The organism is Pseudomonas sp. ADAK21 (genome assembly GCF_012935735.1).
In the GTDB taxonomy this organism is placed as follows: Bacteria; Pseudomonadota; Gammaproteobacteria; order Pseudomonadales; family Pseudomonadaceae; genus Aquipseudomonas; species Aquipseudomonas proteolytica.
Genome location: NZ_CP052857.1, coordinates 3,216,207 through 3,272,681, shown reverse-complemented (window position 1 = coordinate 3,272,681; position 56,475 = coordinate 3,216,207). Strand labels below are relative to the sequence as shown.

Annotated in this window: 54 protein-coding genes, 1 other RNA gene, 1 pseudogene and 1 riboswitch (2 of these 57 running past the window's edge); of the genes and pseudogenes, 15 read left to right on the top strand and 41 right to left on the bottom strand. The window is 61.0% G+C overall.

The features are described 5' to 3' along the window. The 17 genes from ftsZ to rsmI all read right to left on the bottom strand — a co-directional run. Positions 1-345, bottom strand: partial view of a cell division protein FtsZ gene (gene ftsZ / locus HKK57_RS14885; protein ID WP_029297839.1) — the beginning only. The gene continues 849 nt to the left of window position 1, outside the view; the window shows 345 of its 1,194 coding nt (coding positions 1-345); its start codon is at positions 343-345; its stop codon lies beyond the left edge, outside the window. 65 nt (positions 346-410) lie between these two features. Further along, positions 411-1,670, bottom strand: a complete 1,260-nt coding sequence (gene ftsA, locus HKK57_RS14880) for a cell division protein FtsA (RefSeq protein WP_029297837.1) — start codon at positions 1,668-1,670, stop codon at positions 411-413. Between the two features lie 15 nt (positions 1,671-1,685). Next, entirely contained in the window at positions 1,686-2,552 is an 867-nt protein-coding gene (locus HKK57_RS14875; protein WP_029297835.1) for a cell division protein FtsQ/DivIB, read from the bottom strand. 4 nt (positions 2,553-2,556) lie between these two features. Then, positions 2,557-3,516, bottom strand: coding sequence for a D-alanine--D-alanine ligase (locus HKK57_RS14870; RefSeq protein ID WP_029297834.1), 960 nt, complete (start codon positions 3,514-3,516; stop codon positions 2,557-2,559). Then, entirely contained in the window at positions 3,513-4,964 is a 1,452-nt protein-coding gene (gene murC, locus HKK57_RS14865) for a UDP-N-acetylmuramate--L-alanine ligase (RefSeq protein ID WP_169390347.1), read from the bottom strand. The genes HKK57_RS14870 and murC overlap by 4 nt, the downstream gene beginning before the upstream one ends. Further along, positions 4,957-6,027, bottom strand: a complete 1,071-nt coding sequence (gene murG, locus HKK57_RS14860; protein WP_169390346.1) for an undecaprenyldiphospho-muramoylpentapeptide beta-N-acetylglucosaminyltransferase — start codon at positions 6,025-6,027, stop codon at positions 4,957-4,959. Before murG ends, murC begins: the two co-directional genes overlap by 8 nt. After that, a complete protein-coding gene (gene ftsW / locus HKK57_RS14855; RefSeq protein ID WP_029297828.1) occupies positions 6,017-7,240 on the bottom strand; it encodes a putative lipid II flippase FtsW in 1,224 nt (407 codons plus the stop codon). The genes murG and ftsW overlap by 11 nt, the downstream gene beginning before the upstream one ends. After that, positions 7,237-8,583 (bottom strand): UDP-N-acetylmuramoyl-L-alanine--D-glutamate ligase, encoded by a 1,347-nt coding sequence (gene murD / locus HKK57_RS14850; protein WP_169390345.1) that lies wholly within the window; start codon positions 8,581-8,583, stop codon positions 7,237-7,239. The genes ftsW and murD overlap by 4 nt, the downstream gene beginning before the upstream one ends. A gap of 6 nt (positions 8,584-8,589) precedes the next feature. Then, on the bottom strand, positions 8,590-9,672 hold the full coding sequence (gene mraY, locus HKK57_RS14845; RefSeq protein WP_029297824.1) for a phospho-N-acetylmuramoyl-pentapeptide-transferase: 1,083 nt from the start codon (positions 9,670-9,672) through the stop codon (positions 8,590-8,592). Further along, positions 9,672-11,042, bottom strand: a complete 1,371-nt coding sequence (locus HKK57_RS14840; protein WP_169390344.1) for a UDP-N-acetylmuramoyl-tripeptide--D-alanyl-D-alanine ligase — start codon at positions 11,040-11,042, stop codon at positions 9,672-9,674. The genes mraY and HKK57_RS14840 overlap by 1 nt, the downstream gene beginning before the upstream one ends. Then, a complete protein-coding gene (locus tag HKK57_RS14835; protein ID WP_169390343.1) occupies positions 11,035-12,498 on the bottom strand; it encodes a UDP-N-acetylmuramoyl-L-alanyl-D-glutamate--2,6-diaminopimelate ligase in 1,464 nt (487 codons plus the stop codon). Before HKK57_RS14835 ends, HKK57_RS14840 begins: the two co-directional genes overlap by 8 nt. After that, entirely contained in the window at positions 12,498-14,240 is a 1,743-nt protein-coding gene (locus tag HKK57_RS14830) for a peptidoglycan D,D-transpeptidase FtsI family protein (protein WP_166647860.1), read from the bottom strand. Before HKK57_RS14830 ends, HKK57_RS14835 begins: the two co-directional genes overlap by 1 nt. Next, entirely contained in the window at positions 14,240-14,533 is a 294-nt protein-coding gene (ftsL, locus tag HKK57_RS14825; protein ID WP_029297818.1) for a cell division protein FtsL, read from the bottom strand. The genes HKK57_RS14830 and ftsL overlap by 1 nt, the downstream gene beginning before the upstream one ends. After that, positions 14,530-15,477, bottom strand: a complete 948-nt coding sequence (rsmH, locus tag HKK57_RS14820; protein WP_029297816.1) for a 16S rRNA (cytosine(1402)-N(4))-methyltransferase RsmH — start codon at positions 15,475-15,477, stop codon at positions 14,530-14,532. Before rsmH ends, ftsL begins: the two co-directional genes overlap by 4 nt. Further along, a complete protein-coding gene (mraZ, locus tag HKK57_RS14815) occupies positions 15,474-15,929 on the bottom strand; it encodes a division/cell wall cluster transcriptional repressor MraZ (protein ID WP_003171868.1) in 456 nt (151 codons plus the stop codon). The genes rsmH and mraZ overlap by 4 nt, the downstream gene beginning before the upstream one ends. Positions 15,930-16,283: 354 nt before the next feature. Then, positions 16,284-16,637: RNase P RNA component class A (gene rnpB / locus HKK57_RS14810), an RNA gene on the bottom strand. 95 nt (positions 16,638-16,732) lie between these two features. After that, positions 16,733-17,605 (bottom strand): 16S rRNA (cytidine(1402)-2'-O)-methyltransferase, encoded by an 873-nt coding sequence (gene rsmI / locus HKK57_RS14805; protein WP_169390342.1) that lies wholly within the window; start codon positions 17,603-17,605, stop codon positions 16,733-16,735. Positions 17,606-17,824: 219 nt separating this feature from the next. Here rsmI and HKK57_RS14800 point away from each other — a divergent pair, with 219 nt between their 5' ends. The 4 genes from HKK57_RS14800 to HKK57_RS14785 all read left to right on the top strand — a co-directional run bounded on the left by HKK57_RS14800 (position 17,825) and on the right by HKK57_RS14785 (position 21,283). Beyond that, positions 17,825-19,636 (top strand): penicillin-binding protein activator, encoded by a 1,812-nt coding sequence (locus HKK57_RS14800; RefSeq protein WP_104910895.1) that lies wholly within the window; start codon positions 17,825-17,827, stop codon positions 19,634-19,636. Continuing rightward, complete coding sequence (locus HKK57_RS14795) at positions 19,636-20,007, top strand: YraN family protein (RefSeq protein WP_029297812.1); 372 nt, start codon at positions 19,636-19,638, stop codon at positions 20,005-20,007. The genes HKK57_RS14800 and HKK57_RS14795 overlap by 1 nt, the downstream gene beginning before the upstream one ends. A gap of 104 nt (positions 20,008-20,111) precedes the next feature. After that, the gene (locus tag HKK57_RS14790) at positions 20,112-20,705 is read left to right on the top strand and encodes a phosphoheptose isomerase (RefSeq protein ID WP_003171862.1); all 594 of its coding nucleotides are present in this window, start codon (positions 20,112-20,114) and stop codon (positions 20,703-20,705) included. Further along, positions 20,702-21,283: a BON domain-containing protein gene (locus HKK57_RS14785; RefSeq protein WP_029297811.1), complete on the top strand. Its 582-nt coding sequence runs from the start codon at positions 20,702-20,704 to the stop codon at positions 21,281-21,283. The genes HKK57_RS14790 and HKK57_RS14785 overlap by 4 nt, the downstream gene beginning before the upstream one ends. 68 nt (positions 21,284-21,351) lie before the next feature. On the opposite strand, the gene HKK57_RS14780 is transcribed toward HKK57_RS14785, so the two are convergent. The 8 genes from HKK57_RS14780 to HKK57_RS14745 all read right to left on the bottom strand — a co-directional run bounded on the left by HKK57_RS14780 (position 21,352) and on the right by HKK57_RS14745 (position 34,272). Next, positions 21,352-22,113, bottom strand: coding sequence for an OmpA family protein (locus tag HKK57_RS14780; RefSeq protein ID WP_029297808.1), 762 nt, complete (start codon positions 22,111-22,113; stop codon positions 21,352-21,354). Between the two features lie 166 nt (positions 22,114-22,279). After that, positions 22,280-22,924: an MBL fold metallo-hydrolase gene (locus tag HKK57_RS14775; RefSeq protein WP_029297806.1), complete on the bottom strand. Its 645-nt coding sequence runs from the start codon at positions 22,922-22,924 to the stop codon at positions 22,280-22,282. Positions 22,925-22,936: 12 nt separating this feature from the next. Further along, positions 22,937-25,126 carry an OsmC domain/YcaO domain-containing protein gene (locus HKK57_RS14770; protein ID WP_029297804.1) on the bottom strand — a complete coding sequence of 730 codons (2,190 nt, stop codon included), beginning with the start codon at positions 25,124-25,126 and terminating at the stop codon, positions 22,937-22,939. A 72-nt stretch (positions 25,127-25,198) separates the two neighbouring features. Beyond that, positions 25,199-27,934, bottom strand: coding sequence for a LuxR C-terminal-related transcriptional regulator (locus HKK57_RS14765; RefSeq protein ID WP_169390341.1), 2,736 nt, complete (start codon positions 27,932-27,934; stop codon positions 25,199-25,201). Positions 27,935-28,191: 257 nt separating this feature from the next. Continuing rightward, a complete protein-coding gene (locus tag HKK57_RS14760; protein WP_029297800.1) occupies positions 28,192-29,556 on the bottom strand; it encodes a DUF1329 domain-containing protein in 1,365 nt (454 codons plus the stop codon). A 28-nt stretch (positions 29,557-29,584) separates the two neighbouring features. After that, a complete protein-coding gene (locus HKK57_RS14755) occupies positions 29,585-31,477 on the bottom strand; it encodes a DUF1302 domain-containing protein (protein ID WP_029297798.1) in 1,893 nt (630 codons plus the stop codon). A 335-nt stretch (positions 31,478-31,812) separates the two neighbouring features. Further along, positions 31,813-33,495: a fatty acid--CoA ligase gene (locus tag HKK57_RS14750; RefSeq protein WP_092238228.1), complete on the bottom strand. Its 1,683-nt coding sequence runs from the start codon at positions 33,493-33,495 to the stop codon at positions 31,813-31,815. A gap of 147 nt (positions 33,496-33,642) precedes the next feature. After that, positions 33,643-34,272: a LysE family translocator gene (locus HKK57_RS14745; protein WP_029297794.1), complete on the bottom strand. Its 630-nt coding sequence runs from the start codon at positions 34,270-34,272 to the stop codon at positions 33,643-33,645. A gap of 84 nt (positions 34,273-34,356) precedes the next feature. Here HKK57_RS14745 and HKK57_RS14740 point away from each other — a divergent pair, with 84 nt between their 5' ends. From HKK57_RS14740 to HKK57_RS14730, 3 genes are all read left to right on the top strand, one after another. After that, positions 34,357-35,322: a 2-hydroxyacid dehydrogenase gene (locus HKK57_RS14740; protein ID WP_029297792.1), complete on the top strand. Its 966-nt coding sequence runs from the start codon at positions 34,357-34,359 to the stop codon at positions 35,320-35,322. A 31-nt stretch (positions 35,323-35,353) separates the two neighbouring features. Continuing rightward, positions 35,354-36,352 carry a class I SAM-dependent methyltransferase gene (locus tag HKK57_RS14735; RefSeq protein ID WP_169390340.1) on the top strand — a complete coding sequence of 333 codons (999 nt, stop codon included), beginning with the start codon at positions 35,354-35,356 and terminating at the stop codon, positions 36,350-36,352. A 50-nt stretch (positions 36,353-36,402) separates the two neighbouring features. Beyond that, positions 36,403-36,524: riboswitch (yybP-ykoY riboswitch) on the top strand. 88 nt (positions 36,525-36,612) lie between these two features. Beyond that, positions 36,613-37,197: a TMEM165/GDT1 family protein gene (locus HKK57_RS14730; protein ID WP_029297789.1), complete on the top strand. Its 585-nt coding sequence runs from the start codon at positions 36,613-36,615 to the stop codon at positions 37,195-37,197. Between the two features lie 115 nt (positions 37,198-37,312). On the opposite strand, the gene HKK57_RS14725 is transcribed toward HKK57_RS14730, so the two are convergent. After that, entirely contained in the window at positions 37,313-38,131 is an 819-nt protein-coding gene (locus HKK57_RS14725; protein ID WP_029297787.1) for a M48 family metallopeptidase, read from the bottom strand. Between the two features lie 193 nt (positions 38,132-38,324). Here HKK57_RS14725 and HKK57_RS27325 point away from each other — a divergent pair. Then, positions 38,325-39,632: pseudogene (locus HKK57_RS27325) on the top strand (HAMP domain-containing protein); the annotation flags it as partial. Between the two features lie 15 nt (positions 39,633-39,647). Continuing rightward, positions 39,648-40,490 carry a methyl-accepting chemotaxis protein gene (locus tag HKK57_RS27320; RefSeq protein WP_442962267.1) on the top strand — a complete coding sequence of 281 codons (843 nt, stop codon included), beginning with the start codon at positions 39,648-39,650 and terminating at the stop codon, positions 40,488-40,490. Positions 40,491-40,618: 128 nt separating this feature from the next. On the opposite strand, the gene HKK57_RS14715 is transcribed toward HKK57_RS27320, so the two are convergent. The 3 genes from HKK57_RS14715 to HKK57_RS14705 are packed head-to-tail and all read right to left on the bottom strand — an operon-like array spanning position 40,619 to position 41,730. Further along, the gene (locus HKK57_RS14715; protein WP_070994094.1) at positions 40,619-41,239 is read right to left on the bottom strand and encodes an SOS response-associated peptidase; all 621 of its coding nucleotides are present in this window, start codon (positions 41,237-41,239) and stop codon (positions 40,619-40,621) included. Between the two features lie 36 nt (positions 41,240-41,275). Beyond that, positions 41,276-41,536, bottom strand: a complete 261-nt coding sequence (locus HKK57_RS14710; protein WP_029297781.1) for a putative signal transducing protein — start codon at positions 41,534-41,536, stop codon at positions 41,276-41,278. A gap of 11 nt (positions 41,537-41,547) precedes the next feature. Continuing rightward, positions 41,548-41,730, bottom strand: a complete 183-nt coding sequence (locus HKK57_RS14705) for a CPXCG motif-containing cysteine-rich protein (RefSeq protein ID WP_029297780.1) — start codon at positions 41,728-41,730, stop codon at positions 41,548-41,550. 143 nt (positions 41,731-41,873) lie between these two features. Between HKK57_RS14705 and HKK57_RS14700 the strand changes: the two genes are divergently transcribed. Further along, on the top strand, positions 41,874-43,037 hold the full coding sequence (locus tag HKK57_RS14700) for a 1-acyl-sn-glycerol-3-phosphate acyltransferase (RefSeq protein ID WP_029297779.1): 1,164 nt from the start codon (positions 41,874-41,876) through the stop codon (positions 43,035-43,037). 119 nt (positions 43,038-43,156) lie between these two features. Here HKK57_RS14700 and HKK57_RS14695 read toward each other — a convergent pair whose 3' ends face one another. Continuing rightward, the gene (locus HKK57_RS14695) at positions 43,157-43,414 is read right to left on the bottom strand and encodes a hypothetical protein (RefSeq protein WP_029291734.1); all 258 of its coding nucleotides are present in this window, start codon (positions 43,412-43,414) and stop codon (positions 43,157-43,159) included. A gap of 160 nt (positions 43,415-43,574) precedes the next feature. Here HKK57_RS14695 and HKK57_RS14690 point away from each other — a divergent pair, with 160 nt between their 5' ends. Beyond that, on the top strand, positions 43,575-43,784 hold the full coding sequence (locus HKK57_RS14690) for a hypothetical protein (RefSeq protein WP_008434269.1): 210 nt from the start codon (positions 43,575-43,577) through the stop codon (positions 43,782-43,784). Positions 43,785-43,841: 57 nt separating this feature from the next. Here HKK57_RS14690 and HKK57_RS14685 read toward each other — a convergent pair whose 3' ends face one another. After that, the gene (locus HKK57_RS14685; RefSeq protein WP_029291738.1) at positions 43,842-44,429 is read right to left on the bottom strand and encodes a YajG family lipoprotein; all 588 of its coding nucleotides are present in this window, start codon (positions 44,427-44,429) and stop codon (positions 43,842-43,844) included. A gap of 170 nt (positions 44,430-44,599) precedes the next feature. On the opposite strand from HKK57_RS14685, the gene HKK57_RS14680 reads away from it, so the two are divergent. Continuing rightward, positions 44,600-44,836: a hypothetical protein gene (locus HKK57_RS14680; protein ID WP_169390338.1), complete on the top strand. Its 237-nt coding sequence runs from the start codon at positions 44,600-44,602 to the stop codon at positions 44,834-44,836. A gap of 733 nt (positions 44,837-45,569) precedes the next feature. Next, a complete protein-coding gene (gene mqo / locus HKK57_RS14675; protein ID WP_169390337.1) occupies positions 45,570-47,096 on the top strand; it encodes a malate dehydrogenase (quinone) in 1,527 nt (508 codons plus the stop codon). Positions 47,097-47,228: 132 nt separating this feature from the next. Here the strand turns inward: mqo and HKK57_RS14670 are convergent, their stop codons facing one another. The 3 genes from HKK57_RS14670 to HKK57_RS14660 all read right to left on the bottom strand — a co-directional run bounded on the left by HKK57_RS14670 (position 47,229) and on the right by HKK57_RS14660 (position 48,647). After that, positions 47,229-47,516: a PA4642 family protein gene (locus HKK57_RS14670; protein ID WP_070994097.1), complete on the bottom strand. Its 288-nt coding sequence runs from the start codon at positions 47,514-47,516 to the stop codon at positions 47,229-47,231. A 102-nt stretch (positions 47,517-47,618) separates the two neighbouring features. Further along, positions 47,619-48,086 (bottom strand): WbuC family cupin fold metalloprotein, encoded by a 468-nt coding sequence (locus HKK57_RS14665; RefSeq protein WP_029291746.1) that lies wholly within the window; start codon positions 48,084-48,086, stop codon positions 47,619-47,621. Positions 48,087-48,089: 3 nt separating this feature from the next. Continuing rightward, entirely contained in the window at positions 48,090-48,647 is a 558-nt protein-coding gene (locus HKK57_RS14660) for a hypoxanthine-guanine phosphoribosyltransferase (RefSeq protein WP_029291749.1), read from the bottom strand. 163 nt (positions 48,648-48,810) lie between these two features. Here HKK57_RS14660 and upp point away from each other — a divergent pair, with 163 nt between their 5' ends. Then, on the top strand, positions 48,811-49,449 hold the full coding sequence (upp, locus tag HKK57_RS14655) for a uracil phosphoribosyltransferase (protein ID WP_029291751.1): 639 nt from the start codon (positions 48,811-48,813) through the stop codon (positions 49,447-49,449). A gap of 2 nt (positions 49,450-49,451) precedes the next feature. Next, complete coding sequence (locus HKK57_RS14650) at positions 49,452-50,726, top strand: uracil-xanthine permease family protein (RefSeq protein ID WP_029291753.1); 1,275 nt, start codon at positions 49,452-49,454, stop codon at positions 50,724-50,726. Positions 50,727-50,856: 130 nt separating this feature from the next. Here the strand turns inward: HKK57_RS14650 and hisC are convergent, their stop codons facing one another. The 7 genes from hisC to HKK57_RS14615 all read right to left on the bottom strand — a co-directional run. Then, positions 50,857-51,909, bottom strand: a complete 1,053-nt coding sequence (hisC, locus tag HKK57_RS14645) for a histidinol-phosphate transaminase (RefSeq protein WP_070994100.1) — start codon at positions 51,907-51,909, stop codon at positions 50,857-50,859. Positions 51,910-51,912: 3 nt separating this feature from the next. Beyond that, on the bottom strand, positions 51,913-53,229 hold the full coding sequence (hisD, locus tag HKK57_RS14640; protein WP_029291757.1) for a histidinol dehydrogenase: 1,317 nt from the start codon (positions 53,227-53,229) through the stop codon (positions 51,913-51,915). A gap of 127 nt (positions 53,230-53,356) precedes the next feature. Next, positions 53,357-53,992 carry an ATP phosphoribosyltransferase gene (hisG, locus tag HKK57_RS14635; RefSeq protein ID WP_003188599.1) on the bottom strand — a complete coding sequence of 212 codons (636 nt, stop codon included), beginning with the start codon at positions 53,990-53,992 and terminating at the stop codon, positions 53,357-53,359. 213 nt (positions 53,993-54,205) lie between these two features. Next, on the bottom strand, positions 54,206-55,471 hold the full coding sequence (murA, locus tag HKK57_RS14630) for a UDP-N-acetylglucosamine 1-carboxyvinyltransferase (protein ID WP_029291769.1): 1,266 nt from the start codon (positions 55,469-55,471) through the stop codon (positions 54,206-54,208). 23 nt (positions 55,472-55,494) lie between these two features. Further along, the gene (locus HKK57_RS14625; RefSeq protein WP_010567702.1) at positions 55,495-55,734 is read right to left on the bottom strand and encodes a BolA family protein; all 240 of its coding nucleotides are present in this window, start codon (positions 55,732-55,734) and stop codon (positions 55,495-55,497) included. A 114-nt stretch (positions 55,735-55,848) separates the two neighbouring features. Beyond that, the gene (locus HKK57_RS14620; protein ID WP_169390336.1) at positions 55,849-56,154 is read right to left on the bottom strand and encodes an STAS domain-containing protein; all 306 of its coding nucleotides are present in this window, start codon (positions 56,152-56,154) and stop codon (positions 55,849-55,851) included. After that, positions 56,151-56,475: the end of an MlaC/ttg2D family ABC transporter substrate-binding protein gene (locus HKK57_RS14615; RefSeq protein ID WP_169390335.1), read on the bottom strand. Its footprint extends 329 nt past the window's final position; 325 of the gene's 654 nt are visible here — the last part of the coding sequence; the start codon falls outside the window, past its right edge; it ends in the stop codon at positions 56,151-56,153. Before HKK57_RS14615 ends, HKK57_RS14620 begins: the two co-directional genes overlap by 4 nt.

Here is a 56,475-nt window from a genome sequence, read left to right as displayed (position 1 = left end):
CGGCGCTGCACCGGTACCGGTACCGCCGCCCATGCCAGTGGTGATGAACACCATGTTGGTGCCTTGCAGCACTTCGGCAATACGCTCGCGGTCTTCCAGGGCGGCTTGACGGCCGACTTCCGGATTGGCGCCAGCGCCCAGGCCCTTGGTCACCGCAGTGCCCAATTGCAGGATGGTCCGCGCGCCAATGCTCTTGAGCGCCTGGGCATCAGTGTTGGCGCAGATGAATTCAACGCCTTCAATGTTGCTCTTGACCATATGGTTGACAGCGTTGCCGCCGCCACCGCCGACACCGATTACTTTGATAACCGGGCTTGCGGGGATGTTGTCTACGAGTTCGAACATTTTCCCTCTCCTTTCATTTCTCTAGTTTTTTCGCCTACTACTTGAAACGGTGTTGCGGTAAATCTTTAGAAATTGCCCTTCACCCAGGCTTGCAGGCGCTCCAGCAACGGCGCTTTAGGCTCGTCACTGCTGTAGCTTTCGCGGCTGCCAATGCCCGACAGGGAAATGCCGTCGGTCTGCTTTTGCAGGCCGTACAACAGCAAGCCCACACCGGTGGAATAAATCGGGTTGCGCACCACATCGCCAAGGCCCTTGACGCCATGGGGCACGCCCAGGCGGACCGGCATGTGGAAGATTTCCTCGGCCAGTTCGACCGCGCCTTCCATCTTCGAGGTGCCACCGGTCAGCACGATGCCGGCCGGGATCAAATCTTCGTAGCCACTGCGGCGCAGTTCAGCCTGGATCAGGGTGAACAGTTCGTCGTAGCGCGGCTCGACCACTTCGGCCAGGGCCTGGCGCGACAGTTCGCGCGGTGGACGATCGCCCACGCTTGGCACCTTGATGGTTTCACCGGCACCGGCCAGCTTGGCCAGGGCGCAGGCGTAGCGGATCTTGATTTCTTCGGCGTACTGGGTCGGTGTACGCAACGCCATGGCGATGTCGTTGGTCACCTGGTCGCCGGCAATCGGGATCACGGCGGTGTGACGGATCGCACCCTCGGTGAAGATTGCGATGTCGGTGGTGCCGCCGCCGATGTCCACCAGGCACACGCCCAGTTCTTTTTCGTCGTCGGTCAGTACCGAGTAGGCCGAGGCCAGTTGCTCAAGAATGATGTCGTCGATTTCCAGGCCGCAGCGGCGCACGCATTTTTCGATGTTCTGTGCGGCATTCACCGCGCAGGTCACTACGTGGACCTTGGCTTCCAGACGTACGCCCGACATGCCCAGGGGCTCACGTACGCCTTCCTGGTTATCGATCACGTAGTCCTGCGGCAGGGTGTGCAACACGCGCTGGTCAGCCGGGATCGCCACGGCCTGGGCGGCATCAAGGACGCGCTCAAGGTCGGCCGAGCTGACTTCACGGTCGCGGATCGCCACGATGCCGTGGGAGTTCAGGCTGCGGATGTGATTGCCCGCCACGCCGACGAACGCCGAGTGAATCCGGCAGCCGGCCATCAGTTGCGCTTCTTCGATGGCGCGCTGGATCGATTGCACGGTGGATTCGATATTGACCACCACGCCCTTCTTCAGGCCCCGGGACGGATGCGTGCCGATTCCGACGATTTCCAGCGTGCCGTCGTCCGCGACCTCGCCTACCAGCGCCACCACCTTGGAGGTGCCGATATCGAGACCGACGATCATTTTGCCGCTTTGCACGTTTGCCATGGGTCCTGCCTCTTCTTAATTCTTCGCGACAGCGGGTTGCGCTGCCGTGGGCGCAGCCGGTTCGCGCCAGCTAACGGCCAGGCCGTTGGCATAACGCAGGTCGATGCTCGCAATGTTCGTAATCTGTTCTTTCAGGGTTTTGTCGTAGATGGCGATAAAGCGGCGCATCTTCTCCACCAAGTGGTCGCGTCCCAGCAACAACTCGATGCCCGGGCCGGAACTGCCTGCCCCGGTGGTCAGGAACCAGCTGCCCCGCTCGCGCAATTCCAGGCGCGCAATGGAGAAGCCCAGTGGCCGCAGCATCTGGCTCAAGGCCTGGTACTGCTGCATCACTTGCTGCTGTGCCCGTTGCGGTCCGAACAACTGCGGCAAATGCTCGTAGTTGGCCAACTCGCGCGGGTTGAATGCCTGGCCCTGGTTGTTCAACAGCGCCTCGTCGCCCCAACGGGCCACGGGCAGTTGTTCTTCCAGGCGGATCGTCACTTGATCCGGCCACACGCGCCGTACTTCGGCGTGGGCAATCCACGGCATCTGTTCCAGTTCGGCACGCATGCCTGCCAGGTCGATGGTGAAGAAGCTCGCGGCCACGAAAGGCGCGATTCGCTGCTGCACCGCTTGCTGGCTGATGTAGCTCAAGTCGCCCTGCACGCTGATCTTGGTGATCGGGCGGTCGGCATACGGCAACAGCCGCTGCGCACCTTCATAGGTACCAAAGCCCAGCGCTACCAGCAGTACCGGCCAGAACAAGGCCTTGAGAAAACCAAAGTTGGCTTTCGGCAGGCGCGCCGACATCGGCTCTTTAGCCACCATTCGACTGGCACCACGCGGCACCGGCTTGCGGCCGGGAGCGGGTTGCTGATGACGAAGCGATGCGCCTTGCATGGTCTTAACCTCGTGCCTCTGTATAGCTAGCCGCCAGAATTGCCAGCACCAACTGCTGGAAGTCCAGGCCGGCTGCCCGTGCAGCCATGGGTACCAGGCTATGGTCGGTCATGCCCGGTGCAGTGTTGACTTCCAGGAACCAGAAATTCCCTTGGTCATCCTGCATCACGTCTGCCCGCGCCCAACCAGCGATACCCAACGCCTCACAGGCTTTCGCCGTGAGGTCCATCAATTCCTGCTCTTTGGTTGCATCGAGGCCGCATGGGATCCGGTACTGGGTATCGGAAGCCACATACTTGGCGTCGTAGTCGTAAAAGGTGTGGGGCGTGCCCAATGCGATGGGCGGCAATACCTGGCCACGCAGGGTGGCGATGGTGTACTCGGGACCCTGGATCCACTGTTCCACCAACACTTGCGAATCGTAGGTACTTGCCGCTTTCCATGCGTCGATCAATTCGGCGGCCGAGTTCACTTTAGCCATGCCGATACTGGAGCCTTCATGGGCTGGTTTGACGATCAAAGGCAGGCCCAGTTCCTTGGCTGCAGAAATACAATCGTCTTCGCTGCACAGCACACTGTGACGCGGCGTCGGAATGCCCAGGCTGTGCCACACCTGCTTGGTGCGCAACTTGTCCATGGCCAGTGCCGAAGCGAGGATGCCGCTGCCGGTGTAAGGAATACCGGCGCACTCCAGCAGGCCCTGCATGCTGCCGTCTTCACCGCCACGGCCGTGCAGGATGATGAAGGCGCGGTCGATCTTCTCGGCCTGCAGGCGGGCGAGGAAGTCATCGCCCACGTCGATGCCGAAGGCGTTCACACCCGCGCTTTGCAGCGCTTGGAGCACGGCGTTGCCAGACTTGAGCGACACTTCGCGCTCAGCGCTCTTACCGCCGAACAGCACGGCCACGCGGCCGAAGTCGGCAGGCGCGATGGTGGAAAACAGGGAGCCGTAGTTCGTGTTCATTTCGACTTCCCCTGCACAGCAGCGGCCGCAAACAGCGGGCTCGCCAGCAATTTAGGGGCAAGGCCGCCGATATCACCGGCCCCCTGGCACAGCAGGATGTCGCCGGCACGCAGCAGCGGCTTGACGATCGGAGCGAGGTCGACGCCACGCTCGATATAGATCGGGTCCAGTTGCCCGCGCTGGCGGATGCTGTTGCACAGCTTGCGGCTGTCGGCGCCGGGGATCGGTTCTTCACCGGCCGGGTAGACTTCCATCAGCAGCAACACGTTGGCATCGGCCAATACATTGACGAAATCGTCGTACAGGTCGCGGGTGCGGCTGTAGCGGTGCGGCTGGTAGACCATCACCAGGCGGCGCTCCGGCCAACCACCGCGCACGGCCTTGATCACGGCGGCAACTTCGGTCGGGTGGTGACCGTAGTCGTCCACCAGCATCACGTCGCCGCCGTCTACCGGCAACTGGCCGTAGACCTGGAAGCGCCGGCCCACGCCAGCGAAGCCCGACAGGCCTTCGACGATGGCTTCATCGCTGACACCCTCATCGGTGGCGATGCAGATGGTCGCCAGGGAATTGAGCACATTGTGGTTGCCCGGCATGTTCACCGACACATCCAGTGGTTCGCGATCCGGGCGCAGCACGGTGAAGAAGGTCTGCATGCCTTGCTGACGTACATTGATCGCACGCACGTCGGCGTCTTCGCTGAAGCCGTAGGTCACGGTCGGACGCTTGACCAGCGGCAGGATTTCCCGCACCACCAGATCGTCCAGGCACACCACGGCCAGGCCGTAGAACGGCAGGTTGTGCAGGAATTCGACGAAGGTTTTCTTCAGTTTGTTGAAGTCACCGTCGTAGGTCGCCATGTGGTCGGCGTCGATGTTGGTGACCACGGCCACCAGCGGCTGCAGGTGCAGGAAGCTGGCGTCGCTTTCATCGGCTTCGGCGATCAGATAGCGGCTGGTACCCAGTTGTGCATTGGTACCTGCTGCATTCAGCCGGCCACCGATCACGAAGGTCGGGTCCAGGCCGCCGGCAGCGAACACCGAGGCGATCAGGCTGGTCGTGGTGGTCTTGCCGTGGGTACCGGCGACGGCGATGCCGTGGCGGTAGCGCATCAGCTCAGCCAGCATCTCGGCGCGGGGCACCACGGGAATACGGCGCTCAAGGGCGGTGGCCACTTCCGGGTTGGAGGTGTTCACGGCACTGGAAACCACCAGTACATCGGCTTGCGCGGCGTTCTCGGCACGGTGGCCGATAAAGATCTGCGCGCCGAACGACTCCAGGCGCTCAGTGACCGGCGAGGTCTTGAGGTCGGAACCGGAGACCTGGTAACCCAGGTTCAGCAACACCTCGGCGATCCCGCACATGCCCACGCCGCCGATACCGACGAAGTGGATGCGACGGATGCGGCGCATTTCCGGTTGCGGCATGGCTTTTTGATTCTCAACCATGGGCCACCTCCAGGCAGATATCGACCACGCTGCGGGTGGCGTCGGGTTTGGCCAGGCGGCTTGCGGTACTCGCCATGCTGTTCAGTCGTTCGGGTTGCATCAAAACCTCAGTCAGGCGTGCGGCCAGATCGGCGGCGCCAGTCGTTCTTTGCGGCAGCAGGAAGGCAGCGCCCTCCCCGGCCAAATATTCGGCGTTGCGGGTCTGGTGGTCGTCAATCGCATGGGGCAAAGGCACCAGCAAGGACGGCAGACCGGCAGCAGCCAGTTCACTGACGGTCAACGCACCTGCGCGACAGACCACCAGGTCGGCCCAGCCATAGGCATGGGCCATGTCTTTGATAAAGGGCTCTACCGTCGCCTCGACACCGGCCTCGCGATAGCGGGCGGCAGTCACTTCATCGTGGTTCTTACCCGCCTGGTGGAAGATCTCGGGACGCAGTTCCACAGGCAGTTGCGCCAGCGCTTCTGGCAGCAATTTGTTCAACGGCTCGGCGCCCAGGCTTCCGCCCAGGATCAGCAGATGCGCCTTGCGCCCGGCCAGGGTTTGGCGGGCAATGTCCATGAACAATTCGGTACGCACCGGATTGCCGGTGGTACGCCGCTTGTCCATGGCCGCAAACGTATTCGGGAACGCCTCGCAGACCCGCGCCGCCAATGGCGCCAACAGACGGTTGGCAGTACCGGCCACGGCATTCTGTTCGTGGACGATCACCGGCACACCCGCCAACCGCGCGGCCACACCGCCGGGACCGGTGACATAGCCACCAAAACCCAGCACGCATACCGGCTTCAACTCACGGATGACCTTGCGCGCCTGCCACACCGCCTTGAGCAATACGAACGGCGCCTTGAGCAGGGACAATTTGCTCTTGCCGCGCAGGCCGCTGACGTTGATCAGGTGCAGGGGCAAACCGGCAGCCGGAACCAATTCATTTTCAATGCCACGGGGCGTACCCAGCCAATGCACGGTGTAGCCACGGGCCTGGAACTCACGGGCACAGGCCAGCGCCGGGAACACGTGGCCGCCGGTGCCGCCGGCCATGATCAGCACGTTAGCGCCCATGGGTCGGCTCCTCGGCGAAATCGCTCTCGCTGAATTCCATCTCTTCGCTGCCCAGATGGGTTCGACTCTCCCATTCGATACGCAGCAACAAGCCCAGACAGGCACAGCAGATCACCAGCGAGCTGCCGCCGTAGCTGAGGAACGGCAAGGTCAGGCCCTTGGTCGGCAGCAGGCCGACGTTCACGCCGATGTTGATCAGGAACTGGCCGATCCACAGGAAGGCCAGGCCGTACGCGACATAGGCCGCAAAGAATTGCTTGGCTTTCTCCGCCCACAGACCGATGTACATGGCCCGCACGCAGACGAACACGAACAGCCCGACAGTGGCCAGGGAACCGACCACGCCCAACTCTTCGGCGAGCACCGAGAACACGAAGTCGGTATGCGCTTCCGGCAGGTAGAACTGCTTCTGCACGCTGTTGCCCAGGCCCACGCCCAGCCACTCGCCGCGACCGAAGGCGATCAGCGCCTGGGTCAACTGGTAGCCGGAACCGAACTGGTCGGACCACGGGTCGGTAAAGGTGATCAGTCGCGCCATCCGGTAGGGTTGCGCCTGCACCAGGATCGTCACAGCGGCCACCGCCAGCCCGACCATCAGGGCAAAGCGGAACAGGCCCACACCGCCCAGGAACAGCATCGCCGCAGCGGCGCCCATCATTACCACGGTGGCGCCGAAGTCCGGCTCCATCAGCAGCAGGCCAGCCATAGGCAGCAGCACGATGAACGGCTTGAAGAAACCCATCCAGCTTTCGCGCACTTCTTTCTGTCGGCGCACCAGGTAACCGGCCAGGTAAATCACCACGAAGACCTTGGCGATTTCCGAAGGCTGCACATTGAACGCGCCGAAGCCTATCCAGCGCATCGACCCGTTCACTTCGCGGCCGATACCGGGGACGATCACCATCACCAGCAAGCCGAAGGCACCGATCAGCATCAGCCAACCCAGGCGCTGCCAGGTGGCGATAGGGATCATCATGGTGACGATGCAGGCACCGAGACCAATCACCAGGTAAATCAGGTGGCGAATCATGTGGTAAAGGGTGTTGCCCGACTGTACCGCAGCCACTTCCGAGGAGGCCGAGGTGATCATCACCAGGCCCAGGCCCAGCAGTGCCAGGCAACCGGCGAGCATCGGGAAGTCGAGGTCGATCCCGCGCCCGGTAATGATCGGCGACGGGTACGGCTTGATGATGTTCTTCAGGTCCAGACTCATGCCAAGCCCTCCACGGCGCGGGCGAACAACTGGCCGCGCTCTTCGTAGTTCTTGAACATGTCGAAACTGGCGCACGCCGGCGACAGCAGCACGGCATCGCCGGGCTGGGCCAAGGCACGGCATTGGGCGATGGCGTCGTCCAGGGAGGTGGCACGCACTTGCGGCACCGCGTCGCCCAGGGCGGCGGCGATCAAGTCGCTGTCACGGCCCATCAACACCACCGCGCGGCAATGGGAAGCCACCGGGCCCTTGAGGTCCTTGAAGTCGGCGCCCTTGCCATCTCCACCAGCGATCAGCACCAGCTTGCCATCGATATCGGCGCCCAGGCCTTCAATGGCGGCCAATGCCGCACCGACGTTGGTGGCCTTGGAATCGTTGTAGTAGCTCACGCCATCCAGGTCGCGCACCCACTGGCAGCGGTGCTCAAGCCCGGCAAAGGTGCGCAGGCTCGACAGCATCGCGTCGAACGGCAGACCAACCGCGTGCCCCAACGCCAAGGCCGCCAGGGCATTGGACTGGTTATGGGCGCCACGGATCTTCAGTTCACGCACCGGCATCAGGTTCCGGAATTCGAAGGCCAGGTATTTCTCGCCATTCTCTTCACGGATACCAAAGGCCTTGAAATCGGGTTTGCTCAAGCCAAACGTCCAGCATGGCAGGCCTTCGCCCATCAACGGACGGCTCAGGGCATCCTGGCGATTGACCACCACTTGCCGCGCACCCCGGAAGATCCGGTGCTTGGCCAGGTGGTAAGCCGGCAGGCCGCTGTAGCGGTCCATATGGTCTTCGCTGACGTTCAACACGGTGGCCACTTCGGCGCCGAGTTGATCGGTGGTCTCCAGTTGGAAGCTCGACAGCTCCATCACGTACAGTTCGATATCGTCACTGAGCAGGTCCAGCGCCGGCGTACCGAGGTTGCCGCCCACGGCCACGCGCTTGCCGGCCGCAGCCGCCATTTCGCCGACCAGGGTGGTGACGGTGCTCTTGGCGTTGGAGCCGCTGATCGCCACGATCGGCGCCTTGGCGTTACGCGCAAACAGCTCGATATCGCCAGACAATTTCACCCCACGCGCCGCGGCCGCTTGCAGCGCCGGGGTCGCCAGGGCCAGGCCGGGGCTCACGTAGAGTTCGTCGGCACGGCACAGAAACTCGACATCCAACTCGCCACAACGCACTTCCACGTGCGGGTAGTCACGGCGCAGCGTGACCAGCTCCGGTGGATTTTCCCGCGTATCGGCCACGGCAAACGACGTGCCCCGGTTCGCCAGGAAGCGAACCAGGGACATGCCGCTCTTGCCGAGGCCGACAACGATGCGGAAGTGGTCTGAAGCGATCAGGGACACTCGTTTCTACCTCAGTTTCAGGGTGGCAAGGCCAACCAGCACAAGAATCACGGTGATGATCCAGAAACGGACGATCACCCGCGGCTCAGGCCAGCCCTTGAGTTCAAAGTGGTGATGAATCGGCGCCATGCGAAACACGCGGCGGCCGGTCAACTTGAAGGACGCAACCTGGATCACCACCGACAGGGTCTCCATCACGAACACACCGCCCATGATGAACAGGACGATTTCCTGGCGCACGATCACGGCGATGGTGCCCAGGGCCGCACCCAGCGCCAGGGCGCCGACGTCACCCATGAACACTTGGGCCGGATAGGTGTTGAACCACAGGAAGCCCAGGCCGGCACCGATCAGCGCGCCGCAGAACACAATCAATTCACCGGCGCCCGGTACATAAGGGATCAGCAGGTATTCAGCGAATTTCACGTTACCCGACAGGTAGCAGAAGATGCCCAGGGCGCCGCCCACCATCACTGTCGGCATGATCGCCAGGCCATCGAGGCCATCAGTCAGGTTGACCGCGTTGCTGGAGCCGACGATCACGAAGTAGGTCAGCACCACGAAACCAATGCCCAACGGGATGCTGGCATCCTTGAGCATCGGGAAAATCAGGGTGGTTTCCACCGCGCTCGGCGCTGTCATATAAAGGAAGATCGCCGCGCCCAGGCCGAACACCGACTGCCAGAAATATTTCCAGCGGCTTGGCAGGCCCTTGGAGTTCTTCTCGATCACCTTGCGATAGTCATCGACCCAGCCGATGGCGCCGAACAAGAGGGTTACCAGCAACACCACCCACACGTAGCGGTTGGCCAGGTCGGCCCAGAGCAAGGTGCTGATGCCGATGGACGACAGGATCAACGCGCCGCCCATGGTCGGTGTGCCGGACTTGGACAAGTGCGACTGCGGGCCGTCATTGCGCACGGACTGGCCGATCTGCAGGTTTTGCAGGGTGCGGATCATCCATGGCCCGAGAAACAGCGACAAACACAGCGCGGTCAGCACACCCAGGATCCCGCGCAGGGTCAGGTACTGAAAGACCGCGAAGCCTTTGTGGAACTGTTGCAGATACTCAGCCAGCAGCAGCAGCATTAATGTTTCTCCGTACTTGAGCCACACAAGGCCGCGACGACGTTTTCCATCACCGCGCTGCGCGATCCCTTGATCAAAATGGTTGTGTGTTTGTCTTGTTCGGCCATACCCAGCGCCTGGATCAATTCGGCCTGGGTCGCGAAATGCCGCGCGCCTGCACCGAACGCGGCGACGGCGTGGGCCATGTTCGGGCCCACGGCGTAGAGCGCGTCGACTTTACCGCCGGCGTAGGCGCCGACTTCACGATGGGACTGTTCGGCCCAGTCGCCCAGTTCGGCGATATCGCCCAGCACCAGGACCTTGCGACCGTCAAAGCCCTTGAGCAGGTCAATGGCAGCACAGACCGAGGACTGGTTGGCGTTGTACGTGTCATCAATCACGCGCATGCCGTTGGTCGCCAACTGCGCCACGGTGCGGCCCTTGACCGGCTGCACGGCGCCCAGGCCAGTGGCGATGCCGAACAGCGACACGCCCAGGGCGTAGGCGGCAGCCGCAGCGGCCAAGGCGTTGGCAACGTTATGGTTGCCCAGCAGGTTCAGTTGCACAGGCTCGTCACCTTGCGGGCTGTGCAAGGTGAAAGCCGGGCAGCCACGGGCATCGAGCGTGATGTTCGAAGCATGGAAGTCAGCCGCAGCGTTGTGCACGGCGAAGCTCAGGACCTTGCGCCCGGCGGCACGTACACGCCAGGTTTCGAAGGCTTTGTCATCGAGGTTCAGGACTGCAGTGCCGGAAGCATCCAGGCCCTCAAGGATTTCACCCTTGGCCTGGACGATCTTCTCAGGGCCACCAAACTCGCCAACATGGGCGGTACCCGCGTTGTTGATAATGGCGACGTGCGGCCGAGTCATGGCCACGGTGTAGGCAATTTCGCCAATGCGCGACGCGCCCAACTCGATGACCGCCGCCGTGTGTTCCGGGGCCAGTTCGAGCAGCGTCAGCGGTGCGCCAAAATCGTTGTTGAGGTTGCCACGGGTGGCAAGCACCGGCCCGCGCGTGCGCAGGATGCCGGCGAGCAATTCCTTGACCGTGGTTTTGCCACTGGAACCTGTGATCGCCGCAACCGGGTTGCTAAACGCTGCACGGTTAAGGGCTCCCAGTTGACCAAGGGCCAGGCGAGTGTCAGCCACCAGCAACTGCGGCAGTGTCGAGTCAGCGACTTCACGTTGTACCAGGGCGCCGACGGCACCTTTGGCAGCCACCTCATTCAAATAGTCATGCCCGTCGAAACGCGGGCCGGCCAAGGCAACAAACAGTTGCCCCGGCTTGATGTTGCGACTGTCGATGCTGACGCCGTCAAAGCTGCAATCGCTCGACAACACACGGGCCGCCAGGGCCTGGGTCAGCTCGCTGAATTCCATGGCCTTAAGCATGGGCAACCTCCCATGCAGTCAAGGCGTGATCGGCCTCGACCAGATCGGAAAAAGCGTGGCGCTCGCCGTTGATTTCCTGGTAGTCCTCATGGCCTTTACCGGCCAGGACCACCACGTCGTTTGCGCTGGCGCTGGCGATCAATTGGGCAATGGCAGCACCGCGACCGGCAACAAAGGTTACTTGGGAGGCGTCTTTGAAGCCTGCACGAATATCATCGAAAATCTGGCTCGGGGCTTCGCTGCGCGGGTTGTCGTCGGTGACCAGCACGCCATCGGCCAGGCGTTCGACGATCTCGGCCATCAGCGGGCGTTTGCCGCGATCACGGTCGCCGCCGCAGCCGAACAGGCACAGCAACTTGCCCTTGGCATGCGGGCGCAGGGCTTCGAGCACTTTTTCCAGGGCATCCGGGGTGTGGGCGTAATCAACCACCACCAGCGGTTGCGTCCCGCCACCCAGGCGCTGCATGCGCCCGGCCGGGCCTTCGAGCTTGGGCAACACGCGCAGGATTTCGTCCAGGGCGTAATCCAGGCCCAGCAAGGCGCCGATGGCTGCAAGGACGTTGCTCAGGTTGAAGCGGCCCAGCAAGGTGCTGCGCAAGTGGTGCTCGCCCTGGGGCGTGACCAGCGTTGCGAGCACGCCTTCATCATTGAACTGTGCTTCGCGGCAATACAGGTGGGCGCTGGAATCTTCCAGGCTGTAGCTGATCAGGCGTGCTTCGCTTTTTTCTGCGGCCAACTGGCGACCGAATGCATCGTCCAGGTTCACCACCCGGCACTTGAGGTCATTCCAGCCGAACAGCTTGGCCTTGGCGGCAGCGTAGGCCTCCATGCTGCCGTGGTAATCCAGGTGGTCGCGGGACAGGTTGGTCATCACCGCTACGTCGAACGCCAGCGCGGTCACCCGGCCCTGATCCAGGCCGTGGGACGAGACTTCCATGGCGACGGCCTTGGCCCCGGCCTTTTTCAGGTCGGCCAGGGTCGCCTGCACGGCAATCGGATTCGGCGTGGTATGCAGGCCGCTTTGCAGCGCGCCGTAGAAACCGGTGCCCAAGGTCCCGACGATGCCGCAGTGCTGACCCAGCAGGTCCAGCGCCTGGGCCACCAGTTGGGTGACGCTGGTCTTGCCGTTGGTGCCAGTGACACCAATCAGGTTGAGCTGGCGGCTCGGGTCGCCATAAAAACGCCCGGCGATATCCGACAACTGCGCCGCCAGGCCCTTGACCGGGATCAGCGGCACATCGGTGATTGGCAGGACGGTGGCGCCTTCAACTTCATAGGCCACCGCTGCCGCACCGCGCTGCAAGGCGTCGGCAATATGAGCACGGCCATCGAGTTTGCCACCCGGCACGGCCAGGAACAGGTCGCCGGCACGTACATTGCGGCTGTCCAGGCTCAGTTCGCGAATCAACAGATCGCGGCCAGCGTGGGCGAAAATCTTGTTCAGGCTAAGAGACATCAGCCGCGCCCTCCATTGGCTTTTACCGCAGCGGCCGGTGGTCCGGCGTTGGCTTGTTGGGTCGGCGGCAGGTTGTCCGGCGTGATGTTCATCAAGCGCAGGGTGCCGGACATGACTTTGCTGAATACCGGTGCCGAGACCAGGCCACCGAAGTAGCCGGCCTTGCTCGGTTCATCGATGACGACAACGATGGCGTAGCGCGGATCGCTCATCGGGCCGAAGCCAGCAAACAGCGAACGGTAGGAGTTTTCGGCATAACCCTTGGTGCCCACCGACGTCTTGCGCGCGGTACCGGATTTGCCGGCCACGTGATAGGCCGGGACCTGGGCACGGAACACACCACGCGGCGCCTCGATCACCTGTTGCAGCATGGTCTGCATGGTCTTGGCGACGCTTTCCGGGATGACCTGTTCGGATTTCGGCGCTTCGTCCACGTGGATCAGGCTCAACGGCGTCATGCGGCCATTGTTGGCCAGCACGGAGAAGGCATGGGCCAATTGGATCGCGGTCACCGACAGGCCGTAGCCGTAGGAGAGGGTCGCCGTCTCGGCCTTGCGCCATTCACGGTAGTTGGGCAGGTTGCCGACGCGCTCGCCCGGGAAGTCCAGGCCAGTGGGCTGGCCCAGGCCGATCTTCTGCGCCAGGTGGTAGATGGTCTCGCCGCCGATATCAAAGGCGACTTTACTCATGCCGACGTTACTGGAGTTGATCAGGATGCCGGTCAGGTCCAGCACCGGCCCTTCGCTGCGGGATACGTCGCGGATGGTGTACTTGCCCAGTTGCAGAGTGCCGGGATAAACCTCGACCTTGTCGGTCGGCTTCCAGCGCCCGGATTCCAGGGCCGCACTCATGGAGATGGCTTTCATGGTCGAACCCGGTTCGAACACGTCGATCATCGCGCGGTTGCGCATCATCGCCGGTTGCAGGTTGCGACGGTTGTTGGGGTTGTAGGTCGGCTGGTTGACCATCGCGAGGATCTCGCCGGTCTTCACGTCCATGATCACCAGGCTGCCGGCCTTGGCACCGTTCTCGATGATGGCGTTGCGCAGCTCGCGGTTGGCCAGGTATTGCAGGCGCAGGTCAATCGACAACGCCAAGGGCTTACCGGCCTTGGCGTTTTTGGTGACCTGGACATCCTTGATCAGTCTGCCGCGACGATCCTTGATGACCTGTCGTTTGCCGGGAACCCCGGCCAGCCACTCGTCGTAGGCAAGTTCCACCCCTTCGCGGCCATGATCATCAATGTCGGTGAAGCCAACCATATGGGCGGTGGTTTCACCGGCCGGGTAGAAACGTCGGAATTCCTCGATGCCATAGACACCGGGGATTTTCAGGTCGAGCACACCTTGACCCTGTTCAGGGGTGAGGCCGCGAACCAGATAGATGAATTCTTTATTGGCCTGGGCCTCAAGACGCTCCTTGAGGGCCTTGGGGTCCTGGCCGAGGGCATGGGCCAGCTCGGTCCATTTGTCCTTGGCGACTTGCAGTTCCTTGGCGTTGGCCCACAGGGTGGTAACCGGGGTACTGACAGCCAGGGGCTCACCGTTACGGTCGGTGATCAGGCCGCGGTGCGCAGGAATCGGGATATGCCGCAGGCTACGGGCGTCGCCCTGGCCGATCAGGAAGTCGCGGTCTACCACTTGCAGGTCAATGATGCGCCAGGCAATCGCGCCCACCATCAATGCGAGCAAGCCCAGCACGACGCGGAAGCGCCACGGGTAGAGAGCGCCTTCGAGTTTCATCATGGCGCCACCATGCGGACTTCTGCTGCGCCAGGAATATGCATCTTCAGTTGCTCAGCGGCGAGTACTTCGATGCGGCTGTGGGCCGTCCAGGTGCTCTGCTCCAGGATCAACCGACCCCATTCCGCCTGCGCCTTGTCACGCACGCTCAATTCGCCGTACAGGCTATTGAGCAACTGACGATTCCAGTGGGCGCTGTAGGACACCGCTATCGCGGACACCAGCACGCCGACATACAGCAGCATCATAAAGAAGCTGCCGCCCGGAAGGGGCTTGGCGAAAAGCTTGCTCACCGCAGCTTCTCCGCAACGCGCATGACGGCGCTGCGAGCACGTGGGTTGGCCTTGAGTTCGGCTTCGGAAGCGAACTGCGCTTTGCCATGGATTTTGATTTTCGGCACAAAGGCTTCGAAACGTACCGGCAGGTTGCGCGGCAGATTATCGGTTTCGCCCTTGACCAGACGACGCATGAACAGTTTGACGATGCGGTCTTCCAGGGAGTGGAAGCTGATCACTACGAGACGACCGCCCACTTCCAGGGACTCCAGGGCAGCCTCGAGGCCAGCCTCCAGGTCACCCAGTTCGTTGTTGACGTGAATGCGCAGGCCCTGGAACGCGCGGGTTGCCGGGTTCTTGCCCTTTTCCCACGCCGGGTTGGCGACTTTCAGTACTTCAGCCAGGTCGGCGGTGCGTTCGAACGGCTGGATTTCCCGGCGCTCGACCACGGCACGGGCCATGCGGCCGGCGAAACGTTCTTCGCCATATTCCTTGAATACTCGGGTGATTTCTTCGTGGGGTGCGGTGGCGATGAACTGCGCGGCACTGATGCCACGGCTCGGGTCCATGCGCATGTCCAGCGGGCCGTCGTTCATGAAGCTGAAGCCGCGTTCAGGGTCATCCAGCTGCGGCGAGGACACGCCCAGGTCCAGCAAAACCCCGGCCACCTTGCCCGCCATTCCACGCTCGGCGACTTCCGCGCCCAGCTCGGCAAAGCTGCGCTGCACAACGACAAAGCGGCCGTCTTCGGCCGCTAGCGCTTGCCCGGTGGCAATCGCCTGGGGATCCTTGTCGAACCCGAGGAGTTTGCCCTCCGGACCGAGCTGGCTGAGGATCAACCGGCTGTGCCCCCCGCGCCCAAACGTGCCATCCAGATAGCAGCCATCAGGGCGCACGGCGAGAGCCTCGACGGCTTCGTCAAGCAGCACGGTGATGTGGTTAAAGCCGCTATCAATAGTCACAGGATCAAATCACGCAGTTCATCAGGCATGGCGCCCGGTTGTTGAATAGCAGCCAGGTCAGCTGCAGAAACAGCATCCCAGGCATCTTCGTCCCACAATTGGAACTTGTTCAGTTGGCCTACCAGCATCGCGCGCTTATCCAGCTTGGCGTATTCGCGCAGACGCGGCGGAACCAGGAAACGACCACTGCCATCGAGTTCGAGGTCGACGGCATTACCAATCAGCAAACGTTGCAGACGGCGGTTTTCTTCACGTAACGAAGGCAGAGCGCGCAACTTGGTTTCAATCAACTCCCACTCATCGAGGGGGTAAACACACAAACATGGATCAACGGCATCAATCGTGATGATTAACTGGCCTGAACTTCGCGAAATGAGCTCGTCACGATACCGGCTCGGCATGGCGAGACGGCCTTTTGCATCGAGACTTATAGCGTTAGCTCCGCGAAACACAGATGCGTTTCTCCAAATTTTAGCGTTTTACGTTCAAAAAACCCACTTTGTGCCACTTTCCGCCACTTGCGCACACTATAGGAATGCGCCCACCACACCGTCAAGGCGCGGATTAAAGGAAAAGCCTTACAGAACGGAGATTTAGGAGCGCAAAAGGAGGAGAAACGAGAGTTCGGTGATGTTTTTGACTCAACAACCCCAAATAGCTCAAAGAGCTAGAGCTTGAACTTAAAGTAATTTATTAAGAGTAAGATTTTTTCGGTATTACGAAGACGCATCTGCCAATGATTTGGCAGGGAGGGATTCTTGCGTTACTACCTGGTTTCTGCCCGAGACTCGCGCAGAAGGAAAAAGGTGGAGAGTCGATCTATAAGCCGGGTTCTGTCTTGAACAGTCATTCGTCTACGATGGCCATCACTGGACATCTTTAGCAACCTACCCGGTTCCAGCGCGGGCCACGCCTTGGAACCCTATTTGGTCTTGCTCCAAGTGGGGTTTACCTAGCCACGAACTGTTGCCAGTCGTGCGGTGCGCTCTTACCGCACCTTTTCACCCTTACCGGCACCGAAGTGCTTAGGCGGTTATTTTCTGTGGCACTTTCCGTAGGCTCACGCCCCCCAGGCATTACCTGGCACTTCGCCCTATGGAGCCCGGACTTTCCTCCCCCCCCTAATTTTCATAGAGGGCAGCGACTGTCCAATCGACTCTCCGCCGCGAAGGTTAACGGCACGGCGGCCTTAGAACAAGTATTAAAAGACAGCATTGCCATCATGTTCCGACGTCGTGCACGTTAAACCCAGGAACTATTCGCTCTTTTGCTTATCAAGCGCGGCCTGATACAACACGTTCTTGCGCACTCCGGTTATTTCCGCCGCCAGGGCCGCGGCACGCTTGAGGGGCATTTCCTTGAGCAACAGGTCCAGCACGCGCATGGCTTCGCTACCCACCGCGTCTTCGCTTTGCGGTGCAGTCCAACCCGCAACCAGTACCACGCACTCGCCACGCTGCTGATTGCTGTCACCCTCGACAAAGGCGCGCAACGCTTCCAGAGGCAGGCCCTTGAGGGTTTCAAAGGTCTTGGTCAGTTCCCGCGCCAGCAGCGCCAGGCGTTCGCCACCGAAGACCAGTTCCATGTCTTGCAGGCACTCCAGGATACGGTGCGGAGCCTCGTAGAAGATCAGGGTGCGCGGCTCTTCCTTCAATAACTCCAGGCGCGCCCGCCGCCCCACGGCCTTGGCCGGCAGGAAACCTTCGAAGATAAAGCGATCGGACGGCAGGCCCGCCGCCGACAACGCGGTAATCAACGCGCACGCACCGGGAACCGGGACTACATTGATACCAGCGGCACGTGCCTGGCGCACCAGGTGGTAGCCAGGATCGGAGATCAGCGGCGTACCGGCGTCGGAAATCAACGCCACGTCGTCGCCCGCAAGCAGGCGGGTAATAAAGCGGCTGCCTTCGTCGCGCTCGTTATGTTCATGGCAGGCGGCCAATGGCGTGGCAATACCAAAATGCTGCATCAAGCGCAGGGAGTGCCGGGTGTCTTCGGCAGCAATCAATTTGACGTCACGCAACACTTTCAGCGCCCGTGCACTGATGTCGTCCAGGTTGCCAATGGGCGTCGCCACCACAAAAAGCGAGCCAGCAGTGGAATTCAAAGGACCTGGAGCAGTCAAAGCGCACACCTCGAAGATTGGCAAAAGCCATATTGTAGCGCGTAGACGTCAAGAAAATGCGCCGACGAGGTTGCGTCCAGAAGGTCTGTTTGCGGCGGTTACCGACGCCCTGCAACATTTAAACGATCTAAATAGACGGTTTCACGCCACTAACATCGCGCCCCGGCCAGTGCTTGGGTACAATTCCACGCTAATTTGATCGGTATCAGGAACACTTACATGATCGCTTGCCTGCGGCTGTTCTCTGCCCTTTGCCTGGCTGCCCTGTTGGCGGCTTGCGCAAGCTCGCCCTCGTCAAGCCTTGGCGAACTCCCACGGACCCCGGATGCCACCATCGAGCAACTGCTCGAACAGGCGACTTCGGCCAAGACCCCGGAAAAAGCTGCACTGCTGCGCCTGAGCGCGGCAGACATGGCCTTTCACCAGAACAACCCCGGCCGCTCTGCGCAGATCCTTGCGCAAGTGCCACTGGACAGCCTCAAGCCGGCCGCCCAGGTCTTTGCCAGCACCCTCACGGCAGAACTGGCGATGACCCGCAACCAGCCGAAGGCTGCGTTGACGGCGCTGGGCCATCCAAGCCTGCAAAACCTCAAGGAGTTGCCGCCGGAGCAACAGATCCGCACTGGCACCGTGCATGCTCGTGCCTATGAAGCCGACGGCCAGACCCTGGCCGCCGCCCGTGAACGCGTAGCCATGGCGCCGCTGCTCACCGGTGATGCCGCCGCCAGCAACCACGACGCCATCTGGAGCCTGATTGCCGCCGTGCCTGGCGAGCAGTTGCAGGCCAGTGGCAACCCGACTCTCGATGGCTGGATCACCCTGGCGCAGGCCGTGAAAAACGCCGGCACCCTGGAGCAGCAGCAAGCCGCCATCGACACCTGGCGCGCGCAGAACCCTGCGCACCCGGCTGCGGTGCAACTACCAACGCCGCTGACCAAGCTCAAGGAGCTGGCCAGCCAGCCGCTGAATAAAATCGCCCTGCTGCTACCACAGCAAGGTCCGCTGGCCAGCGTGGCCAAGGCCCTGCGCGAAGGTTTCATGGCCGCCCATTACCAGGCGCAGCAGGCCGGGCAGAAGCCGCCGGTCATCGAGGTCTATGACAGCTCACGCGTCAGCTCCATCGATGAGTTCTACAAGCAGGCCCAGGCTGACGGCGTGCAATTGGTTGTCGGCCCACTGGAAAAACCGCTGGTCAAGCAACTCAGCGCCCGCCCGCAATTGCCTATCACCACCCTGGCCCTGAACTACAGCGAAGGCGACCAAGGCTCGGCCCAACTGTTCCAGTTCGGCCTCGCGGCCGAGGACGAAGCCCGTGAAGTGTCGCGCCGCGCCCGCGCTGACGGCCTGCACCGCGCCGCTGCCATGGTGCCCAAAGGCGAATGGGGCGAGCGCGTGTTCAAGGCCTTCCGCCAGGACTGGGAAGCCAACGGCGGCACCCTGATCGGCGTCGAATATGTCGACCAGCCGGTGGCCCTGGCCCAGCAAATCGCCGACCTGTTCAAGCTGCGCCAGAGCGAAGGTCGCGCCAAGAGCCTGCAAAGCACGGTTGGCGCTGACGTGGCGGCACAGCCATCGCGTCGCCAGGATATCGAGTTCATCTTCCTCGCTGTGACACCGCAACAGGCCCAGCAGATCAAGCCGACGCTGAACTTCCAGTACGCGGGTGATGTGCCGGTGTACGCCACGTCCCACGTGTTCAGCGCCAGCGGCGACAAGAACCAGTACAACGACATGAACGGCATTATGTTCTGCGAGACGCCGTGGCTGCTTAACACCACCGACCCGCTGCGCAACCAGGTCGCTACACAATGGCCACAAGCCAATGGCAGCTTGGGCCGCCTGTACGCGATGGGTGTTGATGCCTACCGCCTGGCGCCGCGCCTGGGTCAGCTCAAGGCGCTGCCTGATACCCGTATCGAGGGTCTTTCCGGCAACCTGGGCATGAGCCCGAGCCAGCGGATCGAACGCCAGATGCCGTGGGCCAAGTTTGTCAGTGGCCAGATCGAACGCCTGCCCGATACCCCGCGCTGATGCCCCCACGCTCCAGCGCACAAAGCGGCAAGGACGCCGAACAACAAGCACTTGAACACCTGCAGCAACAGGGTCTGCGCCTACTGGCGCAGAACTGGTTGTGTAAACGCGGCGAGCTTGATCTGGTCATGCTTGACGGCGATACAGTAGTATTTGTCGAAGTCCGCTACAGAAAATACGCACAATGGGGTGGCGCACTCGCCAGTATCGACGAGCGCAAACGCCAAAAGCTGATACTCGCCGCGCAGTTTTTCCTGCTCAGTGAACGTCGCTGGGCTGACTCACCCTGCCGTTTCGATGTGGTCGCCATAGAAAGCACCGCCCACGGAACCGCTGATCTGAACTGGCTGCGCAACGCCTTCGATGGTTGAGCGCCACCGCTACGGATCGGACATCTTCACCGCACACTTTTGCTCTTTGCTTTGCGGGCTGCACATTCGTGTGCCATACAGCCGCGCTACTTAAGGTCACACAGATGGACATGCAATCCCGAATTCGCCAGCTTTTCCAGGCCAGTATCGATACCAAGCAACAGGCGATGGACGTACTTGCACCGCACATCGAGCAAGCCAGCCAGGTCATGGTCAACGCCCTGCTCAACGAAGGCAAAATGCTTTCGTGCGGCAACGGTGGTTCGGCCGGCGACGCCCAGCATTTCTCTTCGGAGCTGCTCAACCGCTTTGAGCGCGAGCGCCCGAGCTTGCCGGCGATCGCCCTGACCACCGACTCGTCGACGATCACCTCGATCGCCAACGACTACAGCTACAACGAAATCTTTTCCAAACAAATCCGTGCCCTCGGCCAACCGGGCGATGTGCTGCTGGCTATTTCAACCAGCGGCAACTCGGCGAACATTATTCAAGCGATCCAGGCCGCACATGATCGCGAAATGATTGTCGTAGCATTGACCGGGCGCGACGGCGGCGGCATGGCCTCGCTGCTATTGCCTGAAGACGTGGAAATCCGCGTCCCGGCCAATGTCACTGCACGTATTCAGGAAGTCCATCTGCTGACGATCCACTGCCTGTGCGATCTGATCGACAGCCAACTGTTCGGGAGTGAAGAATGACCGTTAACCGCCTCAGCCTTATGGCCATCACGCTGTGCCTCGCTATCAGCGGCTGCACCTCGGCCATTACTGCCACCCGCGACACACCGATCCAGGACGACCGGGGCACACGCACCTTTGGCAGCAAGATCGATGACTCGCTGATCGAAACCAAGGTCGGCGTCAACGTGGCCAAGGCCGCGCCCGACCTGGGCAACGGTGCATCGCGCATTGTCGTGACCAGCTTCAACGGCATCGTGCTGCTCGCCGGGCAAACCCCGCGTGCCGACCTCAAGACCCAGGCTGAACAAGCCGCCTCGACCGTACAACGGGTCAAGAAGGTCCACAACGAATTGCAGGTCGCACAACCCATCACCCTGCTGGCTATCAGCAACGATGCGGTGCTGACCACCAAGATCAAGGCGCAGATGCTGACCGACAGCGCGATTCCCGGCTCTCGGATCAAGGTCGTGACCGACAACGGTATCGTCTACCTGATGGGCCTGTTGACCCAGCAGGAGGCCACCCGCGCTACCAACCTGGTACAGGGTGTGTCCGGAGTACAGAAAATCGTGAAGCTGTTCGAATACATCGACTGATGTAATCACCAGCCACAAAAAAGGGCGCCGTGCATTGACTGCACGGCGCCCTTTTTATTGGCTGGTGGTTACTGGTACTGCTGGTATGGATTGCCCTGGAACTGGTTGTTCTGCTGCTGTTGCTGCGCCGGCTGGCCATACTGCTGGCCGGGAATCGGACCAAGGTTGACCTCCACGCGACGGTTTTGCGCGCGACCATTGACGTCGGCGTTGCTGGCAATCGGGTTATCCGGGCCGGCACCACGGGTGGTCAGGTTGGTCGGGCTGACACCTTGGGAGGTCAGGTAATTGGCCACGCTTTGCGCACGACGCTGGGACAGGTCCATATTGAGCTGGCGGCTGCCGGTGCTGTCGGTATAACCGACGATCTGGATGGTGTTCTGATTGAACTGCTTGAGCGAACCGGCCAGGTTATTCAGTGGGGTATAGAAGCTGCTGGCGATAGCATCGGAGTTGGTGGCGAACGTGATGTTACCCGGCATGATCAACTTGATCTGATCACCCTGGCGCTGCACTTCGACGCCGGTGTTGGCCATGCTTTCGCGCAGTTTCTTTTCCTGCTGGTCAGCGTAATAGCCATAACCCGCAGCACCGATACCCGCCACTGCTGCGCCGATCAGCGCGCCCTTGCCACGGTTGTTATGGTCAATGGCCGCACCGGCCAGCGCACCCGCCAGCGCGCCGAGGCCGCCGTACTTGGCGGTTTTGCTCATGCCTTGTGAACCGTTGTCCGCCTGTCCCTGGCTGCCATCGTAAGGATTAGGGGAAGCACAGCCCGACAATAGGGCTACCGCGGTAGCAACAACAAGCAGACGACGCGAAGTGAACATGAAGGAAGCTCCTACTTTTGCATTCTGTGATGCAGAGGACATTGGCAATGGACCTGTGCCGAGTTTGGAACGCGACAAACGGCAAAAATTCCATGACCGGCCTCTGTCCTGTAACAAAAGATGGAGGCCGGTGCAGCTACCTAAACCCTAGCAGAGCCTCGCGATTTCACGCCCTGACGAACGGATTCTCACGCATTTCATCCCCCAGGCGTGTATCCGGGCCATGCCCCGTCACCACGGTCGCGTCTTCGTCCAGGGTATACAGGCGCTGCTGGATCGAACGCACGATGGTTGCCTGGTCGCCACCCCACAAATCCGTACGCCCTACCCCGCGCCGGAACAGCGTATCCCCGGCGATCAGCAGCTTGGCATCGGCAAACCAGAAACTCATGGAACCCGGCGTATGCCCAGGCGTGTGCAAAGCCACACCACAGCCACAGGCCAGCTCCTCATCATCGGCCAGCCAACGATCCGGCGACGGCACCGGGGTGTAGGGCACACCGAACATCTGGCACTGCATTTCCAGGTTATCCCACAGGAACTGATCTTCCTTGTGCAGGTGCAGCGTGGCGCCGGTCTTTTCTTTCAATTGGCCGGAAGCCAGGAAGTGATCCAGGTGCGCGTGGGTATGAATGATGCTCACCACCTTCAAGCCCAGCGCATCCAGGCGTGCCAGGATCAGCTCATGGTTGCCGCCCGGATCGACCACGATCGCCTTCTTACTGATCGGGTCGCCAATGATCGTGCAGTTGCACTGCAATGGGCCGACGGGAAAGGTTTCGCGGATCAGTCGGGGAGTTGTCGCGTGCATAAGGAATCCCTTCTAGCTGTTGGCCCGTGCGGCGTGCAGTTTCTTGTAGCTGTCGATCAACCGCAGGTGTCGGTCCAGGCCTTCGAGCTTCATGCTGGTCGGCGTCAAGCCATGGAACCGCACGCTGCCCTGCACCGAACCGATGGCCGCATCCATGCGCTCGTTGCCAAACATCCGGCGGAAGTTGGCCTCGTAGTCTTCCAACTCCAGGTCTTCGTCCAGTTGCATCTCCAGCACCGCATTCACCGCCTGGTAGAACAGGCCGCGCTCGACGGTGTTGTCGTTGTATTGCAGGAACATCTCCACCGCCTCTTTCGCCTCTTCATACTGCTGCAGGGCGAGATAGATCAACAGCTTCAACTCCAGGATGGTCAACTGGCCCCATGCGGTGTTGTCGTCGAACTCGATGCCGATCAGCGTGGTGATATCGGTGTAGTCATCCAGCTCGCTTTCCACCAGGCGCTCGACCAGCGCTTGCAGGCCTTCCTCATCCAGGCTGTGCAAGTTCAGGATATCGGCGCGGAAGAACAACGCCTTGTTGGTGTTATCCCAGATCAGGTCGTCAACCGGATAGATTTCCGAATAGTCCGGCACCAGGATGCGGCAGGCCTTGGCGCCGATATGCTCGTAGACCGCCATATAGACCTGCTTGCCCATGCCTTCGAGAATGCCGAACAACGTGGCGGCCTCTTCGGCGTTGGAGTCTTCGCCCTGGCCGGAGAAGTCCCATTCCACGAATTCGTAATCGGACTTGGCACTGAAGAAGCGCCACGACACCACGCCACTGGAGTCGATGAAGTGTTCGACAAAGTTGTTCGGCTCGGTGACCGCATGACCTTCGAAGGTCGGCTGCGGCAAGTCGTTCAGGCCTTCGAAACTGCGGCCCTGGAGCAGCTCGGTCAAGCTGCGCTCCAGCGCCACTTCCAGGCTTGGGTGGGCACCGAACGAGGCAAACACCCCGCCGGTACGCGGGTTCATCAGGGTCACGCACATCACCGGGAATTCGCCGCCCAGGGAGGCGTCCTTGACCAGCACCGGGAACCCCTGTTCTTCCAGGGCCTGGATACCGGCGAGGATGCCCGGGTATTTGGCCAGCACGTGGGCCGGGACATCCGGCAGGGCGAATTCGCCTTCGATGATTTCGCGTTTCACCGCGCGCTCGAAGATCTCCGACAGGCACTGCACCTGGGCTTCGGCCAGGGTGTTACCGGCACTCATGCCGTTGCTCAGGTACAGGTTTTCGATCAGGTTGGAGGGGAAATACACCACCTCGCCGTCCGACTGACGCACGAACGGCAGCGAGACGATGCCACGCTCCTCGTTGCCGGAGTTGGTGTCGATCAGGTGCGAACCACGCAATTCGCCATCGCGGTTGTAGATCTTCAGGCAGTACTCGTCGAGGATCTCAGGCGGCAGCGCATCTTTGCGGCCCGGCTTGAACCAGCGCTCGTCCGGGTAATGCACAAACGCCGCGTTGGCGATGTCTTCGCCCCAGAACTGGTCGTTGTAGAAGAAGTTGCAGTTCAGGCGTTCGATAAACTCGCCCAGGGCCGATGCCAGTGCGCCTTCCTTGGTCGCGCCCTTGCCGTTGGTAAAGCACATCGGCGAATGGGCATCGCGGATATGCAGCGACCAGACATTGGGCACGATATTGCGCCACGAGGCGATTTCAATCTTCATGCCCAGGCCCGCCAGAATCGCCGACATGTTGGCGATGGTCTGCTCCAGCGGCAGGTCCTTGCCTGCGATATAGGTGCCCGCGTCTGAAGCAGAAGCCGGCATCAACAATGCCTGGGCGTCGGCGTCGAGGTTTTCCACCTCTTCGATGACAAACTCAGGCCCGGCCTGGACCACCTTCTTGACCGTGCAGCGGTCAATGGAGCGCAGGATGCCTTGGCGATCCTTGTCGGAAATATCCGCGGGCAACTCGACCTGAATCTTGAAGATCTGGTTGTAGCGGTTTTCCGGGTCGACAATGTTGTTCTGCGACAGGCGGATGTTGTCCGTGGGGATATTGCGCGTGCTGCAGTACAACTTCACAAAGTAAGCCGCGCACAACGCCGACGAAGCCAGGAAGTAGTCGAACGGACCGGGGGCCGAGCCATCGCCCTTGTAGCGAATCGGCTGGTCGGCCACCACGGTGAAGTCATCGAACTTGGCTTCAAGCCGGAGGTTGTCGAGAAAATTGACCTTGATTTCCATGCGGGATTACCAGAATAGCGGAGCAAACGAATTGGCCGCCATTATCCGGCTTTTGCAGCGCAAGTCTCCCCCTTACCCCAACAACCCCATCTCCTGTGCCCGCGCGACCGCCTGAGTGCGGCGCTCGACCCCCAGTTTGCTGTTGATATGACTGGCGTGGGTCTTGACGGTGTGCAGCGAGATAAACAGCTGGTTGCTGATTTCCTGGTTGGAGCACCCTTGGGCGATCAACTGCAGCACCGCCAACTCACGGGCGCTCAAGGTTTCGCTGGAGTGGCTGGTTTCGACCGGTTCACGCGGGGCAACAGCCGGCAGCAGGGTCCACAGGCTTTGCCGTAGCAAGTCACGCGGCGCCTGGAGTTGCTCGCGCATCCACTCGGGATAACGCTCCAACAGGCGCTGGAAGGGTTGCAACGCGCCGCCGCTCGCCATTTGCAGGGCCCGGGCAAAAACCGGCCGGGCTGACGCTGCCTGGCCATCATCCAGCAACAACAAAGTGTGCTGGTTCAGGGCCATCACCGCGATCATCTGCTGGCCCTTGCCTTCAGCCTGCCGGGCGAGCACATCGAGCCGACGCAGGGCGCTTTCGGAGTGACCACGAATGGCCTCCAGGGCCGCCTGTTGCAATTCGATATGTTGCGGCAGATGTGGATGAAACTCCGGGGCCGCCGCTGCCTGGTCGCCGTTATAGGTCTGCCCCAGGCGTACCAGCCAGGCATCGGCCAGGTCAGTACGGCCCTGGGCCAGCCACAACTCGCATTTGATCAGGGTAATCATGGCCAGGTAGTAAATCGGCGGCACATCCCAGATATGCATCAGCCGCTCGGCTTCGGCCAGTTCGGCAAAGGCCTTGGGGAAGTCGCCACGGCGCCCCTCAAGGTTGGCGATGACACAGTGGCCGATCAGCACGCTGATATCCCGGCAGGCGCGGGCCTCGGCGAGCCCCGCGCGCAGGCGCAACAGGCCGGCTTCGGGCTGGCAACGCATCAACAACAGGAACCCTTCGTACAGCGCAAGCCGCGCGCGCACCGCATACAGGCGCTGGGACGCCAGGCCCTGCAAGCGTTGCAAGCCGTCACGCACTTCCTCCAGGGAACGCAGGATCTCCCCACGCGCCTGCAGCACCCGCGCCCGGTCGTAATGGGCCAGGGCCTCGAACAGCGGGTTGCCGACGCGTTGCGCCAGCTCCAGGGATTCGCGATTCAAGCCCCGCGCGCGCCACAGGTCGGCATCGACGATGGCCAGGTTCGACAAGGTCGACAGGCACATCAGGCGCTGGCCGTAACGCTTGTGCGGCAGGCTTTCCAGGGCTTCGCTGCAATACAACTGGGTCAACTCACGATTGCCGCGCCCCCGGGCAATGATGCCGCTGAGCGCCAGCCATTGGGCAAGCATCGACTTCTGCGCCGTGGCGGACGGTGCCGGCAAGAACCGGCTGAGATGGCTGGACAATTCCTCTGCGGCGTCCAACTGACAGGCCAGCCCCAGTGCCCAGCTGTAGAGCACGATCAGGCGTGGCGTGCTGATCAACAGGCTGTCGGGCAAGTCCATCTTCCAGCGCAGGAGCATGCCGACGTTCTGTTCGGCCAGCAGTTGCTCTTCGGAGAGGTTCTGCACCAGGTTCGCCGCTACATCCAGATGCCCCGCGCGCAGCGCCTGTTCGACCGCCTCATCGAGCAAGCCCTGGGCATTGAACCAGCGACAAGCGCGCAAGTGCAGGCTGGCGGCCGGCAGCATCGCGTTCGGTGAGCGCCGGGTGCGCAGCAAATCGGAAAACAGGTGGTGATAGCGATACCAGTGGCCCTGCTCGTCCAGCGGCACCAGGAACACTTGGTGGGCTTGCAGGTAACGCAGGATCTCCGCACTGTCATGGGCCTCGCGCACGGCGTCGCACAGCTCGCTGCAAAAACGCTCCTGGGAAGCGGTGTCATAGAGGAAGGCCTGGACCTCCGGCGGCAGGCAGTCGATCACCTCTTCCAGCAGATAGTCACGGATCAGCCCTTCCCCACCATGCAGGCCTTGGGGCAGGTCGGCCTCACTGCCGGCTTCGGAGGCCGCCAGCAACCAAAAACGCAGGCCGGCAACCCAGCCTTCGCTACGGCGGATCAGGTTGTCCAGTGCCTCACCGCGCAACGAGCTGCTATGGCGGTCGAGCAAGGCCAAGGATTCATCGTTGGTCAGGCGCAGGTCCTGTTCGTGCAACTCCAGCAAATGCCGGGACAAACGCAACCGCGCCAGATGCCAATCGGGACGCTGGCGGCTGGTGACCAGCACCAACAAGCCATCGGGCAAATGGTTGAGAAAAAACTGCAGGCAGCGATCCAGCACCGGGCCCTGGGCCAGGTGATAGTCATCCAGCACCAGCAACAAGGGCGCGCGGGTGGAAAGGCAGACCGTCAGTTCATCGAGCAGGCCATCCAGCCACTCTTCAAAGGCAAACGGTTGATGGCGCTGGCGCATTTTCAACAGGCCCAGGGCCTGGTTGCCTACCTGCGGGAAATACTGTTGCAGACCTTCCAGCAGACGCTCAAGGAAACGTCCCGGATCACTGTCCCGCGAACTGAGACCCAGCCACAGGCTTTGCCAGTGATCGGGCAGGCTTTGGCAAAACTCCACCGCCAGCGAGCTCTTGCCAAACCCGGCTGGCGCGCTGACTAGCAGCAAACGGCCATCCAGGCCCGCGCTCAAACGCTCGCACAGGCGCGGGCGCAGCACATAGCCATCAGGCAGCGGGGGTCGATAGAAGCGCCCTTCCAGCGTGGGGATTACCGCACTGGCAGGCCCTTGGATTCGGGACAGATCAGTCATCGCCGGGCTCTTGTAGTAGGCTGTGGTCGGCATTGCAGATGTCGGCAGACTAGCGTTAAAAGCGGCAGCTTTGTAGATCTTTGCAACATTTGTATGAAAAAGACTACAACAAGAAATAACCAGCGATGTTCAGGCCCCCCAAACAAATGTAGGAGCTGGCTTGCCTGCGATTGCATCGCCTCGGTATGTCAGATAGACCGAGGTGATGCCATCGCTGGCAAGCCAGCTCCTACAGAGGCCAACGTGTTTACTGCACGTTAGCGAACACCCTCTTGGCGCAGGGCTGCCGGGGTGAAGTCTTTGGTAGTGGCGGTAAAGCCGAAGTCATAGGCCTTCTTCTCTTCGTTCTTCATGCCCAGTGCCAGGTAGCGGCCGGACTGCAGGTCGTAGAGGGTTTCGAGGGCGTACCACGGCACTTGCTTGTCGTAGTAGTTCTCGCCATGGGCTTCGGCCACGCGCCACAGTTGGCCACGACCGTCGTAGTGGTCGATCACGGCGGCTTGCCAGGTGTCTTCGTCGATATAGAAGTCACGTTTGGCGTAGATATGACGCTGGCCTTCCTTCAGGGTCGCGACCACGTGCCAGACGCGGCGCAGTTCATAACGTGCCAGGTCCTGGTTGATGTGGCCGGCCTTGATGATGTCGGCGTACTTGAGCTTCGGATCGTCGAGCTTGTAGCTGTTGGAGGCGATGTAGATTTCCTTCTTGCCTTCCAGCTTCCAGTCGTAACGATCCGGCGCGCCGTTGTACATGTCGAGGTTGTCGGAGGTACGCAGGCCATCGGCAGCGGTACCCGGCCCGTCATAGGACACTTGCGGTGCACGACGCACACGGCGCTGGCCGGCGTTGTAGACCCATGCCGCGCGTGGCTCCTTCACCTGGTCCAGGGTCTCGTGTACCAGCAATACGCCACCGGCCAGACGCGCCGGTGCAGTCACTTGCTGCTTGAAGTAGAACAGGATGTTGCCCGGATTGGCCGGATCGTAGTCCTTCATCTTGTCGCGGAACACGAACTGATCCTGGAAGTACACCAGGCTGTACGAGCCGTTGGCCTGCGGCGTGGCCTGGGTCACCAGGCGGGTCACGCTGCCGCCGCGATAACGGGTGATGTGGTTCCAGATCACCTCGACCCCACTTTTAGGGATCGGGAACGGAATCGCGGTCTCGAAGTTTTCCAGGCCGTTACCGCCACCTACCAGGTTGGTGCTGGTGGCGTTTTTCTTGATGGAGGCGAACACTTCGGCCGGCACAGTGGCGCCGCGATGGGTGGTGTACACCGGCATCTTGAAGGTTTCGGGGTAGCGCTTGAACATCGCGTACTGCCCCGGCGCCAGCTTGTCTTTGTACTGCTCGACGTTCTGCGCGGTGATGGTGAACTGCGGTTGCTCGCTGGCATAAGGGTTGGCCAGGAAGCCCTTGGCATCCACGGCGCCGGCGTTGGTTGGCAGGGCTTTCCAGGCGGGGATGGTGCCGGCAGCGTTGCCGGCCATTTCCGCGCCCATCGGGGTCAGCGTGGTGCCCAGCTTGGCGGCTTCATCCGCCGAGACGGCCGCCATGACGCTGCTGGCCATGATCGACAGTCCCAGCACACCCACGTGCAACAGACTTTTGGTTATTTTCATGTTCTGGTCTTCCTGAAATGCAGTGTGCTTAGAAGTTCGCGCCGAAGCTCAGGGCCACGAAATCGCGGTCAACCGAGGTGTTGTAGTCGCCACCAAAGAAGTTGGTGTAGGCCAGGCTCGCGGTGTAGGTATTCTGGTATTCCGCGTCCAGCCCCAGGCTCACCGCTTTGCGACCTTCTTCGAAGTTGCCGCCAGGACCTGGCGAGTAACCGCTCACGTCATGGGACCAAGCCACACTAGGCTTGAGGTTCACACCAGCGAACACATCCGGGTATTCCCAGATGGCGCGGCCGCGATAGCCCCAGGATGTGGAGGTGGTGAAGCCGTCGTTGTTGCAGTTTTTGGAAAGGTTACTTGCGTCTGTTCCCGGACCCGCGCCACCGATAGTGCCGGTGTTGAGGATTTGCGAGCAGGTATTCGCGGCGCCCGTGTTAGGCAGCGCACCCGGGCCATAGACCGGGTCACGGCCATAACGAATCTTCGACGAGCTCTCAAGCCCACCCACGTGCGTGACTCCCACTTCACCCACCAATGTCAGTCGACTGGCGCCCATCACCTGATCGAAGAAGTGGGTCAGCGTGGTCTGGAACTGGGTAATTTCCTTGCGACGGTAGCCGTGCATGTCCTGCCCTGGAACACCATTGAGCAGCGAGGCATTATCGTAAATGCCCTTCAATGGTTTAACTGCGGAGTACAGGATATCGGTGGTGTTGAGCTGTACCGGAGCATTCGGGCGATAGCTGACCTCACCGCTCCATGCGGTGCCGGTAGGCAGTGTGGTGGAGAAGCTCAAGCCATACAGACGGATGTCTTCCGGGTACTCGATGAAGTACTTGGAGTTACCCGCAATAAACACCGGAGCCAATGATCCGAAGTTAGGTGCCATCGCATAAGCCGACGCAGGCGCAGCCGTGGCACTGAAGATCGGTGCCCGGCTGTGATAGTTCATGAAATACGCGCCGAACTCGGTATCCAGCGGCTCGAAGTTATAGTGCAACGCCGCGCCGAATTGACCACTGTCGCGCGCATCCCTGTCGGCACTGCGGCGAACCAGTGTGCCCTCGTTATTGATATCCATGCCCATGGCGTCGAATGCCGCCAATGCACCACGGCCCGGGGCCGATGCAGCAATGGTCGAACGCTTGGCCAACAGGCGCAGGTTATCGCTGCAACCATCGGACACCACATCCGGCTGGGAGAAGAATGTCCCGCAGTTGTCGGTAACCGTCTGGTCCCATTCCAACTGGTAGAACGCTTCTGCCGACAGGTTATCGGTCAAGGATTGCGACACGTAGAACATGTTGACCGGAATCAGGCCTTCCTTGATTTCGGCGCCCGGACGACGGAACGCAGACACGTCGATCGGGTTGACGGAGTTGATACCGCCGCCGATGAAAGTACTTTCACCCCAGCTCACGACTTGCTTACCGAACCGCACCGAACCCGGCGCATCGGCAATGGAGTAGTTGTGGTAGATGAACGCATCGAGGATCTGCCCGCCAGAAGACTTGGCGCCCTCTTTGCGGTTGTGATCGCTGATGTCCTTGAACTCGCGGCTCTCATCCTTGAGTTCAAAGTCATACCAATACTTGCCACGCACAAACACACCGGTATCGCCGTACTTCAGCTCCAGGTCATGGATACCCTTGAAAATCTTCGAGAACGTCTCCCCACGCTTGAAGTTCAAGTGACCGTCATCGGAGGTCTGCGACAGGCCCTTGCCACCGTTGTTGACACCAATCAGGTCGCGATCGGGCTTGGCCGTGCTCCAGCTGGCCCCCACCGACAGGGATGAGTCGAAGCTGCCTTCGACTTCACCGATGTTGAAACTGACGCCGAATGCGGGCCCGGCGAGGGTCGAGGCAAGACTGACCGCCAGGGGCAATCTCGCCCGGCGCCAGAACTGATTTACTGAGGTCATCGACGCTACTCCATGTGCATTTTATTGTTATGGCAGTGAGCCTTTTCAAACACGCTTGTAACGGCCGGAATACAACGATTCCAATGCCAGACAGCCGCCGTACCACCCAGGACCGCAGCGCCGCATCCTTGAAAAACTCTGGGAGGGACTATAGCCAGCAGGGGGTATCGCTTGATCCCTCTAAAGTGTGATTTGCATCACCAACCCGTCTGCAACAGCCCTTTCGCCATGTCAGCGAAGGCTGACGCGAGAGAGGATGGCTCAAATCTGGGAAATGACAAGGCGAAGGCTTGTGATAGAGCATTGCCGTGCCCGAACGGGCACGGCGCAAAGGGTCAGAGCGTGGAGAGGAAGGTGCTGTTATTGGCCTGCCATTCGACGATGTCGATACGGATACGCTTCTTGTCCAGCTTGCCGACGCTGGTCTTGGGAATTTCCGTAACAATGGCAATCTGACTGGGGATTGCCCACTTGCTCAAGTGGCCCTGCTCGACATACGGCTTGAGGTGTTCCTTGAGTTCACGGGCGCCAATCCCGTGGCCTTCACGGACCACCAACAGCGCAAACGGGCGCTCGCCCCACTGCGGGTCGGCAATCCCCACCACCGCTACTTCGCGTACCGCCGGGTGACGGCTGACCAGGTCTTCGAGGGCCAGGGACGAAATCCACTCGCCGCCAGTCTTGATCACGTCCTTGATGCGATCACGAATATCGATCACACCAAAGGCATCCAGGGTGGCCACGTCGCCCGTGTGCATCCAGCCGCCTTCCCAGAGCTCGGCGCCCTTCTGCGGCTCGTTGAAATAGCCTTCGCTGAGCCACGGCGCACGCAGCACCAGTTCGCCCTGGGACTCGCCATCGGCCGGCAGGAAGTTGCCAGCCCCGTCGATGATCGCAGCTTCCACCAACGGCCCGGGCACACCGGCCTTGATCCGATAGGTCGTGCGCTCGTCTTCGCTGCCGGCCATCAGTTCTTCATTGAGATGGGCACAGGACACCAGCGGCCCGGTCTCGGACATGCCATAGGCTGCGGTCAACTGGATGCCACGGGCCTTGGCCGCCTCATACAACGAACGATTGAGTGCGCTGCCACCAATCACGATTTTCCAGCCGCCAAAATCCACGCCTTGGGCGGCCTTGGCGTTAAGCACCATCTGCAGGATGGTCGGCACGCAGTGGGAGAACGTGACCTTTTCCTTGCGCCACAACTCCACCAGGTATTCCGGGTCGTAGCGGCCCGGGTAGACCTGCTTCAGGCCGAGCATGGTCGCCACATAGGGCAAGCCCCAGGCGTGCACATGGAACATCGGCGTAATCGGCATGTACACGTCGTTGGTGCCGAGCAGGCGCACGCTGTCGACGCTGCCCATGATGGTCGCCACGCCGATGGTGTGCAGCACCAGCTGACGATGGGTGAAATACACACCCTTGGGGTTACCGGTGGTGCCGGTGGTGTAGAAGGTGGTGGCCACCGAATGCTCGTCGAAGTCCTCGAAGGTGTATTGAGGACTGGCGGCGGCCAACAGGGTTTCGTACTCACCCACCAGGTTGGGCAGGTCGGCGGTTTTCTCGTCGCCATCGGTCAACAGCAAGGTCTTGTCGACCGTGGTCAACTGCCCGGCAATGGCCTGGTACAGCCCGACGAACTCACTGTTGACCAGCACAAAGCGGTCTTCCGCGTGGTTCATCGTGTAGAGGATCTGCTCCGGCGACAGGCGCACGTTAATGGTGTGGATCACCGCGCCAATCATCGGGATGGCGAACATGCACTCCAGGTAACGGTGGCTGTCCCAGTCCATCACGGCCACGGTATCACCGGCCTTGACCCCGGCTGCGGTCAGCACGTTGGCCAGGCGGGCGACACGTTCGATCAGGGTCGGGTAGGTGTAGCGCAGCTTGTCGCGGTAGACGATTTCCCGGGTTTTCTCGTAGCGGGCACCCGACATCAACAGGCGCTTGATCAACAGCGGGTATTGGTAGGCGCCTTCTGCGGGCGGGATAACACGAGTCTGCAACATACGAATCCCTTTTTATGACTGCACGGTCTTGGCTAAAGGATTTGCACTGTAGAGACCTTGCACGCCGGCCAAATCAGCCGAAGGAATGATTTGCAGAGCGGGATGAATGCTAGCTTTGCGCCAGCATTCATTCAGCCGATGACGCGCCTAGCGCTCAGTGAGGGCCACTTTTACACCGATAGCAATCAGCACTGCGCCCATGCTCCGGTCAAACCAATGGCCCATGCGCGCAAAGCCGGCGCGCACGCGTTGTTGGCTGAACAGCATTGCCACCATGCAAAACCACAGGGCGGTGGCCACGGCCAGGTACAGGCCATAACCGGCCTGGATTGCCAGCGGCGTGTGGGGGTTGATCACCACGGTGAACAGCGACAGGAAAAACAGCGTGGCCTTGGGGTTCAGGCCATTGGTCACAAAGCCCGAGGTAAAGGCGCCGCGGGCAGTGCGCTCGCCCACTTCGCGGTGCAAGTCTTCTTCACTGGCAGGCTTGGCCGGTTGCGCACGCAGGGCCTTGAAGCCTATGTACAGCAGGTAGGCCGCTGCCGCCCATTTCAGGGCGTTGAACAGCACGATGGACTGGGACACGATCAAGCCAATACCGAGCAGCGAGTAGCCGACATGCAGGAAAATCGCCGAGCCGACGCCCAGCGCCGTCCAGGTACCCGCGCGCCGGCCATGGGTCACGCTCTCGCGTACCACCACGGCAAAGTCCGGCCCGGGACTGGCCACGGCCAGCAGGTGAATCAACGCCACGGTCAAAAACTCGGTGAGGTACATGCACACTCCAAGAAGTAACTGATTATTTCATCTGGTAGGCTCGGCAGATTACGCCTTCGAACCCTGTCGCAAAAGGTACAGTTGATGACGAACAATCGCCGCGCCGTCTTCCTTGATCACCCTTCCCTGGACCAGGGGGACCTTGACCTCAGCGAGTTGCGGGAAGTTTTCAGCGACTTGCAGCTGTGCGAGCAGACCTCGGCGGACCAGGTGGTCGAGCGCCTGCAAGGTGCCCAGGTAGCGATCAGTAACAAGATCCTGCTCAACGCCCAGACCCTGGCCGCCTGCCCCGACCTGAAGCTGATCCTGATCGCCGCCACCGGCACCAACAACGTCGACCTGGCCGCCGCCCGTGCCCAGGGTATTACCGTAAGTAACTGCCAGGGCTACGGCACACCTTCGGTGGCGCAACATACGATCATGCTGCTGCTCAACCTCGCCACACGCCTGAAGGACTATCAAAAAGACGTCGACGCCGGCCTGTGGCAGCAAGCCAAGCAGTTCTGCCTGCTGGATTACCCGATTGTCGAACTGGAAGGTAAAACCCTGGGTTTGCTCGGCCACGGCGAACTGGGCGGCGCCGTCGCGCGCCTGGCCGAAGCCTTTGGTATGCGCGTGGTGCTGGGAGCCATTCCTGGCCGCCCGGCCCGTGCAGATCGGGTACCACTGGACGAACTGCTGCCGCAAGTCGACGCCCTGACCCTGCATTGCCCGCTCAATGAACACACGCGTCACTTTATCGGTGCCCGCGAGTTGGCGCTGCTCAAGCCGGGCGCGTTTGTGGTCAACACTGCACGCGGTGGCCTGATCGATGAACAAGCCTTGGCCGATGCGTTGCGCGGCGGTCATCTGGGCGGCGCGGCCACCGATGTGCTGAGCGTCGAACCGCCGACCACCGGCAACCCACTGCTGGCCGGCGACATCCCGCGGCTGATCATCACCCCCCACAGTGCCTGGGGCAGTCGCGAGGCGCGGCAACGGATCGTCGGCCAATTGACCGAAAACGCCCGAGGCTTTTTCAGCGGCGCACCGCAGCGCGTCGTCAGTTGATAAACTGCGCTCCTTTTTCAGGGAGCAGACCATGGATCCGCGCAGTGAAGTACTGCTTCGTCAGGCCGAATTTTTTCAAGGCAACGTGTTGCTGGCCGGCCTGCCCGCCGACGACCTGCTGGGGCGGCTGCCCAATGCCCATGGCTGGTGCTGGCATGCCGGCGACCAGGCGGCGCTGGATGCACGGTTTGCCGAGCGCAGCCATTTCGGGGTGAATGTGCCGGATCGCGCATTCGATACGGCGGTGGTGTTCCTGCCCAAGTCCAAGGACCTGGCTGATTACATCCTCAAGGCCGTGGCCGCCCGTCTGCCGGGCGCCGAGCTGTACCTGGTAGGCGAAAAACGCGGCGGCATCGAAAGCGCCGCCAAGCAACTGAACGCCTTTGGCAAACCACGCAAGCTCGACAATGCGCGGCACTGCCAACTGTGGCTGGCTACCGTGGCCGACGCCCCGCCAGCCCCCGAACTGGCGAGCCTGGCCCAAGTCTTTGAAGTGCCACTGGCCGACGGCCCGCTCAAGGTCGTCAGCCTGCCGGGCGTGTTCAGCCATGGCCGCCTGGATCGCGGCACCGCACTGTTGCTGGAACACCTGGACAAACTGCCCAGCGGTCATCTGCTGGACTTCGGCTGTGGCGCCGGCGTGCTGGGCGCGGCGGTCAAGCGGCGCTACCCGCACAACACCGTGACGCTGCTTGATGTGGACGCCTTCGCCACCGCCAGCAGTCGCCTGACCCTGGAGGCCAATGGCCTGGAAGGCGACGTGCTGACCGGCGATGGCATCGACGCCGCGCCCATGGGCCTGGATGCGATTCTGAGCAACCCGCCGTTCCATGTCGGGGTGCATACGGACTATTTCGCAACGGAAAACCTGCTGCGAAAAGCACGCCAACATCTGAAAAACGGCGGCGAACTTCGGCTAGTCGCCAATAGCTTCCTGAAGTATCAACCGCTGATCGAAGAGCATCTGGGCGTCTGCGCAGTCAAGGCTGAGGGCCAGGGTTTTCGCATCTACCGCGCCAAGCGCGGCTGACGGGCGTTTGAAAAAGAAGGCTTGCCGAATGGATTTTGCCAAGGCAGAATCCGCTCCGTCCTAGGGGAGTAGTCTCCCACGAGCAACATGCTCGTCCGGCATACGTCAACATACTTGGTCAGCAGACCATGGCGTATGCGACCCAGGAGTCCGCACAGACGGACCGGGGTTTGACAAGACCTATGACACGCACACCTTACCCGGGGCGGGAAGGCTGTACGTGTCATAGCCGTGTCGACCCGCCCCTGGAAACCTACCTGATGCTGGATTCACTTCTCGTTCCTACCGCAATCGTTGCCTTGGCCGAAATCGGCGACAAGACGCAGTTGCTCGCGCTCATTCTTGCCGCACGCTTTCGCAAACCCTGGCCGATCATCGCCGGCATCATCGCCGCGACCCTGGCCAACCACGCCGCCGCCGGTGCCGTGGGCGCCTGGTTTGGCAGTTTCTTCTCGGACGCGGTGCTGCACTGGATCCTCGCCGCGAGCTTCTGCGCCACGGCCTTGTGGACCCTGGTGCCGGACAAACTCGACGATGACGAGGCCAGCACCTCACGCAAGTTCGGGCCGTTCCTGACCACACTGATTGCGTTCTTTATCGCGGAAATCGGTGACAAGACGCAGATCGCCACAGTAATGCTGGCGGCGCAATATCCGGAGTTGTGGCTGGTGATTATCGGCACCACCTTAGGGATGCTGATTGCCAACGTGCCGGTGGTTCTGGCGGGGAATTTCGCGGCAGAGAAACTGCCATTGACCCTGATTCGGCGCCTGGCGGCCTCGGCGTTCTTCATCCTGGCGCTGGTGGCGGTGTACAAGGCCATGCAAAGCAGCGGTTGGATCTGATGTGGGAGCGGGCTTGCCCGCGATAACAGTGGCTCAGTTGATAAATATGTAACTGATACACCGCTATCGCAGGCAAGCCAGCCCCCACACTTGGCGTTTCACACAGTCCGAGCTATCAGGACTTCTTGGCCTGTTGGTAAAGCGGCATCACCTTGGGAATCGCCGCCTGCAGAGAAGCGATCCGGCTGCTGGAGGCCGGGTGGGTGCTCATGAATTCAGGCGGTGCGCCTTCCGAGGCCTTGGCCATCTTGTTCCACAGCGTGATCGCGGCGTTCGGGTTGTAACCGGCGCGGGCCGACAGTTCCAGGCCAATCAGGTCGGCTTCGTTTTCATTGCTGCGGCTGTTGGGCAAGGTCATGCCGTAGTTGGCCACGGTGTCGGCCAGCGCCATGCTGTCCTGGCCCAGGCCCAGCAATGCGCCGGCGCCTTGCTTGGCCATCTCGATGCCATAGGCCTTGGACATGGCTTCACGGCCATGTTCACGCAGGGCGTGGGCAATTTCATGGCCCATGACCGCGGCCAATTCATCGTCGGTCAACTTGAGCGTGTCGATCAGCCCACTGTAGACAAAGATCTTGCCGCCAGGCCCGCAGTTGGCGTTCATCTCGTCGCTCTTGATCAGGTTCACTTCCCACTTCCACTGCGCCGCATCCGGGCGGAAGGTGGGGGCCTGGGCGATCAGCCGCTTGGCAATGGCCTGCACGCGCTTGGCGTTGGCGCTGGTCTTGTCCACCAAGCCCTTGCCACTGGCTTCGCCCAGGGTCTGTTGGTACGACTGCGCGTACATCTGGTCGACTTCCTGGCTCGACAGCATGCTGAACATGTACTGCTTGCGCTCCACACCCACGGCACCGCCGCTGGTGGTGTTGACCGACTGGCAACCGGCGAGCAGCAGGGCTGCGCTCAATGCCGTTACCGCCAAATATTTTTTCATGCACATTCTCCCTGAAAACATGGCGCGTATCGTAGGCCCTCCTCTGTATCGGCGCTAGATACACCGGACGCTTAACCGCTAATTTCAGACTCCCCCCACGCCCATGACCATTCTATAAGCGACATTCCTGATTCTTTTGCAGGGCAGCGCCTCATGTCTGCCGGGCCTGTGGCCGATATAAAAAAGGCAGATCATGCCCCCAGCGCCCGGAGCCATCATGAAATTCAAGTCGATTCAGTTTTCTGTCGCGGCATTGGCCGGAGCCATTGTCCTGAGCGTCGTGGCGGCCCTGGTGCTGTACGCGCTGTTCGCCGGCGCACGGACCCAGGAAATGGTGCAGCAACGTACCCAGGCGCAATTTGAGCAAGTCATCGAACAACGTCTTACGGCATTGGCGCAAACCCAGGCCACCCTTATCCAGCGCGAACTGGAAGCACCACTGGTGACCGCCAAAGGCCTGGCCACCACCAATGCGCTGATGGGCATGAAAGACGCTAGCGGCGCCGCCCCGCTGCAGGTCAGTCGTGAACAACTGATCAACCTGCTGCACGAAACCGTGGTGCGCAACCCGAAAATCCTCGGTTCCTATATCGCCTGGGAACCCAATGCCATCGACCACAATGACGCCCATTACCTGAACTCCACCGTCGTTGGCGTAGAACCCAGCAACGGGCGCTTCATGCCCTGGTGGTTCCGCAACCAGGACGGCAGCCTGGGCCTGGAAAAACTCGCCGACCTGACTGACCAGAAAATCCTCTCCACCGGCATTCGCGCCAGCGAGTACTACCTCTGTTCCAAGGAAACCCAGAAGCCCTGCGCCATCGACCCGGCCCCCTATCGTGTGGGCAACACCACGGTGATGCTGGCCTCGTTTATCGAACCGATCATGGTCGACGGCGCGTTCCAGGGCATCGTCGGCGCCGATCTGTCGGTGAATTTCATCCAGGAAATGCTCACCGCTGCCGACCAGAAGCTTTACAACGGCGCCGGTGAAATGGCACTGATTTCCAACAACGGCCGCCTGGTGGCCTACACCCAGGACCCTAGCAAGCTGGGGGAAAAGGCCAGCGACCTGCTCGACAAAAATGAACTGGATAACCTCGGCCAACTGAAAACCGGTGAAGTGCGCTACGACATCGACCAGGCCAACGGGCATATCGAGTTGTTCCTGCCCTTTAACATCGGCCAGACCGATGCGCGCTGGACCCTGATGCTGCAACTGCCCCTGGGCGCGGTCATGGCCGACCTGCACACCCTGCAAGGCGACCTCGAGGCCCAACGCAAAACCGATATTTTCGGCATGACCATGGTCGGCCTGTTGATTGCCGGCATCGGCCTGCTGGTGATCTGGCTGGTGGGCCACGGCATTGCCCGGCCGCTCAAGCAAATGGTGGCGATGCTCAATGACATCGCCCAGGGCGAAGGCGACCTGACGCGCCGCCTGACCAGTGACCGCGCCGATGAACTGGGCGCGATTGCGGCGGGCTTCAACACCTTCCTGATCAAGTTGCAGGGCATGATTACCCAGGTGGTCAGTTCGGTGCAGAAGGTCAGCGACTCCTCGGAGCACACCGCCGATATCGCCATCCGCACCAACCAGGGCGTGCACAAACAGATGGTCGAGATCGACCAGGTCGCCACTGCTGTGCACGAAATGACTGCCACCGCCCAGGACGTGGCGCGCAATGCCACCCAGGCCGCCCAGGCTGCCACCCACGCGGACCAGGCCGCGAGCCAGGGCATGCAGATTGTGCGCGACACCTCCACATCCATCGGCGCCCTGGCCTTGGAGATCGGCAAGGCGGTGGGCGTGGTCCAGGCCCTGGCCAAGGACAGCGAAAACATCAATGCCATCCTGATTGCCATCCGCGGCATTGCCGAGCAGACCAACCTGCTGGCCCTCAACGCCGCAATCGAAGCCGCCCGGGCTGGCGAGCAGGGCCGGGGGTTTGCGGTAGTAGCCGATGAAGTGCGCAACCTGGCGCAGAAATTCCAGAAAGCCACCGAAGAAATCCAGACCATGATCCAGCAATTGCAGCAAGGCACGCGGGACGTGGTGCGGGTCATGGAAGACAGCCAGCAGCGCACCGATGAAAGCGTGCACCATGCCGCCAAGGCCGCCCAGGCTCTGGAGACCATCACCCAGGCCGTATCGGTGATCAATGATATGAACACGCAGATTGCCAGTGCAGCGGAAGAACAGAGCGCGGTGGCCGAGGACATCAACCGGAATGTGATCAATATCGGCCAGGTGGCCAACGAAGTGGCAGGCGGTGCCGATGAGTCCAGTGCCGCGAGCGCGGGGCTGACCCAGTTGGCGGAGCAGCAGCGGCGGTTGATCAATCAGTTCAAGGTCTGAAGGCTTTAGTGGTCTTTAGGGCCTCATCGCTGGCAAGCCAGCTCCCACATGTGATGTGTGAATACATTCAAATGTGGGAGCTGGCTTGCCAGCGATGGCGGCAGTAAATCCCTCCACAACCTTGAGGCTCACCCCGGAGTAAGGCATTCCGGCCCATTGAGCTTGGGATCATTGACCATATTAGCCAGCACCCGCTCGCGCAACGCGGTGGGCTCACCGGCCAGCAATCCCTGCAACACATGCAACGGCGTCTCGGGATCCAGCCAGGCCTCCTGCCCTGCCGCATCCAGAATCAACGGCCGGCGCTGGCTCTGCGCCGCCTGGGTAACTACCGCCGCGCTCAGCCATACCTGCTCCTGCACCGGGTAGGCCTCCCAGATCGCCGCAAAAAACAGGGTCGAACCCTCCCCCGGCGTCAACCAGTACGGGCGCTTGCGCTGGGTGCCGCGCCATTCATAAAAGCCATTGGCCGGCAGCAGGCAACGGCGCAGGCGAAAGGCCTCGCGAAACATCGGCTGTTCGGCCAGGGTTTCGGCGCGGGCGTGGGCCGGGGTGCGGGACAGATCGGTCAACCACGGCGGCGTCAGCCCCCAACGGGCCCGCGCCAGGGTGCGCTGGCCGTCAGTGGCGCGCTGGATCAGCACCGAATCATTGGGGGAAATATTCCACTGGGCCTGTTGATCCGCCGGGAAACCCGGCAAGGCAGCAAAGGCGGGATTCCAGCGAAACAGGGCATAACGTCCACACATGGGGCAACACGACTCTTGGGTAAACCGGTCGACAGCCTAACAGACCAGTACGTCGGGGTAGCTGTCGGGTTCGTCGCCGGGCAATGGTTGCGCACCGATATACGCAGTAATCAGCTCGCGGGCGTAGGTGGCCTGGTCGTTCTCCACCTCCAGGCCCAACAGGCCGAAAATCGGCAGCTCACCCGTGCCACCGAGCAGATGGCGCCCCACCAGATGGGCATCGATGCCTTCGCTGGCGAGCATTTGCTGCAACAACTCACCTTCCATCAGGTTTTCCGGCTCGTAGATTCGTTGCATGGCCGCCCCCGTTACTCGTTCTCGCTGCGCACTTCGAGCATCCATTCGTCGCCATGTACCTGCAGGTCGAAAATGATCGGCCGACAGCACACCTGGCAGTCTTCTATATAGTTCTGGTCACCGCCGGACAAATCCACGCTTGTCTCGATCCGTTCACCACAATAAGGACAATCGTACAGCGCACTTTCGAGCATCGCGGTCTCCCAGGTGACTTGTGCGTATAATCGCCGGTCTATTTGCAGGGCTTTTTCGTTTGATGCCATTTGTTCAGACCTCGCCCTGTCACTTATCGATCCAAACCTTTACTTACCCTAGCCGTTTCTAACAAGAGAGCATGATGGGCGAATTCGATACCATCCGACCTTACAACGACAGCGAAGTCCCGGCAGTGCTGGCCCGGCTGTTCAGTGACAAGGCCTTTCTGGACATCCTGACCCACTTTCGCTTCCCGCGCTTTGCCGGCGCCTTTGGCTGGCTGCTCAAGCCGCTGATCGCCCAGAAGCTGCGCCGTGAGTTCGCCGGTGTCACCACCGTCGCCACCTTGCAGGACAAAGTCGAGTTTTACGTCGACCACACCATTGACCGGGCGACCGACGGCGTCACCTATACCGGGGTCGAGCAGCTCAAGTCCGGCACGGCCTACGTGTTCCTGGCCAACCACCGCGATATCGTGATGGACCCGGCCTTCGTCAACTATGCGGTTTACCACGCCGGCCTGCCAACACCGCGTATTGCCATCGGTGACAACCTGCTGCAGAAGCCGTTTGTCAGCGACCTGATGCGCCTGAACAAGAGTTTTATCGTGCACCGCTCCATCACCGGGCGGCGCGAGAAAATGGCGGCGTATCAGTTGCTGTCGGCCTACATCAACCATTCGATCCGCAACGACTGCCAGTCGATCTGGATCGCCCAGGCCGAAGGTCGCGCCAAGGATGGGGATGATCGCACCGAGTCGGCGATCCTCAAGATGTTCCATATGAGCCGCAAGGACGAGCCATTCGCCGACGTCATCCTGTCGCTGAACCTGACGCCAGTGTCCATCAGCTACGAATACGACCCGTGCGACGCCGCCAAGGCCCGCGAGCTGTATATCCGCGCCACCACCGGGACCTACACCAAGGCGCCAGGTGAGGATGACGTGAGCATTGCCCTGGGCATCACCGGCTACAAGGGCCGGGTCCATATCAACTTTGCGCCGCCCATCACCGAGCGTTTTGAAGACACCAAACTGCTGGCCATCGAAATGGACCGCCAGATTCTCGGCGGGTATCGGTTGTTTCCAGTGCACTACCTGGCGTATGCACAGTGGAGCGACGCCGACCCGCAGCTGCAGGTGCCGACGGCGGCCGAGGTATTCCCGGCGGACGAGCTGGCCAAGGCCAAAGCGGAGTGGGAACGGCGTTTGAATGCCTGCCCGGCAGAGCACCGACCGTATCTGGTGCTGCAATATGCGACGCCAGTGCGTAATCAGTACCGGGTCAAAGCCGGGATCCCCCTTTAAACTACCGTCTAAATGTGGGAGCGGGCTTGCTCGCGAAAGCGGTGGATCAGTTAGTACAGATTTGACTGATCCACCGCTTTCGCGAGCAAGCCCGCTCCCACAGTTCTTTTGTGGTGTTTTTACAGTCGAGTACTGAGCCAGGACAGCAGCAACGCCAGGCTAAGACAGGCAAAGCTAATGCGATAGCCTAGGCGATGACTGCGCTCGGTGCGCACATCCAGAAACAACATCGGCTGGTCGATGGCCCGTTCTTCGCTCTGTGCGGCCAGATTGGCCATTGCGCGTTGTTCGCGCAGCCGAGTGATGAACAGCAGCCCCGCGCCAGGGCACGCAATCAGCAGTGCAGCGGTATTGATCAGTAGCGCAGACAACGGCATTTCAAACCCCAGTGTGACAATTGTCCATCCAGATGCGCTCTCCCGCGCATTGCAGCTCCCTGCCCCCATTGACGAGCAATGTATCGGGTAATTTACAACGTCACCTGAACGTCACCTTAACAAGCCACTCTGTTGCCCTTCGAACACCCGGGAGCTTGTCATGTTGCACGCGCAGAACCAGGATCGGCTGTACCTGATCGCCCCAAGCGATGAGCAAGAGGCGCTGGTCGGCGGCCTGGCGTTCAATGTCCAGGACCGGCACTGGCTGGTGTATTGCGCCCTCGGCGGGCATCAACATGCCGACCTGCCGGAACTGGATCTGCTGACTGGCGTGAGTGTGCTGGACTTTTATGTCGAAACGGCGGCATGACGCCCACAAGCACAAAAAAGCCGGGCCCGTGACGGGGCCCGGCTTTTTTACCAGCGATTATTGCGAGCTGAGGATCTGGCCGATGCTTGGATCCTTGAACAAGCGCGTCAGGGCATCACTCAACACGTCGCTGACCAGCTTGGTGTTGGTTTCCTGGTTCGGCGCCATGCCGAAGCGTTGGTCCAGGGATGCACCGTAACGGCCACTGTAGCGGCGGTTGCCGGCCGACACATCAGAGCGGAAGGTCGCACCGATGGTGGCTTCGGTCACGTACAGGCCTTCCTTGGGCGACTGGTACTTCAGCTCGGCCAGGGTCACGGTCAACTGCGGTGCGCCTGGCGAGTTGCTGGTCGGGGTGAAGCCCAGCAGACGCACAGCCGCTTCGGCCTGGGCTTGCAGCTTGGGCAGTACGTCGGCGCCGGTCACCGTGATAGCGCTGGTTTCCGGGTACAGGCCGCCGCGGGTGCCCAGGGTCGGCGATGGACGACCATCAACGACACGCACCGATACCGGCTGGCCATGGCCCACAGGCGCCAACTGGGTGGTGAGCTTGGGTTGCGGGCTGAGTTGCTGCGGGCTGTGGGCGCAGCCAACCAGGGTCAAGCTGGTCACAGTGATCAAACCGAACAACAGGCGTTGCAACATGCTTTTCTCTCCAGAATTCAGGTACCGACAGGCCGGCAGTATAGCGGCGCGCCACCGCCTGGAACTAGCGCCAGTTACAACCTCGGACCCAGGCCCGCCTGCCGCGGTTCAATGTCACCGATATGTCATGCTGGGCTGGCATGCTTGCCACCATTATCAGGAGGCCGACCATGCTCAATCTTCTCTGGCGCTTTTTCGCTCGCACACCCGCCCATCGCAACTTTGCCCTGCTCGACCTGCAAGGTCGCTGTCAGGCATTCAAGCAATGCAGCCAGCCGCCCGTAGGCGAAGGTTGGGTCGAAGTCGACGAGATCCGCCTGAGCTGGATGCACCATCCGCTACCCGCCCGCGCACGCGTCAGCCCGCGCCGCGCACGGTCATCGCACCGCCTGCCGTTGACCGCCTGACCGAAGCGCTAATAAAAGTCATAAAACACGTCCATTTCCCCGCAGTTCTTCGCTACAATCTCCCCCCGATTATAAGGACGTCTCCTGATCGGGCCTCGCAGCATCGCTAATGCCCAGGTATTAGCTCCCCCGCACCGCCCACAGAGAGCCGCCCACACAGATCGAGTGAAGCTGGTGAGCTGGCTGTTTTGTCTGCAAACCTGCGCCTTTACCGAATCTGCCAGAGCTGCCATTGCGCTCGGCCACTTGAGTTGTTTGCCCGTTATGCCGCGTGTCGGCAGTGATTTCGGGCCAGGTGCCAGACTGGGGCAGCCCTTTTTTGAGGTTCACGTCTTCAAAAGAGCGTGAAAAAAACGGGTTTTCACAACTTCACAAGAGTGTGGCGAGCAAATGAATAGTTTTGCGTTTGTACAAGCACCATCAACGTCTGGCACTGCCCAACCACACAGGACCGAGTACTCCTCAAAAACCGGAGCTTGAAGCCTGTCCGCTACGGATTTGGTTGCACGATCGGACGTACTTGACCATAAGTCGAATTGCCACAGGGCCCCTGAAATGCGTTCATATGCAGATAAGGCCTGGTCGGCAGCGTCCGCTGAAGTTGCAAAAAAATTGCGAAGAATCGGACATGGCGATCCTGGCCATGGGTAACCTGGGGCATTACGTGAACCGCCCCGTCACTCCTGGCAGCCATGCCGTCAATTTGGTGCTGCAGATTTTGGAGACGCGTTAAATGGCGCATAACGAAGCAGTCGACGTAGTACTGGTAGGTGCGGGCATCATGAGTGCCACCCTCGCCGTACTGCTCAAGGAGCTCGACCCCGGCCTCAAGCTGGAAGTCGTTGAGCTGATGGACTCGGGTGCCGCGGAGAGTTCCAACCCGTGGAACAACGCCGGTACCGGTCACGCAGGGCTGTGTGAGCTGAACTACACCCCGCAGGCTGGCGATGGCTCCATCGACATCAAGAAAGCCGTGCACATCAACACCCAGTTCGAGGTGTCGAAGCAGTTCTGGGCGTACCTGACCAAAAAAGGCACCTTTGGCTCGTCCAAGTCCTTTATCAGCCCGGTGCCGCACTTGAGCTTCGTGCAGGGCGAAAAAGGCGTGTCGTTCCTCAAGAAGCGCTTTGAGACACTCAGCCAACACCACGCGTTCTCGGACATGCACTACACCGAAGACCGGGCAGAAATGGCCGAGTGGATGCCGCTGATGATGCCCGGCCGCCCCGCTGACGAAAAAGTCGCCGCGACCCGTGTGATGAACGGTACCGACGTCAACTTCGGCGCCCTGACCAACCAATTGCTGGCGCACCTGAGCAGCTCGGCAGATGCCCAGGTCAAGTACAGCAAGCGCGTCACCGGCCTCAAGCGCAATGGCGCCAGCTGGACCGTGAGCATCAAGGACGTCAACAGCGGCAACACCCGCCATGTCGACGCCAAGTTCGTGTTCCTCGGCGCCGGTGGCGCGGCCCTGCCGCTGCTGCAAGCCTCGGGCATCGAAGAAAGCAAAGGTTTTGGTGGCTTCCCGGTCAGCGGCCAGTGGCTGCGTTGTGACAACCCGGAAGTGGTCAAGCAGCACCAGGCCAAGGTCTACAGCCAGGCGGCCGTGGGTTCGCCACCGATGTCGGTGCCGCACCTGGACACCCGCGTGGTGGAGGGCAAGAAATCCCTGCTGTTCGGTCCATACGCCGGCTTTACTACCAAGTTCCTCAAGTTCGGCTCGTTCCTTGACCTGCCCATGTCGATCCGCCTCGGCAATATCGGCCCGATGCTGGCCGTAGCCCGCGACAACATGGACCTGACCAAGTACCTGGTCAGCGAAGTGATGCAATCGATGGAGCAGCGCCTGGAATCCCTGCGCCGCTTCTACCCCGAGGCCAAAGCCGAGGACTGGCGCCTGGAAGTGGCCGGCCAACGGGTGCAGATCATCAAGAAAGACCCGAAGAAAGGCGGCGTGCTGCAATTTGGTACCGAACTGGTCGCGGCCAAGGACGGTTCGCTGGCTGCGCTGCTGGGCGCCTCCCCAGGTGCTTCGGTGACGGTTTCAATCATGCTGGAACTGATCGAACGCTGCTTCCCGGCACAGGCGGCCGGCGAGTGGGCGGCCAAGCTGCAGGAAATCTTCCCGGCCCGGGAAAAAATCCTGGAGACCGATGCCGAGCTGTACCGCAAGATCAGCGTGCAGAACAACATCAGCCTGGAACTGGTTGAGCAAAGCAGCGAAACCTGTGGGAGCGAGCTTGCTCGCGAAAATCGTTAACGATAACGCAGCGTACTTGATTCAACGCGGCGCTCTCAGGCCCTTCGCGAGCAAGCTTGCTCCTACAAAGAAGCGATAAAAAACGCCCCGCTCTCGTGATGAGAGCGGGGCGTTTTTTTATGCCTTGGACAATCAGCCGCGAGCTTGGTCGATCAACTCGATGTACTCGTCCGCATTGCGCTGGTCCTTGATCAGGTCGACGAAGGTCTGGCCGTGCTCGTCCTTGCCATCGAGGTCCAGGCCGGCCTCCTTGAAAAAGGTCAGGAAACGCCCGAAATCGTCGATGCGCAAGCCGCGATAGGCTTTGATCAGTTTGTGCAGGGAAGGTGAAGTGGCGTCGACCGGTTCAAAATCCAGGAACAGCTTGATCTGATCGTCGCCGATCTCGTCACCAATCACTTGTTTCTTATCTTTACGCATTGCCGACTCCAGCCTGCAGACATTTACACGGGGGTACGAAGTCTACCTGCGGGACACACGCTTGTGTAGGAGCCGGCTTACTGGCTGCTACACAGCAAGTGTTCAATCGAACTGGGCCAGCATCCAGCGATGATACTCAGCCATACCGGCTTCGCCTTCCCGGGGTGCCCAGGTGGCCAGTTCGCCTTCGCCCACCGGGCGATAGGGGCCAGCCTTGCACTCGAACATCACCGAGTCGGGCTCAAGCACCACCAGGCCGTGGAAAACGCCGGGCGACAGATCAACGCCCTGGCAATCGCCACCCGCCTGCAGGACGCGCCGCTCCAGGACTTCGCCTGACTCGCTGAAGATCAGAATGCCCAGGCGCCCCTTGAGCACCAGCAAGGTCTCGGCCTTGTCAGCGGTGAGGTGACGATGAGGTTGCACGTAGGTGTGTGGCTGCAAACCGACAGCCATGCGATGGCACGGCTCTTCCATCTGATGGAAGTTGACGTTCTGCCGGCCCCGGGGGTTGGCGGCGGCTTTCTCGGCCAATTCGGCAAACAGCGATTGATCAAGAAAACGCGCCATGGCTTACATCCCTTTCACAGCAAAGATGCCATTGGCATTGCGCCAGTAGCCCTTGTAGTCCATGCCATAACCGAAAATGTAGCGGTCGATGCACGGCAGGCCAACGTAATCGGCCTTCAGGTCCGGGCGGGCCTTGCGGTCGTGGTCCTTGTCGATCAGCACCGCGGTGTGCACTTTGCGCGCGCCGGCGTGTTTGCAGAAGTCGATGATCGCGCCCAGGGTGTGACCCTCGTCGAGGATGTCGTCGATGATCAATACGTCGCGGTCGATGAACGACACTTCCGGCTTGGCCTTCCAGAACAGGTCGCCGCCGCTGGTTTCATTGCGATAGCGCGTGGCGTGCAGGTAGGACGCTTCCAGGGGGAATTGCAGATGAGTCAGCAATTTGCCGGCGAAAATCAGACCACCGTTCATCACACAGAACACCACCGGGTTGGTGTCGGCCATTTCGCGGGTGATGTGCGCGCCGACCTTGGCGATAGCCTCTTCGACTTGTGCTTCGGTGTACAGGCAGTCAGCCTCGCGCATGATTTGACGGATATGGTCGAGATCAGCGGACATGGCGCTCTCCAGGGGTACTGTGGCAAGAAAAGCGGGCGAAGGTACGCCTCTGGGACGCAACGTTCAAGCCTTTATGGACTAACGTACTTGTTGTCTATAGGACAACACCCTCGGATAGATTAATCTAGGCCGGTTTTTTTGCCCGCCGCCGGAGCCTTTCCCCATGCCCATCCGTGAGATCCGCCACCCGCTGATCCGACACAAGCTCGGCCTTATGCGCCGCGCCGACATTAGCACGAAGAACTTCCGTGAGCTTGCTCAGGAAGTCGGAGCGTTGCTCACCTACGAAGCCACGAAAGATTTACCCCTGGAAAACTACGAGATCCCCGGTTGGTGCGGTCCCGTCCAGGTCGAGAAAATCGCCGGCAAGAAAATTACCGTGGTGCCGATCCTGCGCGCCGGTATCGGCATGCTCGAAGGCGTGCTGAGCCTGATCCCAGGCGCCAAGGTCAGCGCTGTGGGCGTCGCCCGCAACGAAGAAACCCTGCAGGCCCACACCTACCTGGAAAAACTCGTCCCGGAAATCGACGAGCGCCTGGCGATGATCATCGACCCGATGCTGGCCACCGGCAGTTCCATGGTCGCCACCATTGACCTACTGAAGAAAGCCGGCTGCAAGGACATCCGCGCCATGGTGCTGGTGGCTGCGCCCGAAGGTATCGCCGCCGTAGAAAAAGCGCACCCGGATGTGGTGATTTACACCGCGTCCATCGATGAACGCCTGAACGAACACGGCTACATCATTCCGGGCCTGGGCGATGCGGGCGATAAAATCTTCGGCACCAAGCAGAAGGACGCGTGAACATGCAGGATGAATTCAACGACCCGCTTTGGCGCCAGATCCTGTCTGGCGCACAGATGCTCTTCGTAGCATTTGGCGCGTTGGTGTTGATGCCACTGATCACAGGTCTTGATCCAAACGTTGCACTGTTTACCGCAGGCCTGGGCACGTTGCTGTTCCAGATCGTGACAGGGCGCCAAGTGCCGGTGTTCCTGGCATCGAGCTTTGCCTTTATCACCCCGATCATTCTCGCCAAGGGCCAGTTCGGCCTCGCGGCGACCATGGGCGGCGTGATGGCAGCGGGTTTCGTCTACACCTTTCTCGGCCTGGCCGTGAAGATCAAGGGCACCGGTTTTATCGACCGGCTGCTGCCGCCCGTGGTCATCGGGCCGGTGATCATCTCCATTGGCCTGGCCATGGCACCGATTGCCGCCAATATGGCAATGGGCAAGAGCGGTGACGGTGCCGAGCTGATCCATTACCAGACGGCCATGATGATCTCGATGCCAGCGCTGCTGACCACACTGATCGTGGCCGTGTTCGGCAAGGGCATTTTCCGCCTGGTGCCGATCATTGCCGGGGTATTGGTGGGTTTTGGCATGTCGTTCTACTTTGGCGTGGTCGACACCGCGAAGATCGCCGCCGCGCCATGGCTCGCCCTGCCCCACTTCACCGCGCCGGAATTCAACTGGCAGGCGATCCTGTTTATCGTGCCGGTGGCCCTGGCACCCGCTATCGAACACATCGGCGGCGTGATTGCCGTGGGTAGCGTGACCGGTCGCGATTACCTGAAAAAGCCCGGCCTGCATCGCACGCTATTGGGCGACGGCATCGCCACCACCACTGCCGGCCTGTTCGGCGGCCCGCCCAACACCACCTACGCCGAAGTGACCGGCGCGGTGATGCTGACCAAGAACTACAACCCGAAGATCATGACCTGGGCGGCGGTATTTGCCATCACCCTGGCCTTTGTCGGCAAGTTCGGCGCGCTGCTGCAGAGCATTCCGGTGCCTGTGATGGGCGGGATTCTGTGCCTGTTGTTCGGCTCGATTGCCGCGGTGGGGATGAATACCCTGATCCGTCACCAGATCGACCTGGGGGAAGCACGCAATCTGGTGATTGTGTCGGTGACCCTGGTATTCGGGATTGGCGGTGTGCTGATCGGCACCGGCACCGGTCCGGACGATTTCGGCCTCAAGGGCATCGCCCTGTGTGCGGTGGTAGCGATTGGCTTGAACCTGCTGCTGCCGGGCAATGACGGCTGGAAGCACAAGAAGCCGGACGAGCCGCTGCTCTAAAGGCTACGGATTGTCGGTGTTGCTGATGGCCTCATCGCGGGCAAGCCCGGCTCCCACATTGCAATGCATTTGTGTGTGGGAGCCGGGCTTGCCCGCGATGAGGCCAGGGCAGCCAATACAGGTTTAAGCCTTAAAGATCGCCCAAGCCATCGACCAGCGCCTGGTTCTGCTCTGGCGTGCCGATGCTGATCCGCAGGAACTGGGCAATCCGCTCCTGCTTGAAGTGCCGCACGATCACCCCTTGCTCGCGCAGCTTGGCCGCCAGGCCGGCGGCGTCGTGCCGTGGGTGGCGGGCAAAAATGAAGTTGGCCGCCGAAGGCAGCACTTCAAAGCCTTTACCCTGCAACTGCGCAACCACCTTCTCGCGACTGTCGATGACCAACTGGCAGGTCTTCTCGAAGTATTCACGATCTTCAAAGGCCGCCGCCGCGCCAACAATCGCCAGGCGATCCAGCGGATAGGAGTTGAAGCTGTTCTTGACCCGCTCCAGCGCTTCTATCAGGTCCGGATGGCCCACCGCCAGGCCTACGCGCAAACCGGCCAGTGAGCGCGATTTGGAGAGGGTCTGGGTGACCAGCAGGTTGGGATAACGGTCCACCAGGCTGATGGCGGTTTCGCCACCGAAGTCGATATAGGCTTCATCGACCACCACCACCGAATCCGGGCTGGCCTTGAGCAACTGCTCCACCGCATCCAGCGCCAGCACGCAGCCGGTCGGCGCGTTCGGGTTGGGGAAGATGATGCCGCCATTGGGCTTGGCGTAGTCCGCCACGCGGATCTGGAACTGCTCGTCCAGCGGCACCGGGTCGGACTTGATGCCGTACAGCCCGCAGTAGACTGGATAAAAGCTGTAGCTGATATCCGGAAACAGCAGCGGCAAGTCGTGCTGGAACAGGCCGTGGAAGATGTGCGCCAGGACTTCATCGGAACCATTGCCGAGGAAGACCTTGCTCGCATCGACCCCGTAATACTTGGCCACGGCCTGCTTGAGCAGGTCGCTGTTGGGGTCGGGGTACAAACGCAGGTTGTCGTTCAGCTCGGCCTGCATGGCTGCCAGCGCCTTGGGCGATGGCCCATAAGGGTTTTCGTTGGTGTTGAGCTTGACCAGCTTGGTCAGCTTCGGCTGCTCGCCGGGCACGTAAGGCACCAGGTTCTTGACGAAGGGGCTCCAGAATTTGCTCATGCCTTACTCTCCCTTGACGATGCGGTATTCGGCGCTACGGGCGTGTGCGCTCAACGATTCGCCACGGGCCAGCACCGAGGCAGTCTTGCCCAGCTCGGAAGCGCCCTGGGGCGAGCAGAAAATGATCGACGAGCGCTTCTGGAAGTCATACACCCCCAGCGGCGACGAGAAACGCGCGGTACCGGACGTTGGCAATACGTGGTTGGGACCCGCGCAGTAGTCACCCAGGGCCTCACTGGTGTGGCGGCCCATGAAGATCGCCCCGGCGTGGCGAATCGACGGCAGCCAGGCTTGTGGGTCGGCCACGGACAGCTCCAAGTGCTCGGGAGCGATGCGGTTGGCCACTTCGATGGCCTGCTCCATGTCCTGCACCAGGATCAGTGCGCCACGGCCATTGATCGACTTCTCGATAATCTCGGCACGTTCCATGGTCGGCAGCAGTTTATTGATGCTGGCCGCCACCTTGTCGAGGAACTCGGCGTCGGGGCTGACCAGGATCGCCTGGGCGTCTTCGTCGTGTTCGGCCTGGGAGAACAGGTCCATGGCGATCCAGTCCGGGTCGGTCTGGCCGTCGCACACCACGAGGATTTCCGACGGGCCGGCAATCATGTCGATACCGACCTGGCCAAACACGTGGCGTTTGGCGGTGGCCACGTAGATATTGCCGGGGCCGACCACCTTGTCCACCTTCGGCACACTTTCGGTGCCGTAGGCCAACGCGGCGACTGCCTGGGCACCGCCGATGGTGAACACACGATCAACCCCGGCAATGCAGGCCGCGGCCAGCACCAGTTCGTTGATTTCACCGCGCGGGGTCGGGACCACCATGACCACTTCGGTCACGCCGGCAACCTTGGCGGGGATGGCATTCATCAAGACCGATGACGGATAAGAAGCCTTGCCACCCGGCACGTACAGGCCGGCGCGGTCCAGGGGCGTGACTTTCTGCCCCAGCACCGTGCCATCAGCCTCGGTGTAGCTCCAGGAGTCCTGCTTCTGTTTTTCGTGGTAGCTGCGCACCCGCGCTGCCGCGACTTCCAGGGCTTCACGCTGGGGCGCAGTGATGCGCGTCAGGGCCAGCTCCAGGCGTTCGCGGGGCAGGATCAGGTCGGCCATGGACTTGACGTCCAGGCCGTCGAACTGCCGGGTAAAGTCCACCAGCGCCGCATCGCCGCGCTCGCGCACAGCCTTGATGATGTCGAGAACCCGCTGGTTGACCGAGTCGTCGGACACACTTTCCCAGCTCAGCAGATGATCCAGATGATGGGCGAAATCCGGGTCGGCAGCGTTGAGTCGGGCAATTGCAGTGGACGTGGTCATAGCGAGGGCCTCAATAGAATTGGCAAAAACTCAGGCGCCCTAAACTAGCAGTCGTTTCCGCTTGGGCACCCGAGAATTCTGGCTATGAGGCGGATAGACGGGCGCGACCTAAGGCCGCGCAGGTGAGTCAACCGCGGTGTCGAGACTCCACTGCCTTGCGCAGGGTGTCGATCAACGCCTGGATACGGGCGTGCTGCATTTTCATCGAAGCTTTGTTGACGATCAGGCGGGAGCTGATGTCGGCGATAAAGTCCTGGGGTTCCAGGCCATTGGCGCGCAGGGTGTTGCCGGTGTCGACCACGTCGATGATCTTGTCGGCCAGGCCAATCAGCGGCGCCAGCTCCATCGAGCCGTAGAGCTTGATGATATCGACCTGACGGCCTTGCTCGGCGTAATAACGCTTGGCGACGTTGACGAACTTGGTGGCTACCCGCAGGCGGCCCTTGGGCTCGACGTCACCGACACGGCCGGCGGTCATCAGCTTGCACAGGGCAATACGCAGGTCCAGCGGCTCGTACAGGCCCTGACCACCGTATTCCATCAGCACGTCCTTACCGGCGACACCGAGGTCGGCGGCGCCATGTTCAACATAGGTCGGCACGTCGGTAGCACGCACGATCAACAGGCGAACGTCGTCCTGGGTCGTGGGGATGATCAGCTTGCGGCTCTTGTCCGGATTCTCGGTCGGCACGATGCCCGCTTCAGCCAGAAGCGGCAATGTATCGTCAAGGATGCGGCCCTTGGACAGTGCGATGGTCAACATGGGAAACGTCAGTCCTTCATCAGGCTATTGCTGTCCGGTCGCAAACGGCGCCAGACACAGATCGAGGCCATGACAGCCTCGATTTGAAACAAACCAGTGTTTGTAGGAGCGGGTTGGCTCGCGAAGAACTCAAGGACACCACGTTGATTCTGGATAAACGCGTTATCGTTGACGTTTTTCGCGAGCAAGCTCGCGCCTACAGTGCAGCTGGGACTAGCCCGGTACGCGGCGGATTTTTGCGCCGAGCATCTGCAGTTTTTCTTCGATGCACTCGTAGCCACGGTCTATGTGGTAGATGCGATCGATCAGGGTGTCGCCGTCAGCGCACAGCGCCGAGATCACCAGGCTGGCCGAAGCCCGCAGGTCGGTGGCCATTACTGGCGCGCCCTTGAGCTGCTCGATACCGGTAACGATGGCAGTGTTGCCTTCGACCTGGATCTTGGCGCCCATGCGGTGCAATTCATACACGTGCATGAAGCGGTTTTCGAAAATGGTCTCGATCACCGCACCGGTGCCTTCGGCAATCGCGTTCAAGGAGATGAACTGCGCCTGCATGTCGGTCGGGAAGGCCGGGTACGGAGCGGTACGCACGTTGACGGCTTTAGGCCGCTTGCCGTGCATGTTCAGCTCGATCCAGTCTTCGCCGGTGGTGATTTCGGCACCCGCTTCGCGCAGTTTTTCCAGGACCGCTTCAAGGATGGTCGGATCGGTGTCCTTGACCTTGACGCGACCACCGGTGACGGCAGCAGCAACCAGGTAGGTACCGGTCTCGATACGGTCCGGCATCACTTTGTAGGTCGCCGAGTGCAGGCGCTTCACACCGTCGATGGTGATGGTGTCGGTGCCGGCGCCGGTGATGTTGGCACCCATGGCGATCAGGAAGTTGGCCAGGTCGACCACTTCCGGCTCACGCGCGGCGTTCTGCAGGACACTACGGCCATTGGCCAGGGCCGCAGCCATCATGATGTTCTCGGTACCGGTCACGCTGACGGTATCAAAGAAGAAGTTGGCGCCACGCAGGCCGCCTTCCGGCGCCTTGGCCTTGATGTAGCCGCCTTCGACGTCGATGGTCGCGCCCATGGCCTCAAGGCCACGGATGTGCAGGTCGACCGGACGCGAGCCGATGGCGCAACCGCCAGGCAGTGCCACTTCGGCTTCGCCGAAACGGGCAACCATCGGGCCCAGTACCAGGATCGAGGCACGCATGGTTTTCACCAATTCGTACGGTGCGATCAGGGTCTTGATGGTGCGCGGGTCGATTTCGACCGACAGCTTCTCGTCGATCACCGGCTCAATGCCCATGCGACCGAACAGCTCGATCATGGTGGTGATGTCGTGCAGGTGTGGCAGGTTGGCTACGGTAACCGGGCCATCGCACAGCAAGGTAGCGGCCAGGATCGGCAAGGCCGAGTTTTTAGCCCCGGAGATACGGATTTCGCCATCAAGACGGGCACCGCCGGTAATAATCAATTTATCCATAAGAATCTCGACGCCTTGGGGGCTCAGGTGCGCTCGGCCCAGGCCGCGCGGCTGAAAAATTTCATAGTGACCGCATGGATGCTGCCATCGGTGATCCACGGGTTCAAATGGGCATAGATCTGCTGCTGACGCTTGACCGGGCTCAATGCCGCCAGTTCATCGCTAATCACGTTCAGCTGGAAATTGCAGCCTTCGCCTTCAACTGCAACCTCAGTATTCGGCAGCTTTCCTTCAAGGAAGCTTTTAACTTCTAGGGCCTGCATGCTCAACCTCTATCGGCGCCCAGTGCGCGCGGGTCGCACATCATACAAAAAAGCCCCGCGCCTGCGAACCCCGCATAGCAGGACTCTGACGGGGGGCTTCTTCAATAATGTGTATTAAGAATGCGCCAACAGCTCGGTCAAACCGCTAACCTGGGCAATTTCACGCATATCCTCGGGTAATGCGCGAATACTGACAGGTTTATTGACCGCTGCGGCGTCACGTAGGAAACACAGGAGCAATGACAAGCCAACACTGCTGGACTTCACCACCGCCGAGCAATCGATAACCAATGCCTGCGCGGTGCTGGCATTGATCAACGCCTGGCCCTGCTTGCGCAGGGCCGGCCCGGTGCTGTAGTCGAGCACGCCGCTGAGGAGCAGCTCGCCGGCCTGGCCTTGACGAACAGCCGACTCGGTCATGGGGCCTGCTTCTCTGCGGCTTCTTCGGTCACTTCCTTGGCCTTGGCCACTTCGCCAGCCCAACCATTGATGGTCTTGTCCAGGTCGTTGCCATTGCGCTGCATGGCATCGGCGAACTGGTCACGGAACAGCTTGCCAATGTTGATGCCATTGATGATCACGTTACGCACTTTCCACTCACCGTTGATTTTCGCAAGGGTGTAGGAAACCGGATAGATCGAGCCATTGTTGCCCTTGACCTGCATATCCACGCTGGTGCGGTCACCGGACTCATCCTTGGCCGGGGAAACGACGATGCCCTGGTTGTTGTATTCCAGCAGG

Excerpts from the sequence above, each read along its gene's own strand:
- ftsA (WP_029297837.1), bottom strand. The coding sequence starts at position 1,670 with ATGGCAAACGTGCAAAGCGGCAAAATGATCGTCGGTCTCGATATCGGC.
- HKK57_RS14875 (WP_029297835.1), bottom strand. The coding sequence starts at position 2,552 with ATGCAAGGCGCATCGCTTCGTCATCAGCAACCCGCTCCCGGCCGCAAG.
- HKK57_RS14870 (WP_029297834.1), bottom strand. The coding sequence starts at position 3,516 with ATGAACACGAACTACGGCTCCCTGTTTTCCACCATCGCGCCTGCCGAC.
- murC (WP_169390347.1), bottom strand. The coding sequence starts at position 4,964 with ATGGTTGAGAATCAAAAAGCCATGCCGCAACCGGAAATGCGCCGCATC.
- murG (WP_169390346.1), bottom strand. The coding sequence starts at position 6,027 with ATGGGCGCTAACGTGCTGATCATGGCCGGCGGCACCGGCGGCCACGTG.
- ftsW (WP_029297828.1), bottom strand. The coding sequence starts at position 7,240 with ATGAGTCTGGACCTGAAGAACATCATCAAGCCGTACCCGTCGCCGATC.
- mraY (WP_029297824.1), bottom strand. The coding sequence starts at position 9,672 with ATGCTGCTGCTGCTGGCTGAGTATCTGCAACAGTTCCACAAAGGCTTC.
- HKK57_RS14840 (WP_169390344.1), bottom strand. The coding sequence starts at position 11,042 with ATGCTTAAGGCCATGGAATTCAGCGAGCTGACCCAGGCCCTGGCGGCC.
- HKK57_RS14835 (WP_169390343.1), bottom strand. The coding sequence starts at position 12,498 with ATGTCTCTTAGCCTGAACAAGATTTTCGCCCACGCTGGCCGCGATCTG.
- HKK57_RS14830 (WP_166647860.1), bottom strand. The coding sequence starts at position 14,240 with ATGAAACTCGAAGGCGCTCTCTACCCGTGGCGCTTCCGCGTCGTGCTG.
- HKK57_RS14800 (WP_104910895.1), top strand. The coding sequence starts at position 17,825 with ATGATCGCTTGCCTGCGGCTGTTCTCTGCCCTTTGCCTGGCTGCCCTG.
- HKK57_RS14795 (WP_029297812.1), top strand. The coding sequence starts at position 19,636 with ATGCCCCCACGCTCCAGCGCACAAAGCGGCAAGGACGCCGAACAACAA.
- HKK57_RS14790 (WP_003171862.1), top strand. The coding sequence starts at position 20,112 with ATGGACATGCAATCCCGAATTCGCCAGCTTTTCCAGGCCAGTATCGAT.
- HKK57_RS14785 (WP_029297811.1), top strand. The coding sequence starts at position 20,702 with ATGACCGTTAACCGCCTCAGCCTTATGGCCATCACGCTGTGCCTCGCT.
- HKK57_RS14780 (WP_029297808.1), bottom strand. The coding sequence starts at position 22,113 with ATGTTCACTTCGCGTCGTCTGCTTGTTGTTGCTACCGCGGTAGCCCTA.
- HKK57_RS14775 (WP_029297806.1), bottom strand. The coding sequence starts at position 22,924 with ATGCACGCGACAACTCCCCGACTGATCCGCGAAACCTTTCCCGTCGGC.
- HKK57_RS14770 (WP_029297804.1), bottom strand. The coding sequence starts at position 25,126 with ATGGAAATCAAGGTCAATTTTCTCGACAACCTCCGGCTTGAAGCCAAG.
- HKK57_RS14765 (WP_169390341.1), bottom strand. The coding sequence starts at position 27,934 with ATGACTGATCTGTCCCGAATCCAAGGGCCTGCCAGTGCGGTAATCCCC.
- HKK57_RS14760 (WP_029297800.1), bottom strand. The coding sequence starts at position 29,556 with ATGAAAATAACCAAAAGTCTGTTGCACGTGGGTGTGCTGGGACTGTCG.
- HKK57_RS14755 (WP_029297798.1), bottom strand. The coding sequence starts at position 31,477 with ATGACCTCAGTAAATCAGTTCTGGCGCCGGGCGAGATTGCCCCTGGCG.
- HKK57_RS14750 (WP_092238228.1), bottom strand. The coding sequence starts at position 33,495 with ATGTTGCAGACTCGTGTTATCCCGCCCGCAGAAGGCGCCTACCAATAC.
- HKK57_RS14745 (WP_029297794.1), bottom strand. The coding sequence starts at position 34,272 with ATGTACCTCACCGAGTTTTTGACCGTGGCGTTGATTCACCTGCTGGCC.
- HKK57_RS14740 (WP_029297792.1), top strand. The coding sequence starts at position 34,357 with ATGACGAACAATCGCCGCGCCGTCTTCCTTGATCACCCTTCCCTGGAC.
- HKK57_RS14735 (WP_169390340.1), top strand. The coding sequence starts at position 35,354 with ATGGATCCGCGCAGTGAAGTACTGCTTCGTCAGGCCGAATTTTTTCAA.
- HKK57_RS14730 (WP_029297789.1), top strand. The coding sequence starts at position 36,613 with ATGCTGGATTCACTTCTCGTTCCTACCGCAATCGTTGCCTTGGCCGAA.
- HKK57_RS14725 (WP_029297787.1), bottom strand. The coding sequence starts at position 38,131 with ATGAAAAAATATTTGGCGGTAACGGCATTGAGCGCAGCCCTGCTGCTC.
- HKK57_RS27320 (WP_442962267.1), top strand. The coding sequence starts at position 39,648 with ATGATTACCCAGGTGGTCAGTTCGGTGCAGAAGGTCAGCGACTCCTCG.
- HKK57_RS14715 (WP_070994094.1), bottom strand. The coding sequence starts at position 41,239 with ATGTGTGGACGTTATGCCCTGTTTCGCTGGAATCCCGCCTTTGCTGCC.
- HKK57_RS14710 (WP_029297781.1), bottom strand. The coding sequence starts at position 41,536 with ATGCAACGAATCTACGAGCCGGAAAACCTGATGGAAGGTGAGTTGTTG.
- HKK57_RS14705 (WP_029297780.1), bottom strand. The coding sequence starts at position 41,730 with ATGCTCGAAAGTGCGCTGTACGATTGTCCTTATTGTGGTGAACGGATC.
- HKK57_RS14700 (WP_029297779.1), top strand. The coding sequence starts at position 41,874 with ATGGGCGAATTCGATACCATCCGACCTTACAACGACAGCGAAGTCCCG.
- HKK57_RS14695 (WP_029291734.1), bottom strand. The coding sequence starts at position 43,414 with ATGCCGTTGTCTGCGCTACTGATCAATACCGCTGCACTGCTGATTGCG.
- HKK57_RS14690 (WP_008434269.1), top strand. The coding sequence starts at position 43,575 with ATGTTGCACGCGCAGAACCAGGATCGGCTGTACCTGATCGCCCCAAGC.
- HKK57_RS14685 (WP_029291738.1), bottom strand. The coding sequence starts at position 44,429 with ATGTTGCAACGCCTGTTGTTCGGTTTGATCACTGTGACCAGCTTGACC.
- HKK57_RS14680 (WP_169390338.1), top strand. The coding sequence starts at position 44,600 with ATGCTCAATCTTCTCTGGCGCTTTTTCGCTCGCACACCCGCCCATCGC.
- mqo (WP_169390337.1), top strand. The coding sequence starts at position 45,570 with ATGGCGCATAACGAAGCAGTCGACGTAGTACTGGTAGGTGCGGGCATC.
- HKK57_RS14670 (WP_070994097.1), bottom strand. The coding sequence starts at position 47,516 with ATGCGTAAAGATAAGAAACAAGTGATTGGTGACGAGATCGGCGACGAT.
- HKK57_RS14665 (WP_029291746.1), bottom strand. The coding sequence starts at position 48,086 with ATGGCGCGTTTTCTTGATCAATCGCTGTTTGCCGAATTGGCCGAGAAA.
- HKK57_RS14660 (WP_029291749.1), bottom strand. The coding sequence starts at position 48,647 with ATGTCCGCTGATCTCGACCATATCCGTCAAATCATGCGCGAGGCTGAC.
- upp (WP_029291751.1), top strand. The coding sequence starts at position 48,811 with ATGCCCATCCGTGAGATCCGCCACCCGCTGATCCGACACAAGCTCGGC.
- HKK57_RS14650 (WP_029291753.1), top strand. The coding sequence starts at position 49,452 with ATGCAGGATGAATTCAACGACCCGCTTTGGCGCCAGATCCTGTCTGGC.
- hisC (WP_070994100.1), bottom strand. The coding sequence starts at position 51,909 with ATGAGCAAATTCTGGAGCCCCTTCGTCAAGAACCTGGTGCCTTACGTG.
- hisD (WP_029291757.1), bottom strand. The coding sequence starts at position 53,229 with ATGACCACGTCCACTGCAATTGCCCGACTCAACGCTGCCGACCCGGAT.
- hisG (WP_003188599.1), bottom strand. The coding sequence starts at position 53,992 with ATGTTGACCATCGCACTGTCCAAGGGCCGCATCCTTGACGATACATTG.
- murA (WP_029291769.1), bottom strand. The coding sequence starts at position 55,471 with ATGGATAAATTGATTATTACCGGCGGTGCCCGTCTTGATGGCGAAATC.
- HKK57_RS14625 (WP_010567702.1), bottom strand. The coding sequence starts at position 55,734 with ATGCAGGCCCTAGAAGTTAAAAGCTTCCTTGAAGGAAAGCTGCCGAAT.
- HKK57_RS14620 (WP_169390336.1), bottom strand. The coding sequence starts at position 56,154 with ATGACCGAGTCGGCTGTTCGTCAAGGCCAGGCCGGCGAGCTGCTCCTC.